This window comes from Ruegeria profundi (genome assembly GCF_020171505.1).
GTDB classification, from domain to species: Bacteria; Pseudomonadota; Alphaproteobacteria; order Rhodobacterales; family Rhodobacteraceae; genus Ruegeria; species Ruegeria profundi.
In genome coordinates, this window is the sequence record NZ_JAIUZS010000009.1 from 56440 (window position 1) to 113398 (window position 56959).

A 56959-nucleotide genomic window follows, 5' to 3' on the forward strand; every position below is an offset into this window, starting at 1 on the left:
AAGCACCGTTTTCGACCCTGAACCTGCGCCCGAGGATTTTTTGGATCGCGCAGGTGGCGCGCTTGGTCTGCGGCCGTCGGCCTTTATCACCGGCTCGCAAGATGTTGTCGGTGTTGATGACAGTATCGCAGCACAAGCAGACCGATATGGTGAGCTATCCGTGCCCGGCGGTATTCTCTACGGTGCGCAGGACGCGATCCTTTCACCGGACACACATGGTGAACCAATGACCCGGTTCGGCCTGACCAACGAACAGATCGACGGGGCTGGCCACATGATCCTGATCACAAAGCCCGACGCCTGTGCCGCCTTTATCCGCCGGATTGCAGACGCCAGTCAAGCCGATCAATCAACACCGTCCGAAAACACGTGACCGAGGTGGAAAAGAATCCGACATCGACCGTGTTTTCCTCTTGACCCTATCAAGCCCCTCGCTTAAATCGCCTCTCACTCATGGCGGAGTAGCTCAGTTGGTTAGAGCAGCGGAATCATAATCCGCGTGTCGGGGGTTCAAGTCCCTCCTCCGCTACCATTTACTTCATTCAAAAATCTGACCACCTTGCCGCGTTAATCTTTCTAGGTTCGGGTTATAGTTGGGAACCCTTACCCTACCCCCAAAGCACCGCGGTAGTTTTCGGACAATTTGGTTCGATTTTCCGCATATTTATCAGCGCTGGTCGTTTTATGAGTACTGCACCGATTTGAGCAATACGGCGTCTAACGGTCTAGCGGCCTCACGCGTCAAAAGCGCCCTACACCGAATGCCAAGTAAACAAATCTAGATCGAAAGAAATCCATTTTCCTGGCGTGATATGCCTCAGTGAGAAAATGGTGCCCGGGGGCGGAATCGAACCACCGACACGAGGATTTTCAATCCACTGCTCTACCCCTGAGCTACCCGGGCACGGGAACGATTATCATCGTTGGGTGGAGGCCTTCTATGACTTGCACCAAGCAGTGTCCAGAGGCTTTTTTACATTTTTTCAATGTGGACGCTGTTGCTCTGGTTCGTCTTGTGAGCCGTCGGCGTCAAGGTCTTCTGCGCGCTGCGACGGAACCGCGTATGAGCCGTTTAGCCACTTGGCAAGGTCGATATCCGCACAGCGCTTTGAGCAGAACGGACGAAACTTGATCACGGTGTCGGAACCGCAAATCGGGCAGCTCATTTCAGCACCTCCGTTAGGGGGATTCGGCCGCGTTTGCGTTGCAGCTCGTAATGGCCCAGCGGGGTCCATCCGGCCAGGTTGGTTTCGATACCGTCGGCTTTGAACGCGGCGCGCAGGGCGGATTCGAACCCGCGTCGGTCTTTTTTTGGCATAGGTGCCAAGTCCAGCGTAATTTGTCCCCCAAGCCCCCTTACACGCAGCGCGCGGGCCAACGCTTTGGCGCAGGCGAAGTTCGCTTTGGTTCCAGCGGCCAGCGATGTGTCTGACCCGGTGTTCACGTCTACTGCAACCAGCGCACGCGTGGGCTGTATGTACAAACGGCCCCCGCCTTGCAGAGGTTCGGAAATCCCGCGGGCCATGTCTAACGCGTCAAGCACGCCTTGCTCCTCGAATCCGCCGGCATGCGTGACCACCTCAGCCGGATCGGTCCAGTCGCGCCAGGCGAGGACGTGTGGGCCATCGCCTTCCAGCAAGAGGTCTGGTTCAGTACCCAAATCGTTCAGAACCTGATCGGCATGGGCCAGCATGGCGCTGATGTCCTGCGCAATTTCACCTGCATCCTCACCTTCGCAGCAAGACCGCAAGATCAGACCATAATCGCTGTTTTCCATGCATTCATGCGCGATCTCAAGCAGACGGTCACGCTCACCCTCATCGCGGATAGAGCGTGAGATATTCAAGCCCGGCGCATCGGGCGTAACGATCGCATAGCGGCTTTTGAACAGGATGCGTTCTGTAACCGGAAGCGCTTTGCCCGGTTCGGCATATCCCGTGACCTGCACCAGCATCAGGGTGCCGGGCTTTAGTCCACGAACTTGGCGCAGAAAGGCCGGGCCATCCGGTGTTGTCAGGAACATTCCGCCCTGCCCCTTCACCGGGCGGTCAGCGCGGGCGCGATAGATTGTGCCGGGCGCAGGGGCGTCTCCGGCAATCAGGAAATCCTCTAACCTGCCATCCACCATCAAGGCGGCAGCTTCGCGGCTGTCGATATGGTCCAAAACGATGGCGCGACCCTTCATGAGCCCTCACGATACAGGGGATATCCAATGCCTTGCAAAAGAGCAGCCGTTTCCGACAACGGCAAGCCTACGATGCCAGTGAATGAACCGGATATCCATGGAATGAACGCGCCGGCAGGACCTTGAATAGCGTATGCGCCTGCTTTGCCCTGCCAGTCATTGGTTGCAAGATATGCGTTGATTTCCTGGTCCGACAGCCGTTTGACCTTAACTTGGGAAACCACGTCGCGCTGTAGCACCCGCTCCCCACGCCGCACCGCGACCGAGGTGATCACGCGATGCCGCCGACCGGATAGCGCGTACAGAAACTCCGCCGCGTCCCCTTCGTTTTCGGGCTTGCCCAGAATACGGCGGCCAAGCGCAACCGTGGTATCTGCGCACAGGGTAATGTCGTCGCCATCTGCTTCAACTGCCTGCACCTTTGCACGCGTGATGCGATTGCAATACGGAACGGGCAACTCACCCTTTATGGGGGTTTCGTCAATATCCGGGGCGCGAATAAAATCAGGCTGTACGCCAAGCTGCGCCAGCAGGTCCAGCCGCCTTGGGCTGCCCGATCCTAAGATAAACGCCATTGTGGTTGGCGTTACTTGAAGCGATAGTTGATCCGACCCTTGGTCAGATCATAAGGGGTCATCTCGACCTGCACTTTGTCGCCAGCCAGAACACGGATGCGGTTCTTGCGCATCTTGCCTGCCGTGTGTGCGATGATCTCATGGCCGTTTTCCAGCTCGACCCGAAACGTCGCATTAGGCAGGAGTTCCTTCACGACACCGGGAAATTCGAGCGTATCTTCCTTGGCCATGTTGTCTCCATCATTACGTTGCACTCGCAGAATCTGCGAGGATGTGCGCTTAAATGAGCCTATTTTGGGCTTATTTCAAGGCCAGAATCACTCAAACACGGGATATTGTGATTGAATTGGCGCGGGGGGATTGCTCTGTCCAATGGGTGCGGTTCAGCACGTGCCCGTCTGCACGGACCTCGGCAATGGCCGAAAGATCAATATCCGCATAGGTCCATCCGGGACGGTTCATCGTTCCCTCAGACAGCACACCAGTCGAAGGAAACCCCTTGTCCGGCGGGCCAAAAACGCCGCCGGTACCTGTGTTCATATCCACCGCCTCGGACCAGTCATTGTTACCGACCAAGGACGCCATCACCGTAACGCATTGATTTTCCAGCGCCCGCGACATCGCTCCGATCCGGACGCGCCAGTAGCCTGACAGCGCCTCGGTACAGGACGGAACCAGAATCACGTCGGCTTCACTCAGGGCACGGCCAAGCAGGGGAAACTCGATGTCATAACAAATAAGCACGCCGATTTTGCCCAATGAGGTTTCAAAGAGTTTCAGCGGGCCGCCTGGCACAATGTCCCAGTCGTCGCGCTCGAACCGGGTCATGATCTGTTTGTCCTGATGGTCTTGCCCACCACCGGGTGCATAAAGCTCGGCACGGTTCACCGGACGTCCCGACCCATCCGTAATCGGGGCCGACGCACCCAGAATATATACCCCATATGTCTGCGAAAGGCGTCGATGAAGCGCCTGCCCCGCTTCCATCCGATCGGACACGGCGCGGATCGAATGTTCCAGATTTCCGGCGACCTCGGCCCCGTCCAGCGTTGATAGTTCCATCGCGCCGTATTCAGGAAAGACCAGCAGGTCGGCCCCCTGCCCTGCGGCTTCGGCCACCCATCGGTCCAACTTGTCTTCGTACTGCGCCCAACTGTCGAGCCAATCAAGATTATAGGCGGCGGTCGCAACTTTCATGACTACTTCTCAGATTTGGGTGCAACAAGACCCTAGAACCGGGTCACTGCGCTGTACAGCGATATCACCGCGCACAGCGCCTATGTTTGGACGTTGACACTGGGTTATCATTGGCCAAACAGAGTGAAAGAACGGACGGAAGATACGGTTTCAAACCTGACTTTCGCTTTTTGGCAAATCCCGTATCCAGAACTGCAGCGGCTTCATCGTTTCCTTCTCGGCACCAACGTCTTTCCATGAAAACTGCGCGATGGCGCCGGGTAGCAGATCATAGCCTCGCGCCCGCCAGAAGGTGTCCAGCGGCCGGTAGTTTTCCGGCCGCATGGGATGATCCGCCGCGCGCAGAACACTGCAAAAGGCGCATTTGGTGAAGCCAAGCCTGATGGCATGGGCTTCTCGTAAATCAAAGAACTTGTGGCCAATGCCCTGCCCTCGATAATCCGGCAGCAGGACGGACTCGGCACAGTAAAAAATCTCAGACACGTCCAGCCCTGAGCCGTCGAATGCAGCGCCAAAGTCGTCGGCATGATCAGTCAGAGGTGCGCCGGTTGACGCCCCGACCAGGCGATCACCGTCAAACACGCCCACAACGATGGCCTTGTCGCTGTCACGATAGGATTGCAGGTATCTGCGTTCGTAATCCAGATTACCGTCATAGAGGTAGGGCCACGCCCGAAACACCGCGATCCGAAGGCGTGCAACGTCGTCGAGGGCGTCTGAAAGGACAGCCCCGGTCAGGGCGTGAACCTCTGAGACCTCAGCCATTTGTGACCTGTCGCGCCCAGTCGGCAAGGTTGTAGAAGGTGGTGACGCGCGTGATCTTACCGTCCTTCAAGTCAAAAAACGAACCGGCAGGCAGCCGATAGGTTTGGCCATGCGCTTCGGGCAGACCTTCATCCGTTTGCAGGTAGGTGCCGTTGACCGTGAACTCAGCCGCAGCGCGGGTGCCGCCTGCGGTCTCGAAAACCACGATGTCGGTGAGGGTCTCGCGGTAACAGCGATTCATATGGGCACAAAACGACGCGAATTTCTGTTTTCCAACGCGAATCTGGCCTTCGTTCACATGGTGGGCCACATCATCGGACAGGCAGGCCAGCATGCCATCCACGTCCCCGGCATTAAAGGCGTCGAAATAGGTTTTGACGTTCTGGTTCATGTACACTCCGTAGGTTCGCCCCAGCGATCTTTAAGGTGCTTGATGATCTGATCGCGGGTTTGTCGGTAGTGGTTTAGCTTTTCCTCGCGTGTCTCGCCCAGTCCGGTAGGGTCCATTATTGGCCAATAATCGACATCCAGATGAAAAATTCGGGTCAACTCCAGCGCCCTGCGCTGGCTGGCAGGCGACAGGGCAACCACCAGGTCAAAAGAACTCAAATCGTCGCCCCATTCCTGCATTTCATCAAACGAACGCGACCGGTGCCGGGACAGTTCCACGCCGATCTCTTGGCAAACTGCGATGCAAAAACCGTCAATCTCAAGATCATTGTGCACACCGGCGGATTGCACATAGGTTCCGGTGCCGTAGAATTTCTTCATGATGCCTTCGGCCATCGGGGACCGAACCGAGTTGTGGTCACAACAAAACAGGACCGACTGCGGCAGAGGCGTCACCCGTCACCCCCCGAAATGCAGCACGCAAATAAGCGTGAACAGGCGGCGGGCGGTATCGCTGTCAATATCCGCTTTGCCTTCCAGCCGCTCTTGCAACACGCGACTGCCTTCGTTGTGGATACCGCGCCGTGCCATATCAATGGTTTCGATCTGACTGGGCGGCAAGGATTTCACCGCGTCGAAGTAACTTTCACAGATCTGGAAATAGTCTTTGACCACCTGCTTGAACGGCCCCAGCGAAAGGTGAAATTCCGCGGCTTTTTCTTCGGCTTCGGTCGCGACGTCGAACACCAGACGTTTGTCGCGGATCGAAAGGTGCAAGTGGTATGGCCCATCCGGAACCACGCGCCCCTCGCGCTGCGGCAGGGTAAAGCTGTTGTTTTCCAACAGATCAAAGATCGCGACCTTGCGCTCCTGCTCGATCTCGGGGGTCGGCGGGGGCAGGTTCCGGTCATCAAGTTCGATACGCGAAATGCGGGTCATGTTATCTGTGGTCCGTTCAGCTCAGCCCAGACCTATAACAACGCATTTCATTGAGCAACGCACACAAGCGCCAATATGGCGTAGCGGGTTGCGCCATATCAGCCATTCAGTCGATTAAGACGCGCCGTAACCGACAATCCATGCGCCTCAAGGCTTTCTGACTGCGCCAGTTGTTCTGCCGCAGGTCCGATCGCGCGCAGCGCCTCGGGCGTCACCTGGCTGAGTGTTGTGCGCTTGAGAAAGTCCATCACACTCAGACCGGAAGAAAACCGGGCTGACCGAGCCGTGGGCAAAACATGGTTGGGGCCGCCAACATAGTCGCCAATAGCTTCGGGCGTGTACTGACCCAGGAAGATGGCACCTGCGTGGATTGTCTTTTTACTCAGAGCGACAGGATCGCTCACACACAGCTCAAGATGTTCTGGTGCAATGCGGTTGGACAGGGCTGCAGCTTCGTCCAGATCGCGCACGGTGATCACAGCGCCGAAATCGCGCCAGCTTGCCCCGGCGATTGCACGGCGTTGCAAGGTTTCAAGACGCTTTTCAACAGCCTGCGAAACCGCTTGCCCGAACGCCGCATCATCCGTGATCAGGATAGATTGGGCGCTCTCGTCATGTTCGGCCTGGCTCAGCAGATCCAACGCGATCCAGTCGGGATCGTTGTCTTTGTCGGCGATGACCAGAATCTCTGACGGTCCTGCGATCATGTCGATGCCGACCTTGCCGAACACCCGGCGTTTGGCGGCGGCAACAAAGGCATTTCCCGGCCCGGTAATCTTATCTACCGGCGAAATGGTCTCGGTGCCATAGGCCAGCGCAGCAATGGCTTGCGCCCCGCCTATACGATAGATTTCGTCCACACCAGAGAGCCGCGCCGCCAGTAGGACCAGCGGATTCACCTGCCCGTCCGGCGTGGGAACGGTTATGGCCAGCCGCTCGACCCCTGCAACCTTGGCCGGGATCGCATTCATCAGAACCGAAGACGGGTACGATGCCAGCCCGCCGGGCACATACAATCCGGCCGCTGACACTGCCGACCAGCGCCAGCCAAGCGTTGCCCCGGTTGCGTCGGTCCACTGATAGTCTTCGGGCATCTGCTTTTCGTGATAGGCGCGGATGCGCGCAGCAGCCAGTTCCAATGCCACACGGTCCGCGTCCGCAACCTGCGAAACCGCCGCGTCGATGTCTTCGGCGGAGAATGCCATCGAACCGGGCGTCAACTCTAGCCGGTCAAACTGGGCAGTCAGTTCGATGACAGCGGCATCGCCCCGCGCGCGCACATCTTCGATGATCTGCGCGACCGTGGCATCCACATCAGGGCTGTCTTCGCGCTTGGCTGACAAAAGCGCCTGAAACGCGGGCTCGAAATCGGCCGAGGTCGTGTCAAGAAAAACGGGCATATGCAAGACTCCGAAAGCGTTTCGACGGGTCATACCGTCGAGGCACGACAGCCTCAACCCCGATGCGGGCTTTCACTTGTAGCGCGGCAGAAATCAAACGCCAAAAACCCTTGTTTTTAGCATTTTTGACACAAGTTCGTTCGTGATGCAGAGGTCGGTCATTCAGGATGATGCGGCGCGTGCCCGGATGGCGCCTTGTACGGGCGCGTCACATCCTTGAGCGTCGCGTCAACCGCCTCAACCTTTAGCCGGATGCCGCCGTCACCGGCCAGCGTCAACACAATATGACCCGCCCCGTCCTCGTCCGCCTCAAAATCGACCGATAGCAAAGACAGGATCATATCCTTGTCGCTGCGGTCGATTCCCTGACTGGCCACCGACAGCACCGAATCGAACACAAGAACTGACTGCACCCGCTCAAACGGCCGATCACGACGCGTAGCGGCATCTTTGTCTTCCCAGCGAAAGCGGTTCAGCAGCAATCCAAAACGGCGCTGCGACGGCTTCCACGTCATTTCGGTTACCGGGAACACGGCGTCCTGTGTCAGAGTCGAAATCACCTGCAGATCGTCCGCATCTTCGGCACCCAGGTTCAGCGGGGCCTCGCGTCCATCGTGAAAACTTGCGTCTGTCATTGGCCCTTGATCCGTTCGATTTTGGCACCCACGCCTTCCAGCTTGCGCACAACATGCTCATATCCGCGATCCAGATGATAGACCCGGTTGACCATTGTTTCGCCCTCAGCTGACAATCCGGCCAAAATCAACGAGACCGACGCACGCAGGTCCGTCGCCATAACGGGCGCGCCTTTCAAACGTTCGACGCCCGTGACCGTGGCCGTACCGCCATGAACCTCGATATTCGCACCCATGCGTACAAGTTCCGGCGCGTGCATGAAACGGTTTTCGAATATGCGTTCCTCAAGAACCGAGGTCCCTTCGGCCGTACACATCAACGCCATCATCTGCGCCTGAAGGTCTGTTGGGAAGCCCGGAAACGGCTCTGTGACCACATCCACCGATGTTACACGCCCGTTCTTGCGCGCCACTTTCAGGCCGTTCTCGGTTTCCGAAACACTTACACCAGCCGCGTCCAACTTGGCGGCGAAAGACTCAACCAATGACATACGGCCACCCAACAGTTCAACCTCACCGCCGCAGATGGCCGGGGCCAGCATATAGGTGCCCAACTCGATACGGTCGGTGACAACCTGATGCGTTGCCCCGTGCAGCCGGTCGACACCCTGAATCTCGATGGTCGAGCTCCCTTCGCCCGAAATCTGAGCGCCCATCTTACGCAGGCACTCGACCAGGTCGACGATCTCAGGCTCGCGCGCGGCGTTCTTGAGAACCGTGGTGCCCTTGGCCAGCGTTGCCGCCATAACGATATTCTCGGTTGCCCCCACCGAAGCAAAGCGCATCTCATGCACGGCACCTTTCAGCCCCCCCGGTGCCTTGGCGTGCAGATAGCCATCCTTCAGCTCGATCTCAGCGCCCAGCGCTTCAAGTCCCTCAACGTGCAGATCCATCGGGCGCGCGCCAATCGCGCAGCCACCCGGTAATGACACAACCGCCTGACCCAGCCGCGCCAGCATCGGGCCCAGCACCAGGTTGGATGCGCGCATCTTGCGCACAATCTCGTAATCCGCCGTATGGCTGGTCAGGTCATGGCTCGACATCGCCAGAACCTGCCCGTCCTGCAACGCGGACACCTCAGCCCCCAGCGATTGCAAAAGCAGGGTCATGGTTTTGATATCGCTCAGCCGCGGCGCGTTGGTCAGCGTCAGCGGTTCTTCGCTCAGCAAGGTCGCGGGCATCAGCGTCAGGCACGCATTCTTGGCCCCCGCGATCGGTATTTTACCGTTCAAAGGCCCATTGCCCGTCACCAAAATCGAATCCATCTGCTCTTATCCCTCGTCCTTTACGGATTTATCCTCGGATGCCGCCCGCGCCTTGGCCTGCGCCTTGCGCCGCGCCATATTCGCCTTCAGCGCCGCCTTCAGACGCTCTTCGCGCGCATCCCCGGATTTGCCCTGTTTTTTGGGTGTCGTTCTGTCTGCCATAGTCTTTCTCTACAGGAGGCGAAAAAAACCGTCCAGAGACCCTTGCGCCGCGTTTCGTTTGAGTCTAATCACCCGCCCACAGCGCTGCTGTAGCTCAGAGGTAGAGCACTCCCTTGGTAAGGGAGAGGTCGAGAGTTCAATTCTCTCCAGCAGCACCATCAACATCCTGCAAATAAACAGTAATCGAAGTCGCCGAAAAAGTGATTTCGTTGACTGAGTCCTGCAATACCGGATAAACGCTATTTGTCTGGCAAGTTTTTTGACGCCTGCGGAACACTAAACTCTAGTTTGTCCTTGCAGCTTCTAAACCCAAGGTGCCCTGCGCAGCGTGTAGCATTTGTTGGCAAATCCTCTAAAAGCTTACCCGAGGGATCGATCAACTTAGTGCACAAACATAAGCGACAGAACTCCTACAAGGATCAGGCTCAGCGCCCACACCAGATCAAGGTTGAACCAGCTCTTGGAAAGAAATCGCAGCCCCAGCCAACGGTAGACTCCGAACGCAAGCAGACCGCCAGAGGATGTCATCGCAGCTGTGTGGGCCAAAGCAACCAACACGGCGACTTTCGCGTTACCGGTCATCAGGTCGGAGGCGGCGGCGTGACCCGCGTCAGTTGCGATCGTGCGGCAGATGCCAAGATAGATAGGCACCAACATCAATCCCGCGCCATGCGCCATTGCCGCCAGAAATGACCACAATGCAAGCCGAGACGGCGGCACACGCGCAAGAAAGCGCGGGTGGCGGCGGTTGAACAAAAGATAGACGCCAAGCCCGATCACAAGACATGCCGCGCCAATCTGAATTTCCCGTTGCCGTTCAGCCAGAAACAGCAGCGCTGTGAAAGGAAAAAGAATGGCAGCCATTGCAACGAGATGCCCGGCGGCCAGAGCGATCAATGCGTTGAAGAAACTGTTGCGGCTCTTGTCCATCAATGCGGCGGAAACCGCCAGCGGCCACCCCATCCCGGGATTGATCCCATGGTATATGCCCGAGGCGACAACAGCCCACCAAAGAGCTGTTGTCGTTTCCAATCCGCCCACGCGTCAGACGGACGGGTAGCAGAAACTATCGGTAGAACAGTCGCCGCCTTCAAGGCGTATCTGGTGGCTGCGATAACCTTTTGGGAACTCAACATAGAAATCCTTGTCCAGTTCCAAGCCACCGTTTTCACCGACATTCGCCATGACCATTTGCCCGCCCTCATCGCCTGGGTAGAATTGATCATCCCAAGTTGAATACAACGAGTTGGTCCAATAGACCCGCTTGCCATCCCGGCTGATCTCGACCATTTGCGGACCGTAGGCAAAGCCTTTGCCATTCGGATGCTTCGCGCCGCGCGCAATACCGCCTAGCTCTACCTTCCCGGTCAGCTTGGGGTTCATCGGGTCGGAAACATCATATTGGTGCATTTCACCCTGACCCCAGCACGCGACATAGAGGTACTTGTCGTCAAGGCTCAGGTCGATGTCGGTGACCAATGGCGGTACGGCCTCAAACCCTTGCAACAGCGGCGGAAGGTTTTCAGCCTTCTCTGGCCGGGGATCAATCGTGATTGTCTTTTTCGCCTCAAACGTGCCGTCGTCTTTTTGCCACCACGTGAAGATGCAACCCTGCAGGTTCGTCGTGTCGACCACGACACCACAGAAGCCATAATCCTTTGCAGGATCATGAGCGGGCCGGATTTCCAAAGCCATTTGATGGTTTTCGCCCAGGTCAATAGTCTGGACATTCCGACGTTCGCGCAAATTCCAGAAGTGAATCTTGTGGCCATATTTGTTGGACAGCAAGTCCTCGGCCACGATCCCGTTTTCGAACTGCGGCGGCAAACCCCACTCGGAACTCACCATGTAGTCACGCGGAAGGTTCCACCAGAAATCATAGTGTTTGTCTTGCTCACCCCGGTCCATTTCGTAGCGCCCGAGGATATCAAATGTTTCGCAATCCATGATAAAAATGCCCGGAGGTCCATCAGTTCCATCCGGCCCGCCGCCGCCGAGTGTTGAAACGTAGATACCTTCGGGGCCGCAATGGATTGTATGGGGACGCGAATAACCGGTTTTGGCGAAGACTTCTTCTGGCTCGATAATCTTGTGAATTTTTGCCTTCAGCGGCTCCTTCACGTCGATTACATAAATGCGAGAGGACCGGATACCCGGTATAATCAGATATCGCCGCTCTAGAAAGGCGTGTCCGGTCAATGGAGACAGCGCCGAAGAGCAGGCATTCCAGCCAAAATGATGAAACTCATCCCCCTTGTTGGGCATCATAAGCTTGTGGACGATCTGGCTGTAAGTCTTAGAATTCGGATCAACATCTATAACGGCCAGCCCATCGGGTTCCGAACCATCCGGGCTGAGCATCAATGTGAAGGCAAGCGTTTCCGCAGGCGCTTCCATGGCAAGTTTTGGGGTTGCGTGAAATGTAGGGTCAGGTCTCAGGTTCATAGCGGGCTCCTCCCAGGCCATAAGCGGCAGATCACTTGCAAGACGGATCTGATCTCGCCTGGCGGGAAGAGTGCCATAAATTCCAGATTCGTTGAAATGTCGCGTTTCTGGTGCGATGGGCCAGCGAGCTAGAGCCAAGTCGACAGCTCATGACCGCAGTACGGGACAGCACTCAGTTCGATAGAGCGACAAAGAAATTCACTCTGTTTCGATGAGCTTACGCAGTTCAACGCCCTGGTTTGCAGCGCTCGCGACTATTGCCTCACGCAGGGACTTGCTGCGCTGGACAAGTCTGCGGAATTTTTCCTCGTCCAAAATCAAAAGCGTTGTGGGCACAATCGCACGGACGGTTGCCCGGCGTTTTTGACGCAGCAACAATTCAGTCTGACCAAAAATTTCACCTCGACCCAAGCGCCAGCTTTGTCCAGCCATTTCCAGCTCAACCGCGCCTGAGACGATAAAGTAGACCCTGCGGGCCGGGGCGTTTTTCTGGATGATAATCTCGCCTGCTTCTACGTGGCGGGTCTTTAATGCGCGCACAAGGCGGCGAAGCCCAGACGGGCTTACGTCCGACAGAACCGGTATTCGTTTTACAAGCTCCGCCGCCCGCGGTGCGATATCGATCATCGGGCGCGCTTCGGCTGCCGTGCGCTTTTCGGAAACGTCATGCAAAAGCACTGAATACAGTTCGGCCCCAATCAAACCCTCGTCGAACATCTCGGAGTATTCCCGTTCTTCCAGCCGCAAAGCGATACGGCGGATGAAGCGGCGCTGAACTTCTTCGGCAAAGCCGGGATACTGAAGCTGAAGGCCATCAAGGGCGGTGTCTACATACTCGGCCCTGCGGTCAATAAGCTCCCTGAGGATGCCCGCGACGCGACGCCCGTGTATCCGGCGAATGCGTTGATCCACAAAGCGGTAGATATCGCGAAGCACCAGACGTTGGGCAAGCAATACTTCAAAACGATGCGCGGTTACACGAGCCAGCGGAGCCCGCAAACGCAGTCTGTCATTCAGAAAAGCGGCGACGCGAAAAAATCTGCCGTAATCGATGGTTCGGCGCGCCGCCCGCAGATACCCCGTGCGCCCTTGCAGGCGCGTTGCCTCAATCAGTCGATCAATGTCCAAAAGTGCCCGTTCGGCCAAACGTGTCGAAAGCGATCGGTCGCGCATGTGGCCCAGAACAAAATTCCTCTCGGCACCGGCCAGTGCGATAAGGCCCAGGGTTACGCGATCTCGGTCCAGAATATCTTTGCGTTCCTCTGCGGAACGCACCGCGGCCTCAAGCCTTTGACCGAACTGGACGGCCTCAGACCGGATGATATCGGGCTTCAGTTCATAGCTTGATGTTGTCTTTTCCACGTCTTCGCGGACCGTCTGCAATGAAACGGCGATGACCTGCCGGGACAGGGCTTCGTCCACGGCTGAAAGCTTATCAAGCCCAAGGCGGCGTATGAATGGCCGAAGGGTTGGTCCCTGAACGATAAGGGTGAACAGGGTGAAACCCGTCGCAAGGATACCAACAGCCCTTTTTGTCTCGGCCGCGACTTGGGCGTTCTCTGTAACGGCCAATGCCAGCGCAAGGGTTACTGCACCGCGCATACCTCCCCAGAGAATTGCAAAACGGAACGGGCGATCCACTGGCGGAGAAACACGTAGCAGGGTCAAAAAGGGCAGAAAGCCAAACAGAATAAAAACGCGGGCAGCAACGGCTGCAACAATTACCACAAGGATCAGCCCAAAATCTGACCACTGAAAGCCGCTCAGCAACCTTGGGATCAGCAGTGCGGCAAGAATAAAGATCAGCGCCCCGGCCCAATGCGCAAGCACACCCCAAACATCCGACAAGCGCGCCCATGCCTGCGGGGTCAAACGCCCAGGCGCAGACAGGTTCAGTGTGATACCGGAAACAACTACTGCAATGACGCCAGATGCACCGACACTCTGCTCGGCGACGACATAGGCAAGGTATGGCAACGCGATCGAGATTGAGATCTGCGCCAGTTCAAAGCCCTCGATCAAGGACATCAACCACAGGCTGGCGCGGGCCAGGATCCAACCAGTCACGGCACCCCCAACCAAAAGCAAGGGAAACTGGATAAGAGCGTCACTTGGCTTTGGGTCCGGTGCGCCAACCATCACAAAGCCGATGAACAGCCCGAACAATGCAATCGCGGCTGCATCATTCAGCAGGCTCTCTCCTTCGATTATCCGGGACAGTCTTTGCGGCGCCGCAATTGACCGAAAAATACTCACAACAGCCGATGGGTCGGTTGTGGAAATAATCGCGCCCAGCAAAAGACATGCGACTACAGATAGCGAACTTACGGCTGCCAGGGCAAAGCCAACCGTGAAGGTGGCGACAAAAACCGCGACGATTGCCAGGACGAGTATGGGAACCCAGTCATCCATCATGCGCCGCAAGTTCATTCCAAGCGTCGCTTGAAAAAGGAGCGTTGGCAGGAACAAGTACAGGAAAACATTCGCACTGATCGGTAGCCCGAGGATGGCTTCGGCCACTGGGTTCATCACTTCGGTCAGGTCGGTTCGAAGAAAAAAAGCCGCGGCCACGCCAATAATCGTGCCCAAAACGGCAAGGACGACACTATACGGAATACGAAGCCGCGTTGCGGCTGGCTCGGCCAGGCCGATCACGACGAAAAGCGATGCAACCACTGTTGTTACAAGAACAATATCCATTACACGTCTCTGATCTGGCTAAAGCTATGCCACAGGATTATTCTTGCAACCTGCTTGCCAAGTGGCCCCTAAATGCCTTGCACGTTGAACCCGAAAACTGTCCAAAAGCGCAATATTTCAAATTCTTTTTTAAAGTCAGGCGAACGGCTTACTCTTTCGCCTCTTTTAAGCTCTTTACCAGTGCTATACCAACAGATTTCAGCCATCCGCTTGGCCTGTTTTCCGAATCCGTACAGCAGTCAGGAACGCCAACGTGGCCCTATTCGCTTTGAACTGCCTCGATATGTTAGCATCCATCAGCCACGACGGAGGTCAGGGAGCAAGACACGCGTTCCTTTGAGAAATGAAGGCTGAAGTACGGCGGAACCCAACCTTGCCGAACGGACTTTTTGAAAGGCCAACTCAAATATCGGTGCGGAGCGATCCTGGCGTATCCACCCGGGCAAATCCAATCCGAAGACGTCAGGTCTGATGGCGACCATATTGTCCCTGCCCCTCCAACAAGCGTGTCCAGGGGAGGACAGCAGGGTTAGTGTTTTTAGAACGGAGACATCAATCGTGATCAGTATCACAGCCCCAATGAGAACCCTTACAGCACTCGCGGTGGCGGTAATGCTACCGTCGGGATCATCTGGCGAGACATCGCACGGCTTTCCCGCTGACACGATCAAATCGGTTGTGTCCGTGCTTCCCGTGTGGCCCGGCCACGCGCAGGGCGGTGCAGGTACACGACCGGGGGTTGCGCCGGAAGGCAGCGGTGTTGTGCTGCCCTCAGGCTTTATCGCAACGGCATGGCATGTCATAGAACCAGCCGATCGCATAGATGTGCGCATGTGGGATGGGCGTGTTTTGCCCGCAACGCTAATCGCGTCAGATGCCGCCAGCGATATCGCTCTGCTGCGCGTGGATGTTGATCTCCCGGGTTTTGAGATTGCCCCGCCACCTGCGCTGGCGGCACCAGCCTGTGCAATGGGCAATGCTTGGGGCTTGGGTATTTCCGTCACCTGCGGGGTGGTCTCGGCGCTCGACATTTCGGATGCTGGTTTCAATCCGGTTGAACACTTTGTTCAAACCGATGCTGCAGCAAACCCCGGAGTATCGGGCGGCGCGCTTGTCGATGCAAACGGGCGCCTTCTTGGCATGATGTCGGCCATATTTGCGTCGAGCGGTGATACAAACATTGGGGTTAATTTCGCGGTCTCGACCGACCTTCTGATCCGTGTTGCGGACGCGTTGGTCGAAGACGGCAGTGTTTCTTATCCCGATCCGGGCTGGAGCCTTGCAAACCCGGGCCGAAAGCAACTTGCCGAAAAAGCCGCGCCTGTTATTTCCGCGATACAACCGGGTGGCGCGGCTGAGGTTGCCGGGCTTTTGCCAGACGACCTTGTCACGCATGTTGACGGCCGCCGAGTGCTCAAGCCGCGCGACGCTGTCGCGGCCCTGTCCCTCTTGCCGGAAAATGCCGCGCAGGTCGACGTGAGAGTTGAGCGCGCAGGGCGACAGATTACAGCAGTGCTACTGCTGAATGAGCCTTCAACGGATGAACCAAGCACTGAGGCTCTCGGCGACTGCCCGCACCCCGCGCCGGTTTGCCGGTTGCGACAGGCGGTCTTCCCGATATCCAGTTTCGATCCGGTTGCCAGCGCCACGCGAATTGGGCCGAACCTGCTTGTGACCAACCGCCATGTGGTCGCCAATCAGCCGGATGTCGTTGTCTTTACACCGGACGGTCCGCGCGACGGACGTGTGGTGCCATCTGCATATGCCGGAGATCTTGCACTTATTGAAGTGGATGGGTTGCCGAGTACCGGTGTCATCGCTGAGCTGGATTACGAGAATGAAGCGTTTGACGAGACCTATGCGATCGGTGCGGATGTTGGCAGGCAGGAAGTACGCGTGTTTGAACCCGGCGCGCTGATCGCGGCACCTGCACCCGGCGCGGATCTTGGGCGCGTTCATGTGACATCTTATATGCAACCCGGCGTCAGCGGTGGTGCGCTGGTCAACAAGGACGGAGGGCTTGTGGGCATCAATGCCGGTGGCGGCGAAGGCCGCTATGAAGCCATTCCAGTCGCTGATATTCGAGCGCTTCTTTCGCTCAGAGATGATCCGCGCGCGACCGAGATTACGGCCAGCCTTGGGTCAGCTTTGGCGGATTGCGTTGACGCGATGGATGCCTTGGACGTCACCGCTGCGCAGGACAAGGATTTGGCAGCACTGGCCGACACCTGTTCCGCGACCCAAAATCAAGGACAGCTTTTGGAAGCAGGCCGCATTTTGGCGCGTGCGGGCGACTTTGACGCGGCGATTGCCCTTCATGGGCAGGCAGTCGATCAAGTCCCTAATTCTCTCAACGCACGCATTTCGCTGCTGGTATCATTGCAACTGGCGGGCAGGTTCAATGAGATGACGCACCACGCACGCCGCGCGATGGAACTGGCCCAGGATGACCCTCAGGTCCTGCGGTTCGCAATTCAATCCGGCGTATGGGGCGACGCACCGGAACTTGCTGAAGACGCATACATGGCCTTGCTTGAAGCTGATCCCACGCAAGCGCAAGCTGCGCGACGATTTATCGACAGTTCACCACCCGCCCCGACACGACAGTAGCTACGGATTTAACGGATTGGGAATCCATCCTGTTGAAAGCACACCGTCACGCTCGAACGGAGAAGGATTAGCCAGTTTCAAAATACTGTTTTAAGCTCTATGGCGGTAAGCTCTGGCCTTTCCGCCACAAGACGCGCCGCCAATGCCGCAACGCGTGGAACCGCATAGCTCGAACCTGACGCGAAACCCGACGCACCTCGAAAATCCACGATCTGCACGTTTTCTGCCGGAACCATCACATCCACATGGGTTTGGCCCCAGTTCGAGCCTTCAGCCAGACGTCCAAACTCATCCGCCGATGTCACCGTAAGGATCCGATCAGAGGACATCGCCGCCGGGTAAACCGGGTTCTTGTCGATATCCCGTCCGTTATTGCCCGCAGAGACAATCGCAAGCACATCGAACGCATCCAAGGCGGCCTCGAACGCGGCCCACTCCGTTTTTTTGTTGCTGCCCAGCGGCATAGCTAAAATCCGCACGCCATCACCTGCGGCCCGCGCGACGGTATCGCCCAGGCGCGTCATGTCCGGCCGCGGATACCTGTAGGGAACAATCGCGGCATCGGGTGCTTCACGAACAAAGATGGACGCGACGGCCGTCCCGTGCCGGATGGGCAAGAACCGTCCGCGTGACACGTCGCCATCGTAGGGCCACGGGTCCATATCCCAATAGTCGAACCCAAGCGGTTGTTTGTCCGAACCGCGCGCCAGTTGATCCCGAAAAACCGGCAGGTCGTAAGCAAGCCCGGAGTCGATGAATCCGACTCGCACACCGCCGTTGTCCTCGCCACCTGGCCAAGGGGCTTGCAGCGTTTCGGTCCACCTTACTGTTGTGAGGTCTTCATCAAGCTGATCAAGATATTGCCAGGCGTCACCTGCTGACCGAATTTCGCGGCCCGATCGAACATTGCAACCCCCATCCGCGATCGCCAAAAGGTAAGGTTCCGGGCCGTTGCCATGGTTAAGCCACAGCGACGCTCGAAACTGTCTCAGCTGCCCATTATGCTGGCGGCGTTCAATTTCCAGCTCACTGCGGTCAGTCATGACAAGCCGAATGGATATCACACGAGGTCTTGCGATATTGGGACGATGTTTTTCGCTGATCAGCCAACTTCCGGGAATGGCGGTCTGAGCAGCAAGACCAGTAAGCTCTGGCAGGCCGCAGACGGCGTTAACAGCATCAAGAACAGTTTGAACATGCTGCTCGCGCACGTCCCGTGCGACCGCGAAACCTGGCAAAATGAGGCACGTGAGAACACACACATGCAGAAGCACGGCCATAGATTTTAGTGTCCAGACATGTATCGTCGCGCGCATGATTTACGTGGACTCCCATGAAACCAGCCTGCCTGCCACCCGACAAGGCCAACACCCGGCAGAGGAATTTTGTTGCCGCTACTACCTGTTTACTCGGCTGCTTTCGCTTGTCCATTCTGTTTGGAAAGTGCGGCCCATGCGTCGTGTTGCGCCAAGAATACCCGCCCGTTCAGGTCGTCGATAAAATGCGACCGCTTCAGGCGGTCCATCACCGGCCCTTTCACTTCTGAAAGGTGAAGACCGACCCCCATATCCTTCAGGCGATGGTTGATGGCCTCAAGACTTTCGAGGGCAGAATAGTCCACCTCGTTCACGGCAGAAAACATCAGGACGACATTCTGGATTCCGCAGCCATTGGTGACACGTTTCTGCACAAGGTCCTCAAGGAACCGGGCGTTTACGAAATAGAGGCTCTCGTCTACTCGCAAGGTCACCAGTGCCGGGTCTGTTTCTACCTTGTGACGCAGGATATTTCGGAAATGCTGGGTCCCGGGAACAAGGCCGACCTCGGCCACATGCGGGCGCGATGTCTTGTAAAGATGCAGCAGGACAGAGATCGTGACACCCGAGGCAACTCCGACCTCAACACCCAGCCCAAGGGTCAAAACGATTGTCGCCGCCACAGCTGTGAAATCGGCCCTCGAATAACGCCATGTCTTTTGCAGGATTGAAAGGTCAACAAGGCTCAGCACGGCGACAATGATTGTTGCAGCCAGCGTTGCGTTCGGCAAAAAGTAGACCAGCGGCGTCAGCGCGACAGCAGCAATCGCCAACCCGACGGCCGTAAAGGCACCAGCGGCTGGTGTTTCAGCCCCGGCGTCGAAATTCACGACCGAGCGCGCAAAACCACCTGTCACCGGGTAGCCACCTGTGAACGCAGCGCCAAGGTTGGCGGCGCCCAGTCCAATCAGTTCCTGATCCGGGTCGATCCGCTGACGCTTTTTCGCCGCCAGGGTCTGCGCCACGGAAACGCTTTCGACAAACCCGATGATCGAAATCAGGATTGCAGGAACAAGCAGCGCGCTCAGCAGATCTGGCGTAAAACCCGGAAGCGTCAAAGGGGGCAGGCTCTGCGGAACCTCACCCACGATTTTCACGCCCCGGTCATTCAGCCCTAATAGCCAAACGGACAGGGTGGTTGCGACAACAGCGGCCACAGGTCCGGCCTTTGTCAGAATGTCGGAAATCAGCGGCGGCGTGCCCAGTTTGCGCAACGTGGGTTTGAGGTTGCCACGCACCCAGAAAAGGAAGCCAGTGGCAGAAACGCCGATTGCAAGCGTGATCCAATTGACCTCGTTCAGATGCGCGAAGATCGAACCCAGCATTTCGGGCAGCGTGTGCCCATGGGCGCTGATCCCCAAGATATGCTTGAGCTGGCTGGTCGCGATCAGGATACCCGAGGCCGTGATGAACCCGGCGATGACGGGGTGGCTGAGGAAATTGGCAAAAAAGCCCAGACGGAACACCCCCATCAGAACAAGAAATCCGCCCGACAGGAATGCCAGCGTCAACGCTGCAACGGCATAGCCTGCGGTTCCCTGCTCGGCGACTTGACCCACGGCTGAGGCGGTCAGCAGTGACACAACGGCGACCGGCCCGACCGCAAGGGCCCGGCTGGTGCCGAAAATTGCATAAAGGATTATCGGCGCGATCGAGGCGTATATGCCCGCTTCCGGCGGCAAACCCGCCAAAAGGGCGTACGCCAAGGATTGCGGTATCAGCATAATTGTGACGATAACCGCCGCGATCATGTCATTCGAAAATGCCTTTCGGTCATAGGTGCGACCCCAGTCCAAAACCGGCATATAGCGGCGAAGATGGTCAATCATCGTGTTCATCCGTAATAATGGGCGGATCTGATCCGCCCGTTATTCATCGCGCATGAAGGAAGGAAATGCGCAATTGCGTCAGTAGCTTACTCAACCAAAACCTTCAGTTTCTCTGGTTTGGCCATCCATTCCTTGCCCCGAAGCATGGCTTTCCAGTAGATCGGCGGCAGTACCGTTTCCTTGAGGAACCACGCCGTGCGTGTTGGCTTTGTTCCATCCAGAATGAACTTCGGGAACGAGGGCTGCAAAGTTCCGCCATACCCGAACTCAGCCAGAACGATCTTACCGCGCTCGACCGTCAGCGGACAGGAACCGTACCCGTCATACTGAGCTACCGCAGAACGCCCGGCGATGTCGGCAACGATGTTGTCGGCCACGGTTGGCGCTTGTTTGCGTGCTGCGGCTGCGGTCTTGGCATTGGGCGCATTCATCACATCACCCAGCGACCAGATGTTGTCGAATTCCTTGTGGCGCAAAGTGGCCTGATCCACGTCAACCCAGCCAGCAGCATCCGCCAAGGGCGAGACACGGATGAAATCTGGTGCCGTTTGCGGCGGGCAGACATGCATCATGTCGAACTCAACCGTGACCTCAGTGGGATCAGTATCGGGTTTTTCGACCCTAAAGGTCGCTTTCTTGGCCGGACCGTCCACCGAGACGAGATTATGGAAGAAGTTTAACCCCGCGTTGTACTTTTCGACGTATTGCATCAGGGCTGGAACGTAATCCTTGACGCCGAACAGCACGCCGCCTGCGTTCATGAATTGAATGTCGATGTCTTTCAGGACACCGCGGCGGAACCAGGCATCACCAGAGAGATACATCGCCTTTTGCGGTGCGCCCGCGCATTTGATCGGCATCGGCGGCTGGGTAAAGATTGCCCGGCCTTCCTTCATCTGCTCTACCAATTGCCATGTATAGGGCGCCAGATCGCACCGATAGTTCGACGTGACGCCATTGCGCCCAAGCGTTTCCTCAAGACCCTCGACTTTGCCCCAGTCGAGTTTCAGACCGGGACACACGACCAGGCGATCATACTTCACGACCCGGCACCCATCGAGGATCACAGCGTTGTTCTTCGGTTCAAACGCCGCGACGGCGGACTTGATCCAGTGCACACCCTTCGGGATCAGGCTGCCCATGGTCTTTGCCGTACTCTGCGCGTCGAAAATACCGCCGCCGACCATGGTCCAGCCGGGCTGATAATAGTGTATGTCGGCTGGATCAATGACTGCGATGTTTAAACCGGGCTTGCGGGATTTGAGGCTGGCGGCAACCGAAATGCCGCCCGCGCCCGCACCGATGATGACAACTTCGAAATGCGCATCACCCGTATCTGTCGGGGTCTTACCCCCGTTGGCGATACGACGGGCCACGCCGTTCATGTCATACCCTGCCGCCTTGGTCGCAGAGAGGATCTCGGACATCGGGCGTTTCTTGGCCTCGTGGAACGACCAGAGCGTCGCCGACCGCGTGCCTGTTCGGCAATAGGCCAGAAGGGGGCGCTGCAGGTCTGCCAAAGCGTCACCAAACGCCTCGACATCTTCGTCCCTTACCATGCCGGACTGAACGGGCACATAGCGCGCCTGAAGACCAGCGGCCTTTGCAGCCGCCTCGATTTCCTCGAAAGAGGGCTGATCGGCGCCTTCACCATCCGGCCGGTTGCAGATGATCGCCTGGAAGCCTTCTGCGGCAATTGCAGGGATGTCTTCCACCGAGATTTGCGGGCTTACCGTGAATTTCGGCGAGATTTTCCTGAGTTCCATTTTTTCCCTCCACCAGAGCAGATTTTGCTCAAAGACCGTTAACCGGCACCTTGAGCATCGGGTTTCCGTCTTTGTCGGTCGGCACCTCGCCAGCGCGCATGTTGACCTGCAATGACGGGATGATCAGCTTGGGCATATCCAACTGCGCGTCGCGCTCGGTGCGGAATTTGACGAATTCTTCTTTCGACTTGCCACCGCCAACATGGATGTTGTGCGCTTTCTCGTCGCCGACTGTTGTTTCCCATTGAATATCGCGGCCATTGGGGCCGTAGTCGTGACACATGAACAGCCGCATTGCATCCGGCAGCGCCAGAACCTTTTGAATGCTGTCGTAAAGAACACCCGCATCCCCGCCTGGAAAATCTGCACGCGCTGACCCGCCATCCGGCATAAAGAGCGTATCGCCAACAAAAGCAGCGTCGCCCATGACATGCACCATGCAAGCAGGGGTATGGCCCGGGGTGTACATGGCAAAGGCCTGCATATTGCCGACCATATAGGTATCGCCATCTTCGAAAAGCCGGTCGAACTGGGACCCGTCGCGCTGAAACTCTGTCCCTTCATTAAAGACTTTGCCGAACGTATCCTGCACGACCATGATCTTCGAACCGATACCGATCTTGCCGCCCAGTTTTTGCTGGATGTACGGCGCGGCGCTCAGGTGATCGGCATGAACATGGGTCTCGATGATCCATTCCAGCTTCAAGCCTTGCGCATCAATCTGCCGGATGATTTCGTCCGCGTGATCATAGGTGATGCGACCTGCCGCATAGTCGATATCCATGACGCTGTCGACAATCGCGCAGGCGTTCGATGTCGGGTCCTTCACAATGTAACTGATCGTGTTTGTGGCCTCGTCGAAAAAGGCCTGAACCTCGGGTTTGATATCCATGTTGACAGGATAGTCGGTCATGTTTGTCTCCTCCTGAAACGGGTCAAGCCGCATTGGTGCGGCGCGGCGCCGTAAGTGATTGAATGAACTTGGCAAGAAGTATTCCTGCCACCAGAGCTGCGGTGAAGGCTACGACCTCCCACCGGCCCGTACCTAACGCCGGCAGCGCGCCGCCCGGACAGAAACCCGCGATGCCCCAGCCGATTCCGAAGACGGCAGAACCACCGATCAGACGGGCGTCAATTGTGCGATTAGCGGGCACTTTGAAATCAGTCTCGAAGATCGGTGCGCTTCGTCCGAAGACAAGCTTATAGCCGATGAACGTGGTCACAAGCGCCCCGCCCATCACGAAGATCAGCGACGGATCCCATGTGCCGGCGATATCAAAAAAGTTTAGGACCTTTGCCGGGTTTGCCATGCCTGATATCGAGATACCGACACCAAAGATCAAGCCGATCAGATATGTTGCGATCAGTTTCATGGGCTACCCTCCGATTACGTGGCGGACGATATAGACCGTTAGGCCGGTGAAGATCATGAAGGTGATCGTAGCAGCGATGGACCGCGGGCTCAGGCGCGCCATTCCGCAAACCCCGTGCCCTGATGTGCAGCCCGAGCCGTAGGTCACGCCGACGCCCACGATCAGTCCGCCAAAAATCAGGGCGAGGGTTGAAATCGGAACCTCAACAGCGGGCATTTGGCCGGTCATCAGCCAGACGCCAGCCGGACCCGAAACCATCCCGGCAACAAGGGCCGCACGCCACGAGAAATCCTGACCAGAGGCCGGTTGAAACAAGCCTGCCAAGATACCGGTCGCGCCAAAAACACGCCCGAGCATCAGCATAAGAAGCGTCGAGGATACGCCGATCAGGACACCGCCTGCAAGCGACGCCCAAGGAGTGAAAGCCGTCTCAATCATCAGCAGTCTCGGCAGGTTTTGAGGCCGATAAGGCTATAAATCGGGCAATTCCCGACAAAGGCCGTCAGCGTGAAGATGCCCGCCACGACAAGCGCTAGCCAGAACAGAAGACCTGTCCCCAAAGCACTCGTGCCGAACGCCAAAACAAATAACACCGCAGCAATAGCCAGACGGCCGCCACGGTCAAATTTTCCCATGTTGGTGGTCATGTTCCTACTCCATCGAGATTCGATGGATGTACCATGGCATACATCTGACCGATCCTTTGGTGACCAAGTCACCAAAAGCAAACTAAACAGCCAACACGCCGGATTCAGACACCCGTGCCAGAGGATCTGACCAGCCGTTCAATCCCTGCCCGGCCAGTAAGCCGTACCTCACCACGCGATTGTTCGACCCAGCCGCGGCGGTTGAACTCTGATAGCGTCCGCGAGATTACTTCACGCGCCGTGCCAAGCTCGGTCGCCAGAACAGCATGCGTTGCGTGCACCACACCGTTCTCGTCCGCCAGTTCCAAAAGCCGCGAGGCAAGGCGCACGTCCATGCGTTGGAACACGATGTCATCAATAAGCGTGAAAAGGTCGGTGATGCGTTTTGAATACGCGGTAAATACAAACTCACGAAAGACGGGCGAATTCGCGACCAGTCGATCGAAAGTCGTGCGTGGAATGGCGACGGCGCGCACATCTGTCTCAGCAATCCCATCCGCTGAATACTCTTCAAAGGCCAGCATGCACGCCGTCGTCAGGACACAGCTTTCACCGGCATGCACACGATAGAGAAAAACCTCGCGCCCCGTTTCCGACTTTTGCTGAACCCGAACCGTCCCGTCCAGCAGGAGCAGCAGGTTGTCAGCCGACTGCCCGGGCCCAAAGACCTTCGTACCAGCGGGAACCGAGACGATCTGACTTCCGGCCTCAAGGTCTGCGCGAATATCGTCTGGCAGGCGGCTTAGCCCCTTGAACTTGTCGATCCATGTCCCTTCCATCTTGTTTGCCCCTGTTCTTGATTGCCTGGAAAAGCGAACGCGTTCCGGTTTGTCCGAGTCGCCAATTGTCGTGTATTCAAAGTGTCTTGGTCGGGAAACACCAGACTTTCGTTACGAATTTTTCCGACCCCAGTGAAACCGATGCCTGCGACCCGTTCGACTTGCGTGATATCCTGGCGAGCCGTACACTCACTCCAGGTCGTTTGAGGCGGCCACCCGGTCCGCGGAAAGCTGTCATCGGCACCTCGCAGAGAATACACGAAAACCACATCGGTTTCTCAGCCCGGTTTAGCGGACCCTCGGGCAGCGGAGGGAACACCGATGACAAAATCAATCGACCAATTACGACGTGATGCCAAAGCTCTGGGTAAAGCGCTGACTGCGGGCGATAAGGGCGCGATGCTGCGCATTCATGGTATCATTCCGATGCCCAAGAACAGCGTCTATAAACACGCCGATTGCTTACACGTCATCGCGCGTGAAACGGGATATGCGTCGTGGCCTGCACTGAAACTGGCCGTCGAAACGCAGGGCATGGATCGCGCGCAGAAACAGGGTCGGCTGCGTTGGGCGCTTTACAATGGCTCGCCCGAGACGGTCGCGCACCTGCTTGCAGATGAGCCAGATCTTGCGGCGGGGCAGGTTCCCCTTCTTGTCGCAATGTACGAAATCGACGCCATGCGCAAAATTTTGGCTCAGGACCCAGGGGCCGCCACGCGCAATTATCCACCAAGACGCCCGATGTGCCATCTTGCGTTTTCCAGACACATCAAGTCAGCGCCTGAAAAAGAAAGTGACATGCTGGCGATGGCGGAGCTGCTATTGGCGAACGGCGCAGATGTGAATGACAGTTTCGCTTTCGACCCGTCAGAAGAACACCGGTTGTCCGCGCTCTACGGTGCGATTGGGCATGCTGACAATATGCCATTGGCAAAGTGGCTGCTGTCGAAAGGCGCAGATCCAAACGACAACGAGTCGCTCTACCATTCGACCGAGCTTGGCCATACCGTTGGTCTTCGTTTGTTGCTGGAGCATGGCGCAGACCCCCAGGGCACAAATGCACTTCCCCGCGCCATTGATTTCAACAGCGCCGAGGCTGTTCGCCTGCTGCTTGAACACGGCGCGGACCCCAATGAAGGCATTGCCCCGCACCCGTCGGGCGAACCCTCACTGGTAATCCCCGCCCTGCATCAAGCGGCGCGGCGCCTGGCTTCGGGTGAAATCGCCCAAATGTTGCTGGATCATGGTGCAGACCCAAACGCCGTCAGTCGCGGTCATACGCCCTATGCTTTCGCCCGAATCTTCGGGAACCGTGACGTGGTGGAGGTATTGGAACACGCGGGTGCAATGACCCAGCTTTCGCAGACAGAAGAGCAGCTTGCGCGGGCAGCGGACGGCACTCCCAAACCCGGTGACATGATAGACATGAATGCGCTGTCGGATGAGATGAAATGCCTTCTGTGCCGCCTCGTCTGGCGCGAAGGAACCCTGCCTCATATGCAGCGTTTGGTTGAGATGGGCTTTGACCCCAATCATCCGGACGAGATGGGAATGCCGCCGCTCCACCTGGCTGCCTGGGAGGGCATGGTCGAAGTCATGTCCTATTTTCTGGGCCAACACCCCGATCTCGAACACACCAACGCTTACGGAGGCACGTTGTTGTCAACCATCATCCACGGATCGGAAAACTGCCCGCAAAGAGCCTACCGCGACCACATCGAATGCGCGCGTATGGCGCTGGCAAAGGGTGTGGCGCTGCCCCGAAAAGCGGCACGGTTTGCGACGGTGCCCGAGATGTCCGCTTTTCTGGCTGACTGGGCAGAGTCCCATCCCGAACAAGTTGTCGAACATGGCGTTGTCTAATTCGGATAGTGCACGGTAAAACAAAGACCAAGGCAGGCGTAGCTTATGAACCGCGCTTGAAGGGCTGTGCATACTCATTTCTAACCGGAGCAGCACAAGCCGTTGACTGTGCAAAAAGCCTTAGTGACCCGAACTTCGTTTCTTCCAAATTGCGACACGCTGCTCATCGCGTTTTTCGTATTCTGCGACAGCCTCGTCGAGATCGCGATCGACAATTCCCTCACGGTCTGCCCCAAGATCCGTCATGCGCATGGTAAACCAAGCGGTCATACCACCGGGCGACAACGTGTCAAAGCGAGGAAACGCAGGGCTACTTTTTCCTGCTTTCCATGTCGCTGGTAAGCAGGGGTCAAGCACAAATCCCCGTGCCAAACCTACCGCATCCACATCGCCGGAACGAACGGCAGCTTCGGCTTCCTCGTGGCGTTTGAACCCACCTGTCGCCATGAGCGGTATCGAGGTCAGTTGACGCGCCGTGCGGGCAAATTCGACAAAATAGGGCCCTTTAGTGTTGCGCTCCGAACTCGACGGCGCACCAGGAAAGTACGTGCCGCCGCTGATGTCCAGAAGATCAACACCCTTCCCTTCCAGAGCAGCCACGACCTTGAGGGCTGCTTCTTCTGTCAAACCTCCGACAAGCTGATCGGTCGCGTTTAACTTTACCGAAACAACAAAGTCAGATGGAACGGCGGCGCGAACAGCTTCGACCGTTTCGATAAGCAATCTCATTCGCGCGTTTATCGAACCCCCATAGGCATCGGTTCGATGATTAAAAAGCGGAGACAGAAACTGACTCAGAAGAAACCCGTGTGCGGCATGAATTTGAACACCGCCAAAACCCAACTCTGCCGCATGACACGCCGTTTTGGCAAAACACTCGGGGACGGTTTCGATTTCAGCGCGTGACATGGCCTCGCTGCGGAACTCAGGAAAGTCCATCTGGCTTGGCCCTCTGGGTTTGCTTATCGGCAGATGCGCCAGTGCACCGGCATGTCCAAGCTGTAGCCAAAGCTGGGCCGTGTTTGCCGATCCGCGTCGAGCAAGTTCGCGAAACGCGCCCGTTTTGGCTTTGTCATCCAGAATAAGGTTACCCGGTTTTTCAGGGTATCGCGGATCGCCTTGGACCTCTCCTATGATTGAGGCTGCCAGCCCACCCTCTGCCCACCGCTCATACAGCCGTATCTGAATGGCGGTCGGGTTGCCTTGACCATCCCCCAGTGAATCCGACATGGCCGATTTTATGATTCTGTTCTTTAGCAAACAACCATTTGGCAGGGTCAGCGGTGTAAAAAGAGTTTGTGTCGATACGGCGTGCAAAGAAGAACTCCTCGGGCTACCAGCGTATATCTGATATACTTTGGAAAAGCTTTAAGGATAACTGAGCAACCAGGATCATATCTTGATACTTTTTGGAACAGATGACACAGAAGATAGAACTGGAAATCCTGCTGGCCGTTGTTGATCATGGCAGTTTCTCGGCAGCAGCCAGAGCGTTGGGGTACACCCCGTCTGCGGTTGGCAAACGGGTTCATCAACTGGAAAAACGATTGAATGTGCCGCTGCTTGTCCGCTCGACCCGACGCATGACGCTGACAGAAGCGGGTCGACGGTACGTCGAGGAAGCCAGAGGATTATTTGCCCGCCTGTCAGCGCTCGAGGCGGATATCGCCGATGATGCCTTAACTTTGCGCGGTACGATACGACTGACAAGTTCAGCGGCGCTTGGTCGTCGGCAGGTCGTGCCCCTGGTGATCGAATTCATGGAACGTCACCCTGAAGTCGAGATAGAGCTACTTTTGACGGACAAGATCGTCGACCTGATCGGTGATGGCTTCGATCTTGCAATCCGAAGCGGCATCTTACCCGACTCGTCCCTCGTATCTCGACGACTGATGAATAATCCTCGCCTGCCCTGTGCGACACCTGACTATCTTGAACGGCATGGTATTCCTGAAAAACCCGATGATCTGACAAACCACAGATGTCTGCGACTCGGGCAGGAAAGGCTGCTGTCAGATTGGGGCTTTACCCAACCGCAGGGCGGTTTGGCGCGACTTGGCGCGGGTTTTTCCTGCAACAACCTCGAGGCGCTCCATTCGGCATGCCGTGCTGGGCTTGGCATTGCGTGGTTACCATCGTTCCTTACCACGACCGACCTGCAAACAGGATGTCTTGTGCCAGTGTTGGAAGAATACACAGAACCGGATGCTGGCGGCGGTATCTTTATTCTGCGCCCCGAAACGGCATTCCTGCCATACCGGACGCGCAGCTTGATCGACTTTCTGGCAGATCGCTTCCGCTGACCAAGCAGAGCCCGACAGTTCGAGACGTGCAAGCTGGGCGTTCGTGTAAACCGGGAACGCGGGCAAAGCAGGTAGACGGCCTGCACGACAAAGCGGTCACAGCGCCCCAAGCTATCGTCTGACAAACGCGACCTGAATTTTCTGATCGCGATTTATAGCGAACAGGCTTCATTTCACTACAACTGTCACACTGTCGATCGTTCCGGAAAACCGTGAGGCGGCTTCTGATCCGACAGTTTCGACGACTGGCGTAGCAAGGTCCACACCCACATCGGCCGTTTCATCAGCGGAAAAAATGTGGGGCTGCGTACGCTCGATGCGGCCCTCACCAACCTGCGTATCGTTGACGAATAGACGCGCATCTCCACCCTTGCCAAGGCCGTCGCCGTCATAGTCAAACTCAAAGCGGAGAGTAGCACGCCCGGGAGCGAGTTTCTCGGTCCCAGTGATCGAAAAGCGCTCCAACCCCAGGAAGTTATAGTCATATCCGGGCACACCGCCGTTAACATAAAGGGACCAGCCGCCGAAACGCCCGCCCTGCGCGATGATCGTTCCATCGGCTCCGCTTTCCGGCACCTCGATTTCCGCTGTTATCGTCTTGGATTTGTTTTTTATGTCGAGGAAAACGTTCTCCGTCATGCCAGTCATGCCGCCAGCAAGGGTAATCGACGTCCTTCCGGCCATCAGGTCTGGTCGGCCAGCTGACGCCGGATTGATGCGTTCAAAGACACGGTCATCGATCGGCAAAACGTTGTTCCTCGCCGCTTCCTGCATGAAGATCGTCTGCATTTGGGCCAGTTTCTCCGGCATGTCTTCGGAAAGATCATTAGTGAGGCTGAAATCGGTGTTGGTATCGTAAAGTTCCCAGATATCGTCAGCCAGCGCTCTGCGCGGTTTTGGCTCCCAAGGTGCTTTGTGAATCGTGCGTGCCCACCAACCCTCATGGTAAATCGCCCGGTTTCCGAACATTTCGAAATACTGCGTGGTATGGCGCTCTCCTGCGGTCGGGTCGTCAAAGGTGTAGAGCATACTGATCCCATCCATAGGATATTGCGGGACACCATTGACCTCGCGCGGCTCTGGTATGCCGGCAGCCTCAAGGATGGTTGGTGCGACGTCTATGACGTGAGTGAACTGATCCCGCTGCTCGTCTCTGGCCTCGAAACCGTCAGGCCAATGGACGACCATACCGACCTTTGTTCCACCCGGGTCCGACGCGACCTGCTTTGTCCACTGATAGGGCGTATCCATGGCGACGGCCCACCCGGCCGCCATATGAGGATAGGTTTCGGGGCCGCCCCACTTGTCGAGCTTGGTGAGCATGTCTGACACCTGTTCCTGCACACCGTTGAAATACGTCATTTCGCTGAACATGCCGTTGCGGCCGCCTTCAGCGCTGGTGCCATTGTCACCGTAAACGAGGAAAATCAGCGTGTTATCAAGCTGACCTGTCGCTTCGACGGCTTCAACGACACGACCGATCTCGTAATCAGTCATGTCGACATAACCCGCGAAAACCTCGAACTGTCGTTTGTAGAGGGTCTTTTCATCCTCGCTCAGCGTATCCCAGTCTGGAATGGCTTCGGGCTTGGGTGCAAGTTTCGTTCCTTCCGGGACAATTCCGCGCTCGATCTGGCGCGCAAGGATCTCTTTTCGAAGCACATCCCAGCCCGCATCGAACTTCCCCTTCCATTTCTCCGACCATTCCTGCGGAACGTGGTGGGGCGCATGTGTAGCGCCCGGCGCAAAGTAAACAAAGAAAGGACGATCCGGCGTGAGTGCTTTCTGGTAGCGAATCCAAGCAACCGCCTGATCCGTCATATCGGTAAGGAAGTGATAGTTCGGATCTTCGGGCAATTCGACCGGGTGCACGCCATCGTAAATAAAGGGTGCCCACTGGTTCGTCTCGCCCCCGAGAAACCCATAGAACTTATCAAACCCCTGACGTGTCGGCCAACGATCCTGTGGGCCTGCAATGCTCGCCTCCCAGGCGGCTGTTTCGTGCCATTTACCGAAGGCGGCGGTGGCATACCCGTTGAGCCGCAGAACCTCAGCAATGGGCGCAACCGATTTCGGGATCTGGCCGGTGTTACCCGGATATGCCGTGCCCATTTCGATAATTCCACCCATGTTGTTCACATGATGATTTCTGCCGCTCTTCAGCGCGGCTCGCGTTGGCGAACAGACTGCTGTGGTGTGAAAATCAACAAATCGAAGGCCCTCCGTCGCCAATTCATCGAAAACATCTGTTTCGACGGGGCCGCCGAAGGTGCTCGTTCCTGCGAAGCCCAAATCATCTACCAGAACAACCAAGACATTAGGCGCATTCTCAGGGGCTTTCACTTGAAAGAAAGGCGGCGGGGACGTGTCGCGCACATCGAGTTCGACATAACCCTTGGTGTGAGGGGGCGCGATCGGCAATACTTCACGATCCAATTCATTCTCGGCATGTGCCGCGCACGCAAAAAGCACGCTAGCCCCGGACATAATGAGTCTGTTCCTGGTCAACATGAAGTTCGTCTCCCTAGTTCCTCTTGGTTAGCGAAATCCCTTTAAGTCCCTGAAATCCATGCTTTTGCACCAATCTCAGCAGTTGTTGGCACCAGAGGCACATCGGCGCACGGTGCGCCGACCCACGCCGGCAACACTTACCGGGATCAACCGCCACCCTAGCTGAGCTTCAGCCTTTCCAACGAAACCAAAGCCGCCCCACCGTCCAAGGTAACGCGCCAACTCGATGGACGTGGCAGCCGCGAGCAACGCGTCAAGCGAAAGCGACAGTCTGCGTAGCTTGCTCATTCAATTTCTCCTATCGAAAAGTGCGCGGGCAAACCTAAGAAGGCATTTGCTGCCTCGCTCGCATCGATGCCGGTGGCTCCAGGTCTGGTTTCGCCGGTTTTTCCGCGATCATTTTTGCGTGCCGCCCGTCAGAAGCGATACGTCGCACCAAAAATCGGGCCCGACTGTTCAAAACTGAAGTCAGTTCCGCTGATGGTGTTTTCGACGTCGAGATACCGGTAGCCGAAACGGAGGTCCCAGTTTTCATTGAGCGCGTAATCCGCGCTCAGAAGAACCTGCCAGGTCTCGCTGTCACCGTCGAAGCCGCCGTAATCAAGAAATGCGGTGCCGGACCAGCGGTCGGAGAACCGCATGTTTGCGCGCACCCCGATGATCGGATCTATCCAATCCTCACTGGCAGTGACTGACGGAACCGGCGGGCCACCAACGAGATTCAACTCCGTTTCCGTATCGAAGTATCTAAATCCGCCTGCAACATCGACAGACGCATTTTGGTTTTCAAGAACTCGGTAAGCGACAAAACCAGTCAGGATCTGGGTTTTCAAACTCGTCTCGGCACTGCTGAAAACATTACCGGGCGTGTCGCCCGTAAACCCAAGGTTGGTGTACATGTAATCCAACCCAAAGCTCCATTGATCGTTGCTGGCTTCGAACGCACCCATGAACGCCATATCCAGATTTTCCAGCGCATCGCTGAAACTCAATTTCGACTCTACGGATCCGATTTGGGTGGTTGTCTCGGCCGCAAAAAGATAGATCGAAGCCGCATAGGTCCACCGGCCATCTTGCGCGTTTGCCACGGTTGCTGATGCTGCCAAAGCGCCAACCGCACTTAAGAAATTTCTTAATCCAGTTTTCCTGATTATCATCTGACACCCCTTGCATGCTCAGGGGGTGTGAACGGTCAACTTGCTACGCTCTTTTGCACGACAACAAGATATGATCTGACCTCGGCACGTCCCCTACGAAGGCAATCTTAAGAACGTGTTTGGCCCCCACCCATTGACCTATATCAAATTTGTGGCTCCTATTCGACTCTACGCGCCAAAAAGTAGTCTGCTGGAGGCACGTCACGTCATCTTCCCCTAATACGCGCCTCGGTAATTTTTCCAATCCGACGTTGGCTTGAAAAAACGGGTAAAGCGTATCTGAACGATTGTACGCCGGGAATCTCGAATGGGTGCCGCCCGACGATCCAACGGTGGCAATACCGTTGTTGGACGCGGTCACATTGCTGCAGAACGTCGCCCGAGACGTCGGTCCGGACGCTCCTTTTCGCATGATTGACCAACGGTCGGTGCTTGCAATTGGTCTTATCACTGGCGCGGTTTCACGCGCTACCACGCTAGGTAATAGCTTCCACAACATCGCGAAATCAATGCATACGCATTGCACCCATGAAAGCCTGATGGCCGCTGAGCATGATGAAGTCCCGCATATCAGCGAGGGCTGGTCATCAAGGTTAGGCGAAGACGAGACGTTGAAGTCCTAATTCCCCAAATCCCATGGCAAGCCTCGCGTTGATGGCCGACGAGTGCTGAGTGCGATTATCTTCATCAACCGCAACGGCTTACGCTGGTGAGCGCCGCCTACGGGCCGCACAAAACGCTCTCCAACCGGTGGAAGCGTTGGAGCGAGAAAGACCTCTTTGCGCGAATGATGCTTGGGGTGGGCTAAAGATATGCGGTCAGCTCGTCGGGCGCTCGCAGAACGACTTGGCGCATTAGGCAGCGAACAACTTCCATTCAACCGAAAGTCAAGCCCAGCGCCAGAACGGCCCCGAAAATCGTATCGCGCCAAATGTAAACGGGGACTCTTGCCATTTTTGGAGGGTATATCGCATGTGATTTCAGGTCGCTAACGGTCATCACGCCACATATTCTGCGGAAATCCCGCCAAAATACGTGGGCCACAAAACCGCTCAAAATCTACAGACAATGTTGTGGCGGAGACGAAGGGATTCGAACCCTCGAGACGGTTTCCCGCCTACTCCCTTAGCAGGGGAGCGCCTTCGACCACTCGGCCACGTCTCCGCTGACCCGTATATTTGCCGGAACCTAGAGAAACAAGGCGTTTTTTTCAGTTTTTTACCGCACCAGAAAAATAGGGAGTTTTTTCAAATTTCCGGGAATATTTAAGGAACTGCACGTGATACGCGTGCAAAATCCGTGCAGACGTGTTCCTGCAATGTTCACGTGAATCATCCTGAACTTGATTACCCCCTGCTCCGGTCGCATTGTTAGTCGCCCAATCATGATGCTGCATGCTAACGGCCGCACATGAATGTGACAGGTCGCCCGCGACATTGCCAAGACAAGGCAGTACGACATCTCGATGAAACTCCGAAAGAAAGTCGAGATGCTTTTCGCCCACCTCAAACGCATCCTTGGCGTCGGACGCCTCCGATTACGTGGCCCATGCGGCGCAAGTGACAAATTCCTCCTCGCCACCACCGCCCAAAACCTCCGCATATTGGCTAGGATCTGTCCTGCACAGCAGCACACGTGCAAAGCATGACTAAAAAGGCGCTCGTCTTCAGTTCAGAACACCACTTTCCGCGCTCGCAGCACGATGTTTTTCAACAGGATCAGCGGGAAGCAGACCTTCGCTGCGAGTGTCTAGGTCCAGCCCTTGGGAAGCGAAAGCAGCCGTTCTTTAACGAACTTGCGCATCTGTACCGAACTTTACAAATGGTGCAGACCGGCGGAAGGCGAGCTTTCTCCACGGGTGCGAACCAGTTGGGTTGCCAATTTCGTAACCCACATTCAAAAGGCGACAGGATCGGGAACAATTCTGTGTCGCCGCAAGTCGGCTCCGAGATCAAAGCCCGACATCGGTCTCACTCGGCACGCCGCGACGCTTGGCACGGCTTAGACAGGAGCAAACGCGCGCGTAGCAAGCTGCTTTTCGCACGAATTTATGATATCCGTTAAAGGAATCGGAGAACCAATCACAATCGCCGCTCCCTTTCATCTCAACCACCCCGGGACGCGCAACACGCGGGACATAAAACCATCGGATGACGAGAGAAATTTAACTACATGGTGCCGATGACGACAATCAGGGGATGGGGGAACTTCCCGCGAATGGTCGAGGAGATGGCCAGCGCAAAGGCGCTGCGGACGATCTTGCGGCGCCATGATCTTCCACTCAGTGTTCTTTGCGCGCCGGATCGCCGGATTCCACTGGCCAAAATGATCCGCGTGATCGAAGCCGCTGGCCGGACGGTAGGGTGTGACGAGTTTGGAGTGCAGCTTGGCGCCAGAACGACAGCGCAGCACTATGGGCCGTGGGCAGGTTTTGCCTATTGTGCCCCAAATCTGGGTCAGGCGCTTAAACGTGTGTGCGCCACCTTGCCCGCGCATGAAATCGGCAGCCGAATGTACTTGGCGGAACACAAGGACCATCTCGTCTGGTGTTATGAAAGCGGATTGGCCAAGGTAGAAACCGTTCGGCATTTTACTGATCATCTTTTTGAGACGGTCCTGGTTTTCTTTCGCGGCTTTCTGGGCGCGAACTGGCGGCCCGACTGGGTTGAGGTCGACTACGACCAGCCGGCCAAGATCGACAGGCTGGAGGCCTTGGTGGATGCGAAGATTCTCTTTGGCCGACCGAATTTCGGTGTAGCTGTTCGAAAGACGGATCTCGAAGCGCGACTGGTCTCACGTCTCCCCTTTACGCGCCCATTCCTGTCACTTGACCTCAAAACCAGCCAAGATCGAACGAACGCGGAGCGATGCGACGGCCTGCTTGAGGTGATCGACCTGCGTCTGATGGATGGCGAGGTCGATCTGGATGGTTGTGCGAAAGTCATCGACATAGGCCCAAGAACGCTTCAGCGAAAGCTGGCGAAACGTGGCCTGACCTATCAAGATTTGCTGGAAAACGCACGGCGCAGACGTGCGATTGCGTTCCTGTCCGAGACGGATCTCCCTGTCAAAACCATCGCGATGGAGCTTGGCTACACCGAGCCTGAAAACTTCACGCGTGCATTCCGCAAATGGCAAGATGTGACGCCGACAGATTTCCGGTCGAAGGCAGTCGACACCTCGTGAAAGGTTCAGGGTGGCCTCTGATTGTCGCGAAATGACAGCTGTTTTCCTGTGGACAGGTACAGTGGCGCCCATAGACTGGTTCGGGCATTGACCGAGCGGCGTGTCTGATCAGGCTTTTACGGCTACGCATCGATGCGACCCGTTTATTTTGAGAGGAGGAGATAATGACCACACGTCGCGATTTCATCAAATCTGCACCTGCACTCGGAGCCGCGTTTGCCGTGGCACCAGCCATGCTTGGAGAGGACGGTCTTGCCCGGGCACAGGGGGCCGCGCCCTTGCCGGAGCATTTCCATCCCAAAGGCAAAGCGCCGTCCGAGCATACTCTACGCATCCTCGCCGAAGCGCGCGAGACTTTGCCCTTTTCAGATACGCGAGACTTTGAAGAGCAGGCCCGCGGCTTGATCGCTGAGATGCCGCAAAAACAGATCATGGCGGATGCCGGACATGTCGCCTGGGACAAGGCCCGTTTCGACTTCCTGAACGAAGACAGGGAATGGGACAGCATCCATCCGTCCATGTTGCGCCAGGCGCGGCTAAATCAGGATTATGGGCTTTATGAGGTGCTCGAGGGGCAAATCTATCAGGTCCGCGGCTTCGATCTTTCGCAGATTTCCTTTGTCCGGGGGGAAACGGGCTGGATCTGTTTCGATCCGCTGATCTCGGCCGAGGTCGCCCGTGCCGCGTGGGAGTTCTTTCAGGAACACCGGGGTGAGGGATTGCCGCTCACGGCCGTGATCTATTCTCATTCCCATACCGACCATTGGGGAGGCGTGCGCGGGATTGTCGATGAAGCGGATGTGCGCGCCGGCAAGGTCGAGATCATTGCCCCGCGCGACTTTATGGAATTCACCATCTCCGAGAACGTCTATGCTGGTAATGCGATGAACCGGCGGCTGTCATTCCAATACGGTCAGGTGTTGCCCGTCGCGCCGCATGGGTTTGTGACCCAGGGCTTGGGTCAGGGTGTCTCGGCGGGCGAAGTTGGGCTGATTGCCCCGTCGAAAATCGTGGAAGCCGATATCGAATACCTCGATGTGGACGGAGTTCGTATGGTTTTCCAGAACACGCCTGACACCGAGGCGCCATCGGAGATGAATACCTATATCCCTGAGATGAAGGCGCTTTGGATGGCTGAAAACGTCGTTTCCTCGCTTCACAATATCTACACATTGCGCGGTGCGCCGGTCCGCGACCCGCTGCGCTGGTCGAAGTACATCGCACGCGCTCTGTACCTGTTCGGCACCGAAGCCGAGGTGCTCTTCGCCTCCCACCATTGGCCGCGTTGGGGCAACGACCGCGTTCAAGAGGTGCTCCGCGCGCAACGCGACGTCTATGCCCATATGAACAACCAGGTGCTGCATTATGCGAACCAAGGAGTGACGATCAATCAGATTCACGAGGTCTATGAGCCGTCAGAGGGGCTCAAACAGACATGGCACACACGAGGCTATCACGGTTCGCCGCAACATAACTCACGCGGTGTGATCCAGCGTTACCTTGGATTTTGGGATTGCAACCCGACCACACTGATCCCACACACTCCCGCCGATAGCGCGCCGCTTTATGTCGAGATGATGGGTGGTGCCGGTCCGATTCTCGCAAAAGCAGCTGAACTGCACGCGGCGGGTGAATATCGGCAGGCGACCGAGATCCTCGACAAACTGGTCCATGCCGAACCAGGAAATCAAGAGGCCAAGGACGCGCTTGCCGATGCATTCGAGCAACTGGGGTACCAGCAGGAGAACCCGGGCCTGCGCAACAGCTTCCTTGCAGGTGCCTATGAGCTTCGGTCTGGCATTCCCGCGGGGGAGCGGGCGAGCACTTCGGGGCCTGACGTGATCCGAGCAATGTCGACGGAAATGTTTCTGAACTTCCTTGGTATCCGAATGGACAGTCGCCAGGCGGAGGGTTTGGAATTTACCGTGAACATCGTCACGCCAGACAATGGCGAGAAGTTCATTCTCGAACTCGCCAACGCGACGCTGACCAATATCGAGGGCTTCCTTGCCGATGACCCGGATCTGACGCTGGTAGTGAACCGCGCGGATCTTGAACGGGTCATGATAGGTGAAGCCGAGTTCGAGGCCCTGATTGGCGATGGCACAATCCAGGCCGAGGGTGATGTTTCGATCCTCGGGCAGCTTGCTCAGAAGATGGTCGATTTCGATCCTCTCTTTGAGGTCCTGCCTGGAACCAGCGATCACGACGCCGTATCGCTTGCGGCGAATGCGTATGAGGCCGCTACCGGAGCAACCATTCCTGAGTAGGAAGAGAGCCACCGGGCAGGACGCTTCAAAGCGCCCTGCCTAACTTGCATTTTGCAGCTGGATTGTCAGCTCTGCGTAGGTTCAGTTTACCGCTAAATTCGCTCGCACAGCGAACGGCAGGTTTGACGCGCCGCACCGCAGCTCCTTGATTGATCGGTGAAAGGTAGGAACGGGCCGGAACCGCTGGTTGCTTGAAACTAACCAGAGGTCAGGTTTGTCCGAGGCTTTGTGGAAATTGGAGCTACGCAGCATGACCGTCGGGACCCCTACGGCACGATCAAATCATGGATGGGCGCCACCCAATTTAAATTGCGAAGGCTCCGGACTTTCCTGCCGTTAACCGATGGCGCGAAATCGGCCTCTGCGCGACGTCCAACTAAAATGAACCGTACTATGCATCTTCAATTCGTTGGCCGTTCGATGAGTGTGGCAATTATACTTAGAGAGTAGCCGGACGCAGAGTAACCCATTGCTGTATAGTAGATTGTCGAGCCATTTTCATCCTCTGACCGCGAGAAGCACGCGAGTTCATAGCAACCGTATGCGTCGTTTTGCTCACCGAATTGCCAGGCCATTAGGTTTCGGCCGTGAGCTTCGCCGATTAGGAATGTTGCCTCGACATTTTCCCGATCTTCTCCGGTTGAAATTACGATAGCTAGATCGCGGAAGTTCCGTAATAAAGCTTCCTCGCGCTGAGCAGCGAGCCAACTGGGATCCAACTCTGGCTTGTCGATCCGCTCGCCCTGAAAGAGCGCCGCACCCATCCTTTTCATTTGTTGTAGTTCATCAGAAAATTGTAGCGCGACTTGATCAAGTTGCTCTTGCGTCAAATACTCTGGCTGGCCGTCAAGCGCAGGCAGATTTGGCACGGATGCTATGACGGTCACGAGTAGAGCCGTGCTGATAAAGTTGGCACAAAAGACCCACAAAGCGTTCAAAATCGAGGCTGGCACGTGGAAAACACGATACAGCAGAACCAATGCTAAGAGTTCCACTGCTGTGTCGAGCATTACCAGGGCAATCAACGTCGCAGCTGCTTCGACAACCATTCCATAGCCGAACATGCCAGTTACCAGAGGTGCCAGAACGGTATACATCATCATCCCGACAACGGGGTAAAGCGGTACGCCCAAAGCGCCACTGGCCAAATTCGCAGCAACCGAAATGCCGAAAGCAATTCGCCAAGTGGTTTTAAAGGCAAACCGAAAAACAATTGCCTCAAGAATGATTGCTGCCGGGATTGCCCACCAGTACCAGATTCGGAGTGTTGCAACGAAGAAGAACATTGGGACGTCAGCGGACGCTGCGATAGCCCCAGCCAACCAAAAGAACAGTGCGATCACAAGAACTGCAATTTCTCGCCGGTCAAGCATAACACAGGCTCCCACCCCAAGTCGTTGCAAACTACTCGCCAAGCGTCAACATCGCTATGATCCACGTCAATCGCTGGTAGGCGGAGGTCTCGCTCTGAAAACGCAATAAGTATCCGCCATCCGTGGTAAGCAGAACAGTAGAACGGCGATAAGAGCTCAATGGAGTCATTCGCTGTGTTCGGCATTAGTGACCGCTAAGCGGACAAGCCCGAATTTGAACTTCAGCCTCTCGCTGACACAGCATCCGTTCGCACTCTCGGCGGGCCTGTCGTTGCGATGCAGCGCGCGTCACCGAAGCAGCAGTTCGCGAGCGGTGTTTAGGTCTAAGTAGAAACGCGCTTTTGCAGCCGCTTGAGCCGGCGGGTCAGACGCGAACAATATAGAGTTTGACGTACCGCTCGATCGGCGGGCTGCAAGTTGTCCATCTATCGTACATTCCCGAGCAACTTGATGTTGCAAGGACATCGCGACGCTCAGTAACAGCATCAAGCTACACCAAATCGACAGACCGGGGGCGGCCCGTCGATGGACCTGCGCGCTTGTCCGGATCTGGCCGAAAGTCGAACGTCAACACGGGCTCGGCACCGACGACCACCGCGCGAAAGACGAACAATCGCATCAAAATGGCGAGCGGCCGAGCCGCTCGCCACGGCGGGCCAGATGTCTATGCGCTCTGCAATGCTTAGAGCATCTTCGAGTGCGACGCCCAGGTATCGAACAGTGCTATCGCACCTTGTTGCGACCGAGCAGCAGTTGGACAGCGCGAAGGTTACCAGTCTTTCGATAAATTTCCGCGACCTTTGTACGGCGCGTCGATATGTGTGGGCGGTCGTGAAACCGACTTGGAAACATGAATCGGCACGCAAACATCTGAGGTGCATTGATCCAGCTCAGGACGGTTTCGCGTGTGTTTTGAGTTAGTTCGAACTGAACGGGTCGCTTCGTCTTGGTTTGGATGACGGAAACCCGTTCGCGTACGCGTTCTTCTTTGACAAGATCTGACACCGCGAGTTCCAGCCGAGCGCGGATCGCCCAGACTTGTTTTGGCAGCAAAGGTCGTTTTTGCCCGATGGTCCGCCCCTTGTTCCGAAGCGATCTCTCGTTCTTTGAGCGTATGACTGATCTGCCCACTTTTGGAAATGTAGGGGACGGACCTGCAAAATCGGGAGATCCCAGTGCTGACGCGGTCGAATTCAGGTCATGGACGGGAAACGCCCTACTGTTTAGATTGCGACGACCCGAGACGTCGGAGCAGATGCCGATCAGTATCGGCGAAGCGAAATTTAATCCTAATTGGTTCAGCGAGGGCCTGAATTGACGTCGAAGTTTCTTTGGCAAATCGTGAGGCAACTGCGCAAAGTGTGGGTTCGCGCTGTGGCGCTGGCGCTGCTCGCAGTGGTGGCGGTCGGCGTCGCGCAGCTGGTCGCGCCCCTGATACCGCAGTCATGGACGGGGAGTATCGGGGTCGAGTCGATCGATCAGGTACTCAACATCCTCGCGTCTTCGATGCTTGCTGTGACGACATTCTCACTGGGGATCGCGATCTCGGCCTTCTCGGCTGCTGCGAGCACCGCCACCCCCCGTGCGTCGGCTCTGCTTCAGCAGGATCCAACCACGCAGAACGTTCTCGCGACTTTCCTCGGCGCATTTCTGTTCAGCCTTGTGGGAATTATCGCGCTTCAGGCCGGCTACTTCAGCAGTACCGGCCGGGTGGTTTTATTCGCGGCCACCGCCGGGGTCATCGCGCTGGTCGTGCTGGCGCTCCTGCGCTGGATTAGTCACCTCATGACCTTTGGACGCATGGAAAATACCCTCGATCGGGTGGAGGCTGCGGCGACAACCTCGCTCGAAACGCGGCTTGCCAATCCGTTTCTGTGCGCCCGGCCTCTTGTTTCGGGAATTCCGACCTCCTGCGTTCCTCTCTGTGCATCCGGGGCGGGCTACGTGCTCCATGTCGACGTCGGAGCGCTCGACAGGGTCGCGGGAGATCTGAAAGCCAAGGTCTGGCTGGATGCGCTACCGGGATCGTTCGTGCACGAGGCACAGCCATGTCTCTACATTGAGCGCGAGATCGGCGACCAGAACGCATTGGAGAAGCTCCGAGAGGCCTTCACGATTGGCACCGAGCGGAGTTTCGATCAGGATCCGAGGTTTGGCCTTATCGTTTTGTCAGAGATTGCCTCCCGCTCTCTTTCGCCAGCCGTCAACGACCCCGGAACCGCGATCAGCGTTCTGGGGCGGCTTGTGCGGATTCTCGCTCGTTGGAAGGAAGATCCATCCTCAGAGATCGCGTACCTGAACGTATTCGTGCCGCCGGTCAGTTCGGCGGACCTGATCGTTGATGCATTTCGGCCCATCGCCCGGGACGGCGCCTCTTGCATCGAGGTTCAGCTAAGGCTTCAGAAGGCTCTGCATGCGCTGGCCTCGATTCGCCCGAACGTCTTCGCCGATCCGGCGTCGAAGATGGCCACGGACGCCGACGCATGGGCACGCGAGTCCATGAGCGCTTCTGACTACGCCGTACTGAAGTCAGCTCCGAAAGCGGGGGCCAACTCTGAGGAACGGGAGGCGGGGTAGGCGCACGTGTCCCCGGCCGTGCCGACACCCGTCCCGGCTGAACGAACCCGACGCCCGCTTGCCAAGCGACCAGACGGACGCCTGCTTCGATCGCGGCGCTTCGCGGTTGCAATCAGATCGCGGATCACGGAGTCAATGGGCCATGAAACGGAATATCTTCATTCATATCGGGTCGCTGTCGTCGACCAAGACGGCCGACGGCCTCATTGATCCGAAGCTCGTACTTGCCTGGCTCATGAACGCGATCGGAGCGCAAGGCTACCTGATCGGCCTTCTGGTCCCCGTCCGCGAGGCGGGGTCGCTGCTTCCGCAGCTTCTGCTCGCGCGGCGGGTCGAGCACTCGGCGATCCGCAAGTACTATTGGGTCGCGGGGTCTGTAGTGCAAGGCCTCGCGGCCTTCGGCATTGCCGCTTCTGCGCTTCTTCTTCCCGGTCAGTCGGCGGCACTGTTGATCGTGGGGTGCCTCGCCGTTCTGGCGGTCGCCCGATCCGCCTGCTCGGTCAGCTACAAGGACGTGCTCGCGCGCACGGTCGAAAAGGGTCAGCGCGGCCGGGTGTCCGGAGCCGCGAGTACGATCTCAGCGATCGCGGTCTTCGCCTTCGCGATCCTGCTGGCGACCGGCACGCTCCCGCGCGAGCCTTCCTACGTGGCTGGCGCCATCGCGGTCGCCGGTGTTCTGTGGCTGTTTGCCGCCGGCCTCTTCAGCACGCTTAGGGAGAGAGTTGATAAGGGCGCCGAGGCATCTGAAGACGCGCTCGGCGACCTTGTTCGCCCGTTACAGGAAGATGCCGAGCTTCGGAGCTACATTGCGACGCGGGCGCTCCTGATCTCGACGGCCCTCGCACCCCCCTTCCTCGTGCTCCTCGGTAGCGACCGTGGGGCAGAATTCGGAAACCTTGGACTGCTTCTCCTGGCCTCGTCTATTGCCGCTATCGTCTCCGCTTACGTCTGGGGGGCGTCGTCGGACCGATCAAGTCGTAAGACCCTCATTCTGGCGGGCCTCCTCGCCGCGCTGAGCTATGCGGCCGCCGCTGTCTGGGGGCTGACGGAGGCAGATGCTGTCGGCGGTCCGATCGTGGCGGGTTTCGTCTTTGCGGCACAGATCGCCTACGAAGGCGCCCGCGCAGGTCGGAAGACGCATCTGACGGACATGGACACCGGCGGGCGCAAGGCGGTCTACACGGCCCTGTCGAATTCGCTGATTGGGCTTCTTTTGCTGGCCGGGGGATTGCTTGGCCTACTTGCCGATGTTGCAGGGCCTGAGGGCGTGCTCGCCCTTCTCGCGCTCATGAGCGGCGCGTCTGTCTTCACAGGCACGAAGCTTTCAGAAGTACAGCGTGAGAAGGACTGAGGTTGGTAATGCGGCTGAAAGCGACCTTAGCTTAGGCCGTAGTATGATGCGACGCGGTCAATCCAGTGCCGGTCCAGCCCGTCAAATTGTTCAAGCTCCGGGCTTTCACCAAGCTTTTTCTTGTCGACCGCCAATACGGTTTCGCTGTCAGTGCTGCCGACCTCCTCGACCAGTGATACCGGCAGCACATGCTGCGATTTTGGCACGGTTATGCCTGTATCTACGGTGATGTGGGTTGCGGTCATCGTGTCGGCTTCGACAATAAAGCCGATCACGCTGCCGATTGTCTCGGATGTGTTCACAGCCTTCGAAGAAGCTGCGGCAACAAACGAAAAGTACTGATCCTGCGTGCCGATTGTCGAAAAGAACGCCTTGGTGACCGTTTCTTCATCGGCTCCAAAAATGAGCTCGGGCAGCACCGACAAATCACCGTCCTCAAGAAGCGACGCCCCACCGAGTAATTGTTGCGCCTCGGCCTTTTCCTTTGTCAGGTCAACGCGCAGCGTCCGCTCGCCCGGGGAGACGTCCGAAATGGCGCTGCTAGGCACGACGGCAAGCCGGTTCTCCAGAATTCCCCCGGTGTCCAGCACCAGATGACTGACCTGCCAGCTGTTGCGCTCCAGAAAGACATCGACGACCGATGCCTCGAAGTCCTTCGCTTTAGCAGAAAAGCCAACCAAGTCATTTAGGGAAAAGAGCAAATCAACCTCCGCTTTTGTGTCCGGTACCAACGCATTTCAGTTTTGGCAGGCCGGTTCTGCCGTCTTTCGAACTTAGAACATAGCCCGCTTTCAGGCTTTTCCAGCTGGATCGGAATTGTCGCGCCCGATCCGCGCCGCTTCGTCCTGCAACCCCAGGTCCACGGTACGACCCTGCGGACGGTTCACCCTGTACGCTTGCGCAGCAAGGACGAGCGCCTTGAAAAGCCGGCGGTGGCCCGTGCGGTAGAACAGGTGTTCGGGATGCCATTGGACCCCTATCGCGAAGGGGTCTGACATACGCTCAATAGCCTGAACCATTCCGCCTTCGTCTCTGGCCGCCACTCCGATGTTCTCACCAAGCTTATCAACGGCCTGCGTGTGAAGGGCGTTTACGGTCAGGGTTCCTGTCTGAAGGATCTGACCCAAGCGGGTGCCTTCGTCGATCTCGACAGCTTTGCGCGGAAGGATCGTTTTGTAGAAACGCGACGGAAAGGCGCTGTAGGCATCTTGGTGCAAGGTGCCTCCAAGCGCCACGTTGAGCATCTGCGAGCCCCTGCAAATGCCCAAAACCGGGATGTTGGCCGCGGTCGCCTCAAGCACGATGCGTTTTTCCATCTCGTCCCTGTCAGGATCCAAGCGTGCCCGGGCGGAAATCTTGCCGCCATAGAGCATTGGTGAAATGTCGTCGCCCCCGCCGACGACGACCCCGTCAACCGCGTCAAGATCGATTGCCGATGCGGTCTGCCAGCGCAGCGCCTTGCCACCAACTAGCCAGATGTTGAACGCCATTAGGGGAAAGATGCGCCACCCGCTGCGCTGCGATACAGTTACGCCGATGTTGGGCCGCGTCATACCGGGATCTCCAATCCGTGCGCCGCCAGAACAGTGTGGCATGTCTCGACCCAATCGGCCCGCACAGCACGACCCGCCGCCCGGTATTCCAGCCAAGCACCGCACAGGTCGGCAAGGACTGCCTCATCGGCGGCTCGTTCGATAACCGTCCAGCGGTTCCATTCGGCTGTGACGCTCCAGCCCACTTCATCAAGGCGGCAATCGGGCAGGCGATAGTGAAACGTGGGCCGTGCTGACACGGCGGTGTCGTCGATGCGGTCCGCAACTAGGTCGGAGTTGAGATACGCAAAGATGGGTAGCATATCGAGCGCCGTGTTCCGCGTGGGATTCTCTTCGAGGTAAATCTCCGTCAACGCGTCGAGACTACAGCCGCGCTCTGCCACCAGTCGATCGACCAAAGTCTGCGGATAGGGCGATGTGAACGGCAAGAGACGTCGGGACGCGTCGATTTGCATGACCTCTCGTAGGGCCGCCTCCAGCAAGGCGAAACTTGTCAAAACACCGCCGAGATGCTCCGCAGTATCTTCTGCGATCTCGATGTTCAGATGAACGCCGAAGCCTAACAGGATACCGCCGGACGTGCCTGTCGCACCTTGATCGGCCAACATGGCGATCGTTTCGTCAAGCCGCGGCAGCATCTCGGGTGGGATCGGCGGCGTCACAACTTCCACCGGAACCACCAGTTGCGCAAGATCGAGCCCCGCTTTATGCAACCATGTTTCTGCGTCTTTGCGAAATCGGGTGTCGAGATACACCTCGAGATCACCGAAGACCGTGCCGCGCACCGCGTAGTCGTGGGGACCATCCTCGCTGACGCTCCCTCCGCAGATCGTGCAGATTTTCCTTGCCACCTCAGCGGCCGCGAGATTGCCCAGTTCGATTTCTACGCCGACGCGCCGAGGGGACCCGTCGACCGTTTCCGGCACCGGAAGACTTTGAACGCGGGTCATATCAGCTTTTGTCATCAAAATTCGGCCCCAAACCTTCACTGTAGTCGACCTTCAGGGTGATCAGCACAGGTCCTTCACTCTTCCGGCACGATCGAAGCGCGGGAGCAAGATCAGCATAGGTCTCGACGGGAATGTGTCGCCATTTGAAGGCGCGGCACAGATCGGCCCAGTCGGGATTGCCGAAGGCAAGGTCAGTATGCGACCCCGCTTCGCTTTCCTGCTTTTCCTCAATCAGGCCGTACCCGCCATCCTCCCAGAGCAAGACGGTTAGCGGAGACTTCAAACGCACTGCGGTCTCCATGTCCTGCACATTCATCAGGAATTCACCGTCCCCGACAATGGCGATGGCACGCCCCTGCTGCTGCAACTCCGCTGCCACCATCGCGCCCGGAAGCGCCATTCCCATCCCTGCTGAACCGTTCGCGATGATGATCTGGCCGGGGCGCTTCGCCGCGAGCGACCGGGCAACCTTGAGCTTGTGGGTGCCGACGCCGGACACGACCGTGTCTTGCTCCCTCAGTTGCTCCTCGACGACCGCCAAGATGTCTTCCGGCAAAAGCTGTGCTGAGCCGCCTGACGGCCTGGGTCGAGCGCGCTCGCTCCGGATCTTTTCTTGCGCCTTCCGCGCCTCTTCAAAGATCCCCCATTGGCGGTCTCCCAAGGCGCTGGATAAGGCGGTGAGGGATGCATCGATGTCACCCGCGACGTCGGTGACGACCTCCCAGCCAAGATCCGCTGCTGCCGCTGTTTCCGCGATATGTAGAACCCGTGGTCGCCCGTCGCCAGAAAACCCGGCTGGCGATGTCTCAATCGCGTCGAAGCCGATGGCCAAGACAAGGTCAGCCGGCCGAACGGCGCGATCAACGTGATCCTCGAAAGGCTGTCCAATTGTTCCAAGGCTCAGAGGATGCGTCGCTGCCACGATCCCGTTGCCCATGAATGTTGTTGCCAGCGGTAGATCATGCGCTTCTGCAAAGTCGACGAGACGATGTGCGGCACCTGCGCGGACAACCCCTGCACCGGCCACGATCATCGGCATTTCAGCGTTCGACAAAAGGCTGGTCGCGTTCGCGATTGCATCGCTGTGCGCAATAACCCGTGTGCGGGTCGGAACCGAACGTGGCCGTGCTTCGACATCCTGCGCGGCGACGTCCTCCGGAAGCGACAGATGCACCGCGCCGGGGCGCGGGGCGGTTGCGACGCGCAGGGCCTCAGCGACGGCGCCGGGGATTTCACCTGCATCCATCAGAGTTTGCGAATGCTTTGTCACCGGCGCGAACAGAGCGGTCAGGTCAATTACCTGATGACTTTCCGACAAGGCTAATCGGTCCGTGCTGCCCTGGCCCGTGATCGCGAGAAGTGGCGCGTAATCCAGCGTGGCGTCCGCAACCCCGGTGACGAGGTTTGTTGCCCCAGGCCCGAGCGTGGCAAGGCAAGCCGCCGGTCGCCCGGTCATGCGACCATACACTGACGCCATGAAGGCCGCGCTCTGCTCATGCCGGGTCAACACGAACCGGATCGACGAGGTCTTGAGCGCCAGCATCAGCGCGGTGTTTTCTTCACCCGGCAATCCATAGATCACCTCAATTCCTGCCGCTTCGAGACAGGCCACGAAGAGTTCCGCGCCAGTCATCACACGATCCCGAAGCTGGAAATGGCCTCTGCGACCTTCCGGTAACCGGCGATGTTCGCACCACGGCGGTAATTAATCCGATCACTCTTGCGCCCCTCGTCGGCGGCGCGGTCATGAATCTCGCGCATGATCGATTTCAACGCAGTATCGACCTCTTCTGCCGAGGAAAATTGCCGGTGTGCGTTCTGGCTCATCTCGAGACCCGAGATTGCCACACCGCCCGCGTTCGCCGCCTTTCCGGGCCCGTAGACGACCCCGGCCTGTTCAATATGTGCGACCGCTGAACCGGTCAGAGGCATGTTGGCGCCTTCGGCAAGATACCGCAAACCCGCATCGACGGCCGCCTTTGCATCGCTTTGTTCAAGCTCATTTTGCGTCGCACAGGGTAGGGCAACACTGGCTTCGACCCCCCAAGGCTTCTCTCCAGCCTTGTAGACAAGCCCAAGACGCGCCGGTGCGTCGGCGACATCTCGATCTTCCGAGCGTGCGGTCCGTATCCATTCGAGCGCTTCCGCATTCAAGCCGTCTTCTGCCAGGATCGTTCCGGCCGAATGCGAGAGCGAAACGACCGTGCCACCTTCTGCAATTGCCTTCTCTGCGGCATGAAGTGCCACGTTTCCCATGCCAGAGATCGCAATTCGCTGCTCCGCAACATCCTCAGACTTTTCCGCCAACATGGCTTGCAGAAAGTAGATCAGCCCATAGCCCGTGGCCTCGACACGCATGGCGCTGCCGCCGAAGCTATCACCCTTGCCGGTCAGCGCGCCGGTGAACTCGCGATGGTGCCGCTTGTAGGCCCCGAATAGAAAGCCGATTTCGCGCGCTCCGACATTAATGTCGCCCGCCGGCACGTCGCGATCGGGTCCGATATGATGAGCCAGTTCCGCCATGAAGGCGTGGCAGAAGCGCATGATTTCGCTGTCGCTTCGGCCGCTTGGGTCGAAGTCCGCCCCGCCTTTGCCACCGCCGAGCGGCAGGCCAGTCAATGCGTTCTTAAATACCTGCTCGAAGGCCAGAAACTTCAACACCGACGGACTGACGGTCGGATGAAACCGGATGCCCCCTTTGTACGGGCCGATAGCGTTTGACATCTGCACGCGCCAGCCGCGATTGACCTGCAGCGCACCACTGTCATCCTCCCAATACACCCGGAAAGAGATCAACCGGTCGGGCTCGGTCAGCCGCTCAAGAACACGTGCCGTCGCGTAGGCGCTGTTTGCCTTTTCTACGGTCAAAACGTCATTGGCGACCTCTTCGACGGCTTGCAGGAACTCCTGCTGCCCAGCGTTGCGGGAGCTGATGCGTTCCATGAAGTCTTTGACCAATGTCTCTCGCGATGCCACGGCACCCCCTTGTCCATCTCAATAGTGGATCAGACGCGAGGAACTAGCGTCTAAGCGCTACTTGTCGAGGTTTAGGAGAGGCTGCCTACCCTTGCACATGCCTGGCGTGAGACCCAGTACCGCGTATTGTTTAGTGCACCAATTGCCTCAGATCATCCGGTAAGGCGGCGTGGCCGGCTGGGTGACTCACCCACTCGGTATATAAAGGAGAAGACTTGTGGATACGGTATCTTCGCGACAGCCAACGCCGCAATGAACGCGCGCTCCAAAACCATTCACTTGATGTCGCTGAGCTTGGGACACATCTTCGTCATCTATCTGCCGCTGGCTTGGATCGGCGTACTGGCATTCGGATACACCGGCATCCTCGCCGCAGCAGTCGCGGCCAATTTGCTCGTCGTCTTGGGTGCCCTCATAGCGGCCCAGTCCGTCGGTCTGTTCAGGACCCGCAAGCGGCTGATCGCGGTGCCCGCGCAAGCGTTTTCGACGGCCTGATCTTCGCTTACGCGGGAGAGAGTTCGCATCCTGACTTCAAAACCTGATCCCCGTCTGATTGCTCGATCAGATAGGCGGGGTCTTCCTGGCTCGCCTTGCGTTTCACCTCAGTGCCCTTGATCGTCTTTGTGACGTCGTCGGTGAACCGCTCGACGACCTTGCCGGTGCCGGTGCCATCGCCCCACCGCCACTTCACTGAGTCGCCGCTTTCATAGTCACTCATCGGTTGTCTCCTGTTTCTATAGTTTTGAGGGCACAATCCAAGATGCACTGTTGGTTCAGGTCTTGTCCCGAAGGGCCTCAATCAAAACGTCTTTCGACATGTCCCACCGCCCCTCAATGCCGAGTTCGGTAGCTCTCTTGAGCAGGTCGTCCCTGGTCCACTCCTCGTAGGGCGGAGCCTTGCCACCTTTCTTGCTTGGTGACATGTCATCGCTCGCCTGTGCATTGGCGATGCGCGCGGCTTTCTTCTTGGAATAGCCATCGTCGCGCAGTGCCTCGTAGGTGTCGTCGTCCTTGATTGAGGGCCCGTGATCCTTGCTCATCCGATATCCTCCTTAATTAGGTATTTTCCCTTCTGACGCAGCTTGTCGGACCTATTTTGATCCATTATCCACCTCTTCTTGGACTTGCCCCCAAGCCATGAGGGTGAAGATAACTGTCCCGCCGACGACGTTGCCGAAAAAGACCGGTATGAAAAAACCAAAAGCCGCCTCAGTAACCTCTTTGGCCCCCGTCAGAAGCAGGAACCACATTTCGACCGAGCCCGCGACGATATGTGCGAAATCGCCCGCCGCGATAAGCCAAGTGAACGCGATGATGAGCCAGAATGAGGAGGCCGGCGACTGTGGAAGCATCCAGACCAGAGCCGCGACAAGAACGCCTGCCGGGATGGCGCGGGCAAAGGCAACGCCGGGAGAAAAGCCCAGAGCATGCTCGGAAAGCTCTGTGATCGCCGGAAGGAGATCGGACGGGATTGCGGGCGTGAACGCAAAGAGCGAGGCGGCGCAAAACGCTCCGACCACATTTGCCGCAAGAACGGTGCTCCATAGACGTAAAACACGGCCGAGCATCGTGCGCGTCGGCGAGGCGACGAGCGGAAAAACCGTGGTGATCGTGTTTTCTGTGAAAAGCTGCAAGCGCCCCATGATGACAAGAAGAAAGCCGAAACTGTAACCAAAATTCTCGATCAGATACCGTCCGGGGGTATCCGGGAGATAAGTGCGTAATATGGCTTTAGCGAGCACTGAGAAGCTAATCATTATCCCGGCGGCAAAACCTGACCAGACCAAAGATTTATGAGGTCGTTCGAGCTCTTCTTTGCCTTCGCGTCGAATGACTTCATAGATCTCGCGCGGCGCAAGGCCTGTTGCCTCCTCGATAGCTTCCTTTTCTTTCATGTCGTTCATCTGCGGTGACTTAGTCCGATTTCGCGTTTGGGGTAGCGCCTTCACACCAACGTCGGGTGAAATCGCGTTCTCCACGCCGTTTAATGGATTTGACTATTGTTTTGGCTCATTGAGTTACGCGCCCTGTCTCTATTCACCCGACGTTCTTCGGAGACGATGTCGTTGTCTCAAAAAAGCGCGGTTGCTGCGCAGACGGGCGAGCAGGTCATACTATGAACGAATAATCGCGATCTCTGCCGCCGCGCGGCGTCATGAACCAAGCACGTGCATCTATTCACGTGCTGCGCGCACGCAGCAGAAAAGCCCAAGGTGCCAGTTGGGCTCGCTCCGGACCTTAGCTGCAAGGTATGGGAATGAAAAAAAGCGGACTTTTCTGTCATTTAGGCAGATCAATGCTTGGCTTCGGTAAGTCTTTAATAAGGCTGATTGTATGTTCGGCAGGGGGACGTGCTATATGATGAGCCTAATTCAACTCGGTCCGATCATAGCTCTGACGATTGGTCTTTTCTGTGCGCCAGCATTGGCGCAGTTCGCCGACGACAACCTGGACGCTCTCGTGGACGCCCGCGAGATTCCGATCACGATCGCTAACTTCAACCGCGCCGCTACAGACATCGAGTTCGCCAAGTATGTCGCGCTCGCGGGCGGGCTGAACCGCTTCTACCATTTCCGCGAACCGACGCCCGTAGACAATTAGCCGACGGTCAGCATGAACCGCGATACGCTTTATAGCGCCGCGATCGTCGACATCAGCGCGGGTGCAATCCGGACCCTGCCCGAGGTCGGGGATCGGTACATGTCGGCGATGATCGTCAAACAAGATCACTACATCAACGAGGTGTTCCACGGTGGTGGCACCAAACCGCTTGATATGGAGACCTTCGATACGCCCTACGTCGCGGTCTACATACGCCTTCTGGTCGATCAGCCTCTACAACGCTCAACGCTTCTTCGAACCTAACGCGCTCGACGCCTGCATCGTCAACTCGGTTATGGGCGCGCGCAACGATGACGGCTTCATGACTGTGCATTTCGGTGGCTGCGACAACGGGCGTGAGAATTGCCTGCCGCTCATGGATGGGTGGAACTACACCGTGCGGATGTACCAGCCGGGGCCTGAGATCCTCGACGGGTCGTGGACCTTCCCTAACGTCCAGCCGGTAGACTAATAGAGAGGACATAGAAAATGCGACGCCTTCTTCTTGCCCTCGCGCTCTGCGCACCCGGCCGTCAGCGACCTGGCAGCGGTCGTCGGGCTTGAGTCCACCACCCCCTTCGGTCGCCGAGGCGAAATTGACCCGCTCGACCACCTGATCGGAATGGCAGGCTGGGCTGGGCAACCGGGCACCACCGCTCAGGGCATCGTCGATGCCGTCGAGATAAATGACGGCGAAACACCCCATGTGGTGACCGTCAAGGACGTGCCGGTGGACGCCTTCTGGACGATCACCATCTACGACGCCGAGGGCTGCCTGGGGCCCAACGATCTCGGCCGGAACATCTACAACCAGACCTCCGCCACGCCAAACGACGACGGCTCCTTCACCATCCATTTCGGCGGCTGCGAAGACGGTCGGATCAACTGCATCCCGATCACGCCGGGCTGGAATTACACGATCCGCCTCTATCAGCCCGGCCCCGAAATCCTCGACGGAAGTTGGGTATTCCCCGACATTCTTCCTGCCGGGTGATATTGATCTCGGAACTTTGAAAAGCTGAACACCCCGAAATGGTCCAAGGGACAGCCGCAACGGCCCCTCCCGACACCTTCGCCGCGCTGGGGACACATGGCCTGCTCGGGAAACAGCCCGGTTTTCTGCGTGGTTAGTGAACAGGTAAGACGCCGGACAAATCGGACTGGTGCAAGTGGGGCCATGGCCCGCTGCCCTGTTGAATTGTCTTTGTCACGGCCCTCTCTTTTGATGCCTGCTACTGAAGGCAGCCCCGCAGTTCAGGGAATGTTGCTCGCCAGCCGTGGTTCTGCGGCAAATCGGTTCTGCGAAATGCTTTCCGCCAGCCGTTCGATGTCTTCTGCCAGAGGGCGGTCTTCATTCAGCGCAGGTGATATCTCCCGAATCCGCCGGCAGGTGCTAGAGAGAAAGCTGCCCAAAGACCCGGCGGTTCCGCGCAGCTCGACCGCCTGACAGGCAACCAACAACTCAATCGCGGTCAGCCGCTGCAGGTGCCCAGTGATCTGGAGCAACGCTTTCACCGCGGCTGGGGAATTGGTCAGGCAATCCTCCACCCCGTTGGCATTCAGGCTTGGCCAGACCGGCACTGGCTGTGCTGTATGGGCCAGCTCGCAGAACAGCGACTCGGCCACTTTCATCACGGGCGCAAACCCGTTAGAGGAGCTGTCCGGCATCGCCAGGAAATTCGGCAGGACGCTGAACTCTGGGTTCAAGAGCTTTGCAGTCCGCGCCAGCTGTGCCGCTGCCAGCGGCACAAGCGAGCGGCTAAGGGTTTCTACCGCGCTGGTGATCTCGGCGGTGAAATAGGCGCCGCAAGAGGTGATCTCGCCCTTTTCAGCAAAGGCAACGGGGTTGTCGCTAGCGCTGTTTATTTCCAGTTCCAGGCACTCCTCAGCCCGCGTCAGCGCCATGCCTGCAGCACCATGGATCTGGGCAATGTTGCGAAACGACAGCGGATCCTGCAGCCGGCGCGCGTGGCCGGGTTCAAGCAACGCACCGCCTTCCAGCCTCAACCGCAGTCGCTCGGCCGCCTGCAATTGGCCTGGATGAGGTTTGACCATCAGCACGTGGTGCGCCAATGGCCCGGTATTGGCCCTAAACCCCTCCATCGACAGGGCGGCGGCGGTCTGTGCCGCCTCAAAGACACCGGCTGCACCGGAGACTGCCAAGGCCGCCATGCCGCTGACGGTGCTTGAATGATTGGCCAGCGCCAGCCCGTCGCGCGGTGCCAAATTCAGCGGCTTGATGCCATGGGCCTCCATCATGTCTGCGCTTGGCCCGACCCGACCCTTAGAATCACGCATTCGCCCCCCGCCAATGAGTGCCAGGCCAGCAGTTGCATTAAGCACCAGGTCCGCCGCTCCGATCGACCCAATTTGCCCGACAACCGGAGTGAGGCCCGCATTCAGGCAGGCGGCAATATGCTCTGCGACCTCGGGTCTGGCGGCGCTGTGGCCTTTGAGCATGGTGTTCAGCCGCACGATCAAGCCCGCTCTGACAAGCTCTGGGACTTCTTCCGGACCAATGGCATGGGCCCGACCGCGCAGGGTTTGGACGGAGAACTCCGCCAATGCCTCTGCGCTCAGCACTTCGGTTGCACGGGCGCCCAGACCCGTGGTCACTCCATAGACCGGGACCCGGTCCCGGATGGCCTGGCCGACCAGAGCATGGGAGCGTGCCATGGCTTCCAGCCCCGCAGGCGCAAGCTCGATGGGTGCAGCATTCCTGGCAGCCTGGCTGAGCGCCTCAACCGTCAGCGAAGTGCCATCCAGCCAGAGCTTCTCCATCTCAGGCGTCCCGGTACAGAAGGTTCTGAACGATGCCCAGGTCACGGGCCTTTTCCAGAATCCGAGCGCCCAGGGCGATATCCCCGGTAGACATGCCGCGGTGCCAGAACAGGATTGTTTCGTCGTCAGCTTCCCGGCCCGGCTTCAGCCCGGCGGCAATCTCACCGATTTCGGCATAAAAGCTCTCCTCGCTGATCAGGCCCGCATCGATATGCGGCCGCAGCGCCCCAAGATGCCCGGCCCGCATCTGCCCCAAATCATCCATCACGAACTTGTCGAAACCTTTGGTGAAATCCAAAGGCAGCGCGCTCATCGTGCCGTAGGGCACGACCAAGGCCCCTTTTTTAACCCAAGAGCGGTGGAACATCGGGGTAGGCTGGTTGAGCCGGGTCGCTTCGATCAGAATGTCGGCTCCGTCCAGGCAGCTTTGCCAGTCTTCTGTGACGATGATCTGCTTGCCCAGATCGCGGCTGAGCCTTTCTCCAAAGGCATCGCGGCTTTCCGGGCGACGTGAATGCACTCGGATTTCTTCGAAATCGAACAGATGGTCCAGCAAGCGCACGTTCCAGTATGAGGTGCCGCGGGCACCCACATGACCCAGCACCCTGGGTTTCTTCGGACCCAACCATTTGGCACCAAGTGCTGTTAGCGCTCCGGTTCGCATGTCGGTAATTCCGGCCGCATCAATCACTGCACGCGGCACGCCGGTACGCGGGCAAAACAGGTTCAAGAGCGCCAGCTCTGACGGTAGCCCTTGCTTGTAGTTGTCGACAAAATCGCCAACTACCTTGACCCCGGCATAGCCCAAAGGCTCGACATAACCGCGCAGCACGTTGAAATGCCCGTTGAAGGCCGGATCCGGGGTCAGATGCATGCGCGGCTCGATCACCGTTTTACCCTGCCCGGCAGCAATCAGCCCCTGTTCAACAGCATCCAGGATATCGTCATTGGTGAGCGCCACCTGATCAATCTCCGGCTGCCCCAGATACTCAATCTCAATCTTTGCCATGCGTGTCTCTCCGAGTTTGCTGCATCATGGGGTCCTGACGCTGGCGTTACAGATCGAAAAATGTAAGCCTTGCCTAAGATTTTCTGATTCAAAGCGAGCAAACCTGATGCGGCTTCCTCCGCTCAACTCCTTAAAAGCTTTTGAGGCCACAGTGCGCCTGGGCGGCTTCACCTCTGCGGCGGACGAACTTGGTGTTTCCCCGGCGGCAGTCAGCATGCAGGTCAAGAAAGCCGAGGAATTCCTTGGAAAAACTCTTTTCCGCCGAACCCACAATAGCCTGCTTCTGACGGATGCGGGACGGTCCTACTATCCGGCCATTGCAGATGCGCTGATGGGGATATCGACCGTTACAGATCAACTCCTGGAAACCGAGGCGCGCTCCCGGATTGTCATCAGCACTATCCAGTCTTTGGCAGAAATCTGGGTAGTTCCCGCAGTTTCACGGTTCCGCAAGCACTACCCCGGCACCGGTATCGAACTGCGGATTGAGCCGGACCCGGTGGACTTGCTACGCACACAGGCTGACATCCGGATCACCTATGAAAGCCACCTTTATCCGCAGCATTCCTCAGTTCCCATGTTCCGGGACACGGCTTATCCGTATTGCACCCGGGACTTTTACAATCGGTATATTGCAAAGGGGGGAATTGCCGCAGTGCCGGACAACCTGCTGATCCATACTGACTGGGGTGAACAATACGCCTCACACCCGACTTGGGCGGGCTGGTTTCGTGCCGAGGGCGTCGCCAAAACCCCGGACATGCGCAAGGGTCTGCGTGCAGGCGGTGCTGCCGTTGCCTTCGCTCTCGCTGTGCAAGGGACTGGCATCGCACTAGTTCCCAAATTTTTGACGGACGCAAAGCCGGACAAAGACCAATTCACCTTCCCCGCTCGGCGCGGGTTGCCCCTGCCCTACGACTATTTCGCAATCACCCCTAGAACGGACACAGCAACCGCGGCCGGACAACGAGAGCGTCTGGTGAAGAAAATGCTCAATGAATTAGTTCCCGCTTCGCCATAGCGCCGCTTAATGAAGCGATCGGGGGCGGTTGCAAAATGTCTTCATCATTGAAGTGTATCGCCAGCACGGCCATTTTCCGCGACTTAGACCGAATTGCTATCCTTCGAGACGTCCAGTCCCAGACGCGCAGCCGTGGTGATATGATTGCGATCTGTTTGCAGCGCCGACAGACGCGGGGCAATCCTCTGACCGTCAAACGCTGTGCGCGATACGGCAATGTGAATGTGATCGCAGTTGCTGCCGAAATGACGCTCAGCGATTCATGATGTTGAGCGGATCAAGTCCCATGAGATGCAACTGAAAGGCCGCGATCCTTTGCCATGTTGCGGCTTCTTTTCGTAAGTATGTGGTCATACACACAGGCAATCACCGCATAATCCATTGAAAGACTTATATTATTTCTGTCCGCGCGATACATGTGGAAAACCCCGAAAGAATTGCGGAACTTTCACTCTTGGAAATATTTTGTGCAAACCGGAAGGGCCAAGCAGGGAAATTT

General features: G+C 57.4%; 54 protein-coding genes, 4 tRNA genes and 3 pseudogenes (1 of these 61 cut by a window edge). 19 read left to right on the plus strand and 42 right to left on the minus strand.

Translation table 11 applies throughout. The features are described 5' to 3' along the window. Together LCM21_RS18280 and LCM21_RS18285 are read left to right on the plus strand one after the other, a co-directional pair. Positions 1–373: the 3' end of an alpha/beta fold hydrolase gene (locus LCM21_RS18280; protein ID WP_224891884.1), read on the plus strand. Its footprint begins 602 nt before the window's first position; only the last 373 of its 975 coding nucleotides appear in the window; its start codon lies off the left edge, out of view; the stop codon is at positions 371–373. A gap of 82 nt (positions 374–455) precedes the next feature. Next, positions 456–532: transfer RNA gene (locus tag LCM21_RS18285), tRNA-Met, on the plus strand. A gap of 297 nt (positions 533–829) precedes the next feature. On the opposite strand, the gene LCM21_RS18290 is transcribed toward LCM21_RS18285, so the two are convergent. The 14 genes from LCM21_RS18290 to LCM21_RS18355 all read right to left on the minus strand — a co-directional run bounded on the left by LCM21_RS18290 (position 830) and on the right by LCM21_RS18355 (position 9513). After that, positions 830–904: transfer RNA gene (locus LCM21_RS18290), tRNA-Phe, on the minus strand. A 79-nt stretch (positions 905–983) separates the two neighbouring features. Further along, positions 984–1166 carry a DNA gyrase inhibitor YacG gene (locus LCM21_RS18295; protein ID WP_224891885.1) on the minus strand — a complete coding sequence of 61 codons (183 nt, stop codon included), beginning with the start codon at positions 1164–1166 and terminating at the stop codon, positions 984–986. Beyond that, a complete protein-coding gene (locus LCM21_RS18300; protein ID WP_224891886.1) occupies positions 1163–2185 on the minus strand; it encodes a ribonuclease E/G in 1023 nt (340 codons plus the stop codon). Before LCM21_RS18300 ends, LCM21_RS18295 begins: the two co-directional genes overlap by 4 nt. Continuing rightward, the gene (locus LCM21_RS18305) at positions 2182–2760 is read right to left on the minus strand and encodes a Maf family protein (RefSeq protein ID WP_224891887.1); all 579 of its coding nucleotides are present in this window, start codon (positions 2758–2760) and stop codon (positions 2182–2184) included. The genes LCM21_RS18300 and LCM21_RS18305 overlap by 4 nt, the downstream gene beginning before the upstream one ends. Positions 2761–2771: 11 nt before the next feature. Beyond that, positions 2772–2990 carry a translation initiation factor IF-1 gene (infA, locus tag LCM21_RS18310; RefSeq protein ID WP_005978431.1) on the minus strand — a complete coding sequence of 73 codons (219 nt, stop codon included), beginning with the start codon at positions 2988–2990 and terminating at the stop codon, positions 2772–2774. Positions 2991–3081: 91 nt separating this feature from the next. Further along, a complete protein-coding gene (locus LCM21_RS18315; RefSeq protein WP_224891888.1) occupies positions 3082–3957 on the minus strand; it encodes a carbon-nitrogen hydrolase family protein in 876 nt (291 codons plus the stop codon). Between the two features lie 150 nt (positions 3958–4107). Further along, entirely contained in the window at positions 4108–4722 is a 615-nt protein-coding gene (locus LCM21_RS18320; RefSeq protein WP_224891889.1) for a GNAT family N-acetyltransferase, read from the minus strand. Then, positions 4715–5113 (minus strand): ketosteroid isomerase-related protein, encoded by a 399-nt coding sequence (locus tag LCM21_RS18325; protein ID WP_224891890.1) that lies wholly within the window; start codon positions 5111–5113, stop codon positions 4715–4717. The genes LCM21_RS18320 and LCM21_RS18325 overlap by 8 nt, the downstream gene beginning before the upstream one ends. Next, positions 5110–5568 carry an arsenate-mycothiol transferase ArsC gene (locus tag LCM21_RS18330; RefSeq protein ID WP_082677600.1) on the minus strand — a complete coding sequence of 153 codons (459 nt, stop codon included), beginning with the start codon at positions 5566–5568 and terminating at the stop codon, positions 5110–5112. Before LCM21_RS18330 ends, LCM21_RS18325 begins: the two co-directional genes overlap by 4 nt. A gap of 3 nt (positions 5569–5571) precedes the next feature. Further along, entirely contained in the window at positions 5572–6051 is a 480-nt protein-coding gene (locus LCM21_RS18335) for a UPF0262 family protein (RefSeq protein ID WP_068341061.1), read from the minus strand. A gap of 98 nt (positions 6052–6149) precedes the next feature. Beyond that, on the minus strand, positions 6150–7451 hold the full coding sequence (gene hisD, locus LCM21_RS18340; protein WP_224891891.1) for a histidinol dehydrogenase: 1302 nt from the start codon (positions 7449–7451) through the stop codon (positions 6150–6152). Positions 7452–7609: 158 nt separating this feature from the next. Beyond that, on the minus strand, positions 7610–8086 hold the full coding sequence (locus tag LCM21_RS18345; RefSeq protein WP_224891892.1) for a DUF2948 family protein: 477 nt from the start codon (positions 8084–8086) through the stop codon (positions 7610–7612). Next, entirely contained in the window at positions 8083–9351 is a 1269-nt protein-coding gene (murA, locus tag LCM21_RS18350; protein ID WP_224891893.1) for a UDP-N-acetylglucosamine 1-carboxyvinyltransferase, read from the minus strand. The genes LCM21_RS18345 and murA overlap by 4 nt, the downstream gene beginning before the upstream one ends. A 6-nt stretch (positions 9352–9357) precedes the next feature. Further along, positions 9358–9513: a hypothetical protein gene (locus tag LCM21_RS18355; protein ID WP_224891894.1), complete on the minus strand. Its 156-nt coding sequence runs from the start codon at positions 9511–9513 to the stop codon at positions 9358–9360. 83 nt (positions 9514–9596) lie between these two features. On the opposite strand from LCM21_RS18355, the gene LCM21_RS18360 reads away from it, so the two are divergent. Next, a tRNA-Thr gene (locus LCM21_RS18360) sits at positions 9597–9671 on the plus strand. Between the two features lie 223 nt (positions 9672–9894). Here LCM21_RS18360 and LCM21_RS18365 read toward each other — a convergent pair. The 3 genes from LCM21_RS18365 to LCM21_RS18375 form a co-directional block, all read right to left on the minus strand. After that, positions 9895–10545, minus strand: coding sequence for a hypothetical protein (locus LCM21_RS18365; protein ID WP_263619057.1), 651 nt, complete (start codon positions 10543–10545; stop codon positions 9895–9897). A 12-nt stretch (positions 10546–10557) separates the two neighbouring features. After that, positions 10558–11958, minus strand: coding sequence for a selenium-binding family protein (locus tag LCM21_RS18370; protein WP_224891896.1), 1401 nt, complete (start codon positions 11956–11958; stop codon positions 10558–10560). Between the two features lie 198 nt (positions 11959–12156). Next, complete coding sequence (locus LCM21_RS18375; protein ID WP_224891897.1) at positions 12157–14658, minus strand: cation:proton antiporter; 2502 nt, start codon at positions 14656–14658, stop codon at positions 12157–12159. 558 nt (positions 14659–15216) lie between these two features. Here LCM21_RS18375 and LCM21_RS18380 point away from each other — a divergent pair. Continuing rightward, complete coding sequence (locus LCM21_RS18380; RefSeq protein WP_224891898.1) at positions 15217–17268, plus strand: trypsin-like peptidase domain-containing protein; 2052 nt, start codon at positions 15217–15219, stop codon at positions 17266–17268. Positions 17269–17345: 77 nt separating this feature from the next. Here the strand turns inward: LCM21_RS18380 and LCM21_RS18385 are convergent, their stop codons facing one another. The 8 genes from LCM21_RS18385 to LCM21_RS18420 all read right to left on the minus strand — a co-directional run bounded on the left by LCM21_RS18385 (position 17346) and on the right by LCM21_RS18420 (position 24978). Beyond that, positions 17346–18584, minus strand: coding sequence for a S8/S53 family peptidase (locus tag LCM21_RS18385; protein ID WP_224891899.1), 1239 nt, complete (start codon positions 18582–18584; stop codon positions 17346–17348). An 89-nt stretch (positions 18585–18673) separates the two neighbouring features. Continuing rightward, entirely contained in the window at positions 18674–20413 is a 1740-nt protein-coding gene (locus tag LCM21_RS18390; RefSeq protein ID WP_224891900.1) for a SulP family inorganic anion transporter, read from the minus strand. 86 nt (positions 20414–20499) lie between these two features. Next, entirely contained in the window at positions 20500–22179 is a 1680-nt protein-coding gene (locus tag LCM21_RS18395) for a bifunctional protein tyrosine phosphatase family protein/NAD(P)/FAD-dependent oxidoreductase (protein ID WP_224891901.1), read from the minus strand. Between the two features lie 28 nt (positions 22180–22207). Beyond that, entirely contained in the window at positions 22208–23092 is an 885-nt protein-coding gene (locus tag LCM21_RS18400; RefSeq protein ID WP_068341034.1) for an MBL fold metallo-hydrolase, read from the minus strand. Between the two features lie 22 nt (positions 23093–23114). Next, entirely contained in the window at positions 23115–23552 is a 438-nt protein-coding gene (locus LCM21_RS18405) for a DUF6691 family protein (protein ID WP_224891902.1), read from the minus strand. A 3-nt stretch (positions 23553–23555) separates the two neighbouring features. Further along, complete coding sequence (locus LCM21_RS18410; protein WP_224891903.1) at positions 23556–23990, minus strand: YeeE/YedE family protein; 435 nt, start codon at positions 23988–23990, stop codon at positions 23556–23558. Beyond that, positions 23990–24199: a YgaP family membrane protein gene (locus LCM21_RS18415; protein ID WP_068341026.1), complete on the minus strand. Its 210-nt coding sequence runs from the start codon at positions 24197–24199 to the stop codon at positions 23990–23992. The genes LCM21_RS18410 and LCM21_RS18415 overlap by 1 nt, the downstream gene beginning before the upstream one ends. 104 nt (positions 24200–24303) lie before the next feature. Then, a complete protein-coding gene (locus tag LCM21_RS18420; protein WP_224891904.1) occupies positions 24304–24978 on the minus strand; it encodes a Crp/Fnr family transcriptional regulator in 675 nt (224 codons plus the stop codon). Between the two features lie 321 nt (positions 24979–25299). On the opposite strand from LCM21_RS18420, the gene LCM21_RS18425 reads away from it, so the two are divergent. Then, the gene (locus LCM21_RS18425; RefSeq protein WP_224891905.1) at positions 25300–26841 is read left to right on the plus strand and encodes an ankyrin repeat domain-containing protein; all 1542 of its coding nucleotides are present in this window, start codon (positions 25300–25302) and stop codon (positions 26839–26841) included. 120 nt (positions 26842–26961) lie between these two features. Here the strand turns inward: LCM21_RS18425 and LCM21_RS18430 are convergent, their stop codons facing one another. Continuing rightward, a complete protein-coding gene (locus LCM21_RS18430; RefSeq protein ID WP_224891906.1) occupies positions 26962–28158 on the minus strand; it encodes an oxidoreductase in 1197 nt (398 codons plus the stop codon). A gap of 101 nt (positions 28159–28259) precedes the next feature. Between LCM21_RS18430 and LCM21_RS18435 the strand changes: the two genes are divergently transcribed. After that, entirely contained in the window at positions 28260–29144 is an 885-nt protein-coding gene (locus LCM21_RS18435; RefSeq protein WP_224891907.1) for a LysR family transcriptional regulator, read from the plus strand. 168 nt (positions 29145–29312) lie between these two features. Here LCM21_RS18435 and LCM21_RS18440 read toward each other — a convergent pair whose 3' ends face one another. The 3 genes from LCM21_RS18440 to LCM21_RS18450 all read right to left on the minus strand — a co-directional run bounded on the left by LCM21_RS18440 (position 29313) and on the right by LCM21_RS18450 (position 32812). Further along, a complete protein-coding gene (locus LCM21_RS18440) occupies positions 29313–31631 on the minus strand; it encodes an arylsulfatase (RefSeq protein ID WP_224891908.1) in 2319 nt (772 codons plus the stop codon). A 99-nt stretch (positions 31632–31730) separates the two neighbouring features. Continuing rightward, the gene (locus LCM21_RS18445) at positions 31731–31943 is read right to left on the minus strand and encodes a hypothetical protein (RefSeq protein ID WP_224891909.1); all 213 of its coding nucleotides are present in this window, start codon (positions 31941–31943) and stop codon (positions 31731–31733) included. Positions 31944–32071: 128 nt separating this feature from the next. After that, positions 32072–32812: a porin family protein gene (locus tag LCM21_RS18450; protein ID WP_224891910.1), complete on the minus strand. Its 741-nt coding sequence runs from the start codon at positions 32810–32812 to the stop codon at positions 32072–32074. A 332-nt stretch (positions 32813–33144) separates the two neighbouring features. Here LCM21_RS18450 and LCM21_RS20915 point away from each other — a divergent pair, with 332 nt between their 5' ends. Both LCM21_RS20915 and LCM21_RS18455 read left to right on the plus strand, forming a co-directional pair. Beyond that, on the plus strand, positions 33145–33435 hold the full coding sequence (locus LCM21_RS20915; protein ID WP_404818136.1) for a hypothetical protein: 291 nt from the start codon (positions 33145–33147) through the stop codon (positions 33433–33435). Next, positions 33436–33614, plus strand: a pseudogene (locus LCM21_RS18455) (transposase); the annotation flags it as partial. It abuts the gene before it with no gap. Between the two features lie 272 nt (positions 33615–33886). Here the strand turns inward: LCM21_RS18455 and LCM21_RS18460 are convergent. Then, positions 33887–33976: transfer RNA gene (locus LCM21_RS18460), tRNA-Ser, on the minus strand. A 259-nt stretch (positions 33977–34235) separates the two neighbouring features. Here LCM21_RS18460 and LCM21_RS18465 point away from each other — a divergent pair. The 3 genes and pseudogenes from LCM21_RS18465 to LCM21_RS18475 all read left to right on the plus strand — a co-directional run. Then, positions 34236–34460 (plus strand): annotated as a pseudogene (locus LCM21_RS18465) (IS5/IS1182 family transposase); the annotation flags it as partial. Between the two features lie 569 nt (positions 34461–35029). After that, a complete protein-coding gene (locus tag LCM21_RS18470) occupies positions 35030–35998 on the plus strand; it encodes an AraC family transcriptional regulator (protein WP_224891911.1) in 969 nt (322 codons plus the stop codon). Positions 35999–36162: 164 nt separating this feature from the next. Beyond that, complete coding sequence (locus tag LCM21_RS18475) at positions 36163–38268, plus strand: alkyl/aryl-sulfatase (RefSeq protein WP_224891912.1); 2106 nt, start codon at positions 36163–36165, stop codon at positions 38266–38268. Positions 38269–38669: 401 nt separating this feature from the next. On the opposite strand, the gene LCM21_RS18480 is transcribed toward LCM21_RS18475, so the two are convergent. Together LCM21_RS18480 and LCM21_RS18485 are read right to left on the minus strand one after the other, a co-directional pair. After that, complete coding sequence (locus LCM21_RS18480; protein WP_224891913.1) at positions 38670–39641, minus strand: hypothetical protein; 972 nt, start codon at positions 39639–39641, stop codon at positions 38670–38672. A gap of 659 nt (positions 39642–40300) precedes the next feature. Next, a pseudogene (locus LCM21_RS18485) lies at positions 40301–40772 on the minus strand (site-specific integrase); the annotation flags it as partial. A gap of 183 nt (positions 40773–40955) precedes the next feature. Between LCM21_RS18485 and LCM21_RS18490 the strand changes: the two are divergent. Together LCM21_RS18490 and LCM21_RS18495 are read left to right on the plus strand one after the other, a co-directional pair. Continuing rightward, positions 40956–42218, plus strand: a complete 1263-nt coding sequence (locus LCM21_RS18490) for a DUF2254 domain-containing protein (protein WP_224891914.1) — start codon at positions 40956–40958, stop codon at positions 42216–42218. Between the two features lie 142 nt (positions 42219–42360). Beyond that, positions 42361–43569 carry an MFS transporter gene (locus LCM21_RS18495; protein WP_224891915.1) on the plus strand — a complete coding sequence of 403 codons (1209 nt, stop codon included), beginning with the start codon at positions 42361–42363 and terminating at the stop codon, positions 43567–43569. Positions 43570–43595: 26 nt separating this feature from the next. Here LCM21_RS18495 and LCM21_RS18500 read toward each other — a convergent pair whose 3' ends face one another. The 5 genes from LCM21_RS18500 to gdhA form a co-directional block, all read right to left on the minus strand. Continuing rightward, positions 43596–44270: a hypothetical protein gene (locus LCM21_RS18500; RefSeq protein ID WP_224891916.1), complete on the minus strand. Its 675-nt coding sequence runs from the start codon at positions 44268–44270 to the stop codon at positions 43596–43598. 90 nt (positions 44271–44360) lie between these two features. Then, positions 44361–45122: a gamma-glutamyl-gamma-aminobutyrate hydrolase family protein gene (locus LCM21_RS18505; protein ID WP_224891917.1), complete on the minus strand. Its 762-nt coding sequence runs from the start codon at positions 45120–45122 to the stop codon at positions 44361–44363. After that, positions 45119–46087 (minus strand): amidoligase family protein, encoded by a 969-nt coding sequence (locus tag LCM21_RS18510; protein WP_224891918.1) that lies wholly within the window; start codon positions 46085–46087, stop codon positions 45119–45121. Before LCM21_RS18510 ends, LCM21_RS18505 begins: the two co-directional genes overlap by 4 nt. Further along, a complete protein-coding gene (locus LCM21_RS18515) occupies positions 46074–47705 on the minus strand; it encodes an acetolactate synthase large subunit (RefSeq protein ID WP_224891919.1) in 1632 nt (543 codons plus the stop codon). The genes LCM21_RS18510 and LCM21_RS18515 overlap by 14 nt, the downstream gene beginning before the upstream one ends. Beyond that, complete coding sequence (gdhA, locus tag LCM21_RS18520; RefSeq protein ID WP_224891920.1) at positions 47705–49048, minus strand: NADP-specific glutamate dehydrogenase; 1344 nt, start codon at positions 49046–49048, stop codon at positions 47705–47707. The genes LCM21_RS18515 and gdhA overlap by 1 nt, the downstream gene beginning before the upstream one ends. A gap of 252 nt (positions 49049–49300) precedes the next feature. Here gdhA and LCM21_RS18525 point away from each other — a divergent pair, with 252 nt between their 5' ends. Further along, positions 49301–49543 carry a hypothetical protein gene (locus tag LCM21_RS18525; protein WP_224891921.1) on the plus strand — a complete coding sequence of 81 codons (243 nt, stop codon included), beginning with the start codon at positions 49301–49303 and terminating at the stop codon, positions 49541–49543. Positions 49544–49550: 7 nt separating this feature from the next. Here LCM21_RS18525 and LCM21_RS18530 read toward each other — a convergent pair whose 3' ends face one another. From LCM21_RS18530 to LCM21_RS18540, 3 genes are read right to left on the minus strand one after another with little or no spacing between them, the layout of a single operon-like run. Beyond that, a complete protein-coding gene (locus tag LCM21_RS18530) occupies positions 49551–49766 on the minus strand; it encodes a hypervirulence associated TUDOR domain-containing protein (protein WP_224891922.1) in 216 nt (71 codons plus the stop codon). A gap of 55 nt (positions 49767–49821) precedes the next feature. Next, complete coding sequence (locus tag LCM21_RS18535) at positions 49822–50088, minus strand: DUF7218 family protein (RefSeq protein WP_068340163.1); 267 nt, start codon at positions 50086–50088, stop codon at positions 49822–49824. Positions 50089–50139: 51 nt separating this feature from the next. Beyond that, complete coding sequence (locus LCM21_RS18540; RefSeq protein ID WP_404818135.1) at positions 50140–50952, minus strand: formate/nitrite transporter family protein; 813 nt, start codon at positions 50950–50952, stop codon at positions 50140–50142. Positions 50953–51406: 454 nt separating this feature from the next. On the opposite strand from LCM21_RS18540, the gene LCM21_RS18545 reads away from it, so the two are divergent. From LCM21_RS18545 to LCM21_RS18560, 4 genes are read left to right on the plus strand one after another with little or no spacing between them, the layout of a single operon-like run. Then, positions 51407–51649: a hypothetical protein gene (locus LCM21_RS18545; protein WP_224891923.1), complete on the plus strand. Its 243-nt coding sequence runs from the start codon at positions 51407–51409 to the stop codon at positions 51647–51649. A 12-nt stretch (positions 51650–51661) separates the two neighbouring features. Then, the gene (locus tag LCM21_RS18550; protein WP_224891924.1) at positions 51662–51913 is read left to right on the plus strand and encodes a DUF1254 domain-containing protein; all 252 of its coding nucleotides are present in this window, start codon (positions 51662–51664) and stop codon (positions 51911–51913) included. Then, entirely contained in the window at positions 51804–52121 is a 318-nt protein-coding gene (locus LCM21_RS18555; protein WP_224891925.1) for a DUF1214 domain-containing protein, read from the plus strand. Before LCM21_RS18550 ends, LCM21_RS18555 begins: the two co-directional genes overlap by 110 nt. A gap of 33 nt (positions 52122–52154) precedes the next feature. After that, positions 52155–52643: a DUF1214 domain-containing protein gene (locus LCM21_RS18560; protein WP_224891926.1), complete on the plus strand. Its 489-nt coding sequence runs from the start codon at positions 52155–52157 to the stop codon at positions 52641–52643. Between the two features lie 260 nt (positions 52644–52903). Here LCM21_RS18560 and LCM21_RS18565 read toward each other — a convergent pair whose 3' ends face one another. Both LCM21_RS18565 and LCM21_RS18570 read right to left on the minus strand, forming a co-directional pair. Continuing rightward, positions 52904–54430 (minus strand): aromatic amino acid ammonia-lyase, encoded by a 1527-nt coding sequence (locus tag LCM21_RS18565; protein WP_224891927.1) that lies wholly within the window; start codon positions 54428–54430, stop codon positions 52904–52906. Between the two features lies 1 nt (position 54431). After that, complete coding sequence (locus tag LCM21_RS18570) at positions 54432–55439, minus strand: ornithine cyclodeaminase family protein (protein ID WP_068340151.1); 1008 nt, start codon at positions 55437–55439, stop codon at positions 54432–54434. A gap of 106 nt (positions 55440–55545) precedes the next feature. Between LCM21_RS18570 and LCM21_RS18575 the strand changes: the two genes are divergently transcribed. Further along, on the plus strand, positions 55546–56460 hold the full coding sequence (locus tag LCM21_RS18575; protein WP_224891928.1) for a LysR family transcriptional regulator: 915 nt from the start codon (positions 55546–55548) through the stop codon (positions 56458–56460). Positions 56461–56959 lie beyond the last annotated feature (499 nt).

Coding starts and splice junctions, on each gene's coding strand:
- LCM21_RS18295 (WP_224891885.1), bottom strand. CDS start 1,166: ATGAGCTGCCCGATTTGCGGTTCCGACACCGTGATCAAGTTTCGTCCG.
- LCM21_RS18300 (WP_224891886.1), bottom strand. CDS start 2,185: ATGAAGGGTCGCGCCATCGTTTTGGACCATATCGACAGCCGCGAAGCT.
- LCM21_RS18305 (WP_224891887.1), bottom strand. CDS start 2,760: ATGGCGTTTATCTTAGGATCGGGCAGCCCAAGGCGGCTGGACCTGCTG.
- infA (WP_005978431.1), bottom strand. CDS start 2,990: ATGGCCAAGGAAGATACGCTCGAATTTCCCGGTGTCGTGAAGGAACTC.
- LCM21_RS18315 (WP_224891888.1), bottom strand. CDS start 3,957: ATGAAAGTTGCGACCGCCGCCTATAATCTTGATTGGCTCGACAGTTGG.
- LCM21_RS18320 (WP_224891889.1), bottom strand. CDS start 4,722: ATGGCTGAGGTCTCAGAGGTTCACGCCCTGACCGGGGCTGTCCTTTCA.
- LCM21_RS18325 (WP_224891890.1), bottom strand. CDS start 5,113: ATGAACCAGAACGTCAAAACCTATTTCGACGCCTTTAATGCCGGGGAC.
- LCM21_RS18335 (WP_068341061.1), bottom strand. CDS start 6,051: ATGACCCGCATTTCGCGTATCGAACTTGATGACCGGAACCTGCCCCCG.
- hisD (WP_224891891.1), bottom strand. CDS start 7,451: ATGCCCGTTTTTCTTGACACGACCTCGGCCGATTTCGAGCCCGCGTTT.
- LCM21_RS18345 (WP_224891892.1), bottom strand. CDS start 8,086: ATGACAGACGCAAGTTTTCACGATGGACGCGAGGCCCCGCTGAACCTG.
- murA (WP_224891893.1), bottom strand. CDS start 9,351: ATGGATTCGATTTTGGTGACGGGCAATGGGCCTTTGAACGGTAAAATA.
- LCM21_RS18355 (WP_224891894.1), bottom strand. CDS start 9,513: ATGGCAGACAGAACGACACCCAAAAAACAGGGCAAATCCGGGGATGCG.
- LCM21_RS18370 (WP_224891896.1), bottom strand. CDS start 11,958: ATGAACCTGAGACCTGACCCTACATTTCACGCAACCCCAAAACTTGCC.
- LCM21_RS18375 (WP_224891897.1), bottom strand. CDS start 14,658: ATGGATATTGTTCTTGTAACAACAGTGGTTGCATCGCTTTTCGTCGTG.
- LCM21_RS18385 (WP_224891899.1), bottom strand. CDS start 18,584: ATGCGCGCGACGATACATGTCTGGACACTAAAATCTATGGCCGTGCTT.
- LCM21_RS18390 (WP_224891900.1), bottom strand. CDS start 20,413: ATGATTGACCATCTTCGCCGCTATATGCCGGTTTTGGACTGGGGTCGC.
- LCM21_RS18395 (WP_224891901.1), bottom strand. CDS start 22,179: ATGGAACTCAGGAAAATCTCGCCGAAATTCACGGTAAGCCCGCAAATC.
- LCM21_RS18400 (WP_068341034.1), bottom strand. CDS start 23,092: ATGACCGACTATCCTGTCAACATGGATATCAAACCCGAGGTTCAGGCC.
- LCM21_RS18405 (WP_224891902.1), bottom strand. CDS start 23,552: ATGAAACTGATCGCAACATATCTGATCGGCTTGATCTTTGGTGTCGGT.
- LCM21_RS18410 (WP_224891903.1), bottom strand. CDS start 23,990: ATGATTGAGACGGCTTTCACTCCTTGGGCGTCGCTTGCAGGCGGTGTC.
- LCM21_RS18415 (WP_068341026.1), bottom strand. CDS start 24,199: ATGACCACCAACATGGGAAAATTTGACCGTGGCGGCCGTCTGGCTATT.
- LCM21_RS18420 (WP_224891904.1), bottom strand. CDS start 24,978: ATGGAAGGGACATGGATCGACAAGTTCAAGGGGCTAAGCCGCCTGCCA.
- LCM21_RS18425 (WP_224891905.1), top strand. CDS start 25,300: ATGACAAAATCAATCGACCAATTACGACGTGATGCCAAAGCTCTGGGT.
- LCM21_RS18435 (WP_224891907.1), top strand. CDS start 28,260: ATGACACAGAAGATAGAACTGGAAATCCTGCTGGCCGTTGTTGATCAT.
- LCM21_RS18440 (WP_224891908.1), bottom strand. CDS start 31,631: ATGTCCGGGGCTAGCGTGCTTTTTGCGTGCGCGGCACATGCCGAGAAT.
- LCM21_RS18445 (WP_224891909.1), bottom strand. CDS start 31,943: ATGAGCAAGCTACGCAGACTGTCGCTTTCGCTTGACGCGTTGCTCGCG.
- LCM21_RS18450 (WP_224891910.1), bottom strand. CDS start 32,812: ATGATAATCAGGAAAACTGGATTAAGAAATTTCTTAAGTGCGGTTGGC.
- LCM21_RS18470 (WP_224891911.1), top strand. CDS start 35,030: ATGGTCGAGGAGATGGCCAGCGCAAAGGCGCTGCGGACGATCTTGCGG.
- LCM21_RS18475 (WP_224891912.1), top strand. CDS start 36,163: ATGACCACACGTCGCGATTTCATCAAATCTGCACCTGCACTCGGAGCC.
- LCM21_RS18480 (WP_224891913.1), bottom strand. CDS start 39,641: ATGCTTGACCGGCGAGAAATTGCAGTTCTTGTGATCGCACTGTTCTTT.
- LCM21_RS18495 (WP_224891915.1), top strand. CDS start 42,361: ATGAAACGGAATATCTTCATTCATATCGGGTCGCTGTCGTCGACCAAG.
- LCM21_RS18505 (WP_224891917.1), bottom strand. CDS start 45,122: ATGACGCGGCCCAACATCGGCGTAACTGTATCGCAGCGCAGCGGGTGG.
- LCM21_RS18510 (WP_224891918.1), bottom strand. CDS start 46,087: ATGACAAAAGCTGATATGACCCGCGTTCAAAGTCTTCCGGTGCCGGAA.
- LCM21_RS18515 (WP_224891919.1), bottom strand. CDS start 47,705: ATGACTGGCGCGGAACTCTTCGTGGCCTGTCTCGAAGCGGCAGGAATT.
- LCM21_RS18525 (WP_224891921.1), top strand. CDS start 49,301: ATGAACGCGCGCTCCAAAACCATTCACTTGATGTCGCTGAGCTTGGGA.
- LCM21_RS18530 (WP_224891922.1), bottom strand. CDS start 49,766: ATGAGTGACTATGAAAGCGGCGACTCAGTGAAGTGGCGGTGGGGCGAT.
- LCM21_RS18535 (WP_068340163.1), bottom strand. CDS start 50,088: ATGAGCAAGGATCACGGGCCCTCAATCAAGGACGACGACACCTACGAG.
- LCM21_RS18540 (WP_404818135.1), bottom strand. CDS start 50,952: ATGAACGACATGAAAGAAAAGGAAGCTATCGAGGAGGCAACAGGCCTT.
- LCM21_RS18545 (WP_224891923.1), top strand. CDS start 51,407: ATGATGAGCCTAATTCAACTCGGTCCGATCATAGCTCTGACGATTGGT.
- LCM21_RS18550 (WP_224891924.1), top strand. CDS start 51,662: ATGAACCGCGATACGCTTTATAGCGCCGCGATCGTCGACATCAGCGCG.
- LCM21_RS18565 (WP_224891927.1), bottom strand. CDS start 54,430: ATGGAGAAGCTCTGGCTGGATGGCACTTCGCTGACGGTTGAGGCGCTC.
- LCM21_RS18570 (WP_068340151.1), bottom strand. CDS start 55,439: ATGGCAAAGATTGAGATTGAGTATCTGGGGCAGCCGGAGATTGATCAG.
- LCM21_RS18575 (WP_224891928.1), top strand. CDS start 55,546: ATGCGGCTTCCTCCGCTCAACTCCTTAAAAGCTTTTGAGGCCACAGTG.